The 57,671-nt window shown below is 69.8% G+C and carries 44 protein-coding genes and 2 pseudogenes (1 of these 46 only partly in view); 24 read left to right on the top strand and 22 right to left on the bottom strand.

The window, feature by feature from the left end; all coding sequences use genetic code 11:
- On the top strand, positions 1-175 hold the final stretch of the coding sequence (locus tag ACTHK2_RS18660; protein WP_440247239.1) for a TatD family hydrolase. Its footprint begins 626 nt before the window's first position; only the last 175 of its 801 coding nucleotides appear in the window; its start codon lies beyond the left edge, outside the window; its stop codon occupies positions 173-175.
- Between the two features lie 36 nt (positions 176-211).
- Here the strand turns inward: ACTHK2_RS18660 and ACTHK2_RS18665 are convergent, their stop codons facing one another.
- From ACTHK2_RS18665 to ACTHK2_RS18680, 4 genes are all read right to left on the bottom strand, one after another.
- On the bottom strand, positions 212-1,393 hold the full coding sequence (locus ACTHK2_RS18665; RefSeq protein WP_440247240.1) for a hypothetical protein: 1,182 nt from the start codon (positions 1,391-1,393) through the stop codon (positions 212-214).
- A 162-nt stretch (positions 1,394-1,555) separates the two neighbouring features.
- Entirely contained in the window at positions 1,556-2,254 is a 699-nt protein-coding gene (locus tag ACTHK2_RS18670; RefSeq protein WP_440247241.1) for a pirin family protein, read from the bottom strand.
- Between the two features lie 215 nt (positions 2,255-2,469).
- Positions 2,470-3,246, bottom strand: coding sequence for an ABC transporter permease (locus tag ACTHK2_RS18675; RefSeq protein WP_440247242.1), 777 nt, complete (start codon positions 3,244-3,246; stop codon positions 2,470-2,472).
- Complete coding sequence (locus tag ACTHK2_RS18680; RefSeq protein ID WP_440247243.1) at positions 3,243-4,190, bottom strand: ABC transporter ATP-binding protein; 948 nt, start codon at positions 4,188-4,190, stop codon at positions 3,243-3,245. The genes ACTHK2_RS18675 and ACTHK2_RS18680 overlap by 4 nt, the downstream gene beginning before the upstream one ends.
- Before the next feature lie 86 nt (positions 4,191-4,276).
- Here ACTHK2_RS18680 and ACTHK2_RS18685 point away from each other — a divergent pair, with 86 nt between their 5' ends.
- The gene (locus ACTHK2_RS18685) at positions 4,277-5,020 is read left to right on the top strand and encodes an FAD-binding oxidoreductase (RefSeq protein WP_440247244.1); all 744 of its coding nucleotides are present in this window, start codon (positions 4,277-4,279) and stop codon (positions 5,018-5,020) included.
- A gap of 3 nt (positions 5,021-5,023) precedes the next feature.
- On the opposite strand, the gene ACTHK2_RS18690 is transcribed toward ACTHK2_RS18685, so the two are convergent.
- From ACTHK2_RS18690 to ACTHK2_RS18705, 4 genes are read right to left on the bottom strand one after another with little or no spacing between them, the layout of a single operon-like run.
- A complete protein-coding gene (locus ACTHK2_RS18690) occupies positions 5,024-6,013 on the bottom strand; it encodes a Csu type fimbrial protein (protein ID WP_440247245.1) in 990 nt (329 codons plus the stop codon).
- Complete coding sequence (locus tag ACTHK2_RS18695) at positions 6,010-8,400, bottom strand: fimbria/pilus outer membrane usher protein (protein ID WP_440247246.1); 2,391 nt, start codon at positions 8,398-8,400, stop codon at positions 6,010-6,012. The genes ACTHK2_RS18690 and ACTHK2_RS18695 overlap by 4 nt, the downstream gene beginning before the upstream one ends.
- Positions 8,357-9,106 carry a fimbrial biogenesis chaperone gene (locus ACTHK2_RS18700; protein ID WP_440247247.1) on the bottom strand — a complete coding sequence of 250 codons (750 nt, stop codon included), beginning with the start codon at positions 9,104-9,106 and terminating at the stop codon, positions 8,357-8,359. Before ACTHK2_RS18700 ends, ACTHK2_RS18695 begins: the two co-directional genes overlap by 44 nt.
- 22 nt (positions 9,107-9,128) lie before the next feature.
- Positions 9,129-9,683, bottom strand: a complete 555-nt coding sequence (locus ACTHK2_RS18705; RefSeq protein ID WP_440247248.1) for a Csu type fimbrial protein — start codon at positions 9,681-9,683, stop codon at positions 9,129-9,131.
- Between the two features lie 266 nt (positions 9,684-9,949).
- Between ACTHK2_RS18705 and ACTHK2_RS18710 the strand changes: the two genes are divergently transcribed.
- From ACTHK2_RS18710 to ACTHK2_RS18740, 7 genes are all read left to right on the top strand, one after another.
- Entirely contained in the window at positions 9,950-10,348 is a 399-nt protein-coding gene (locus ACTHK2_RS18710; protein ID WP_440247249.1) for a hypothetical protein, read from the top strand.
- Positions 10,345-10,539, top strand: coding sequence for a helix-turn-helix transcriptional regulator (locus ACTHK2_RS18715; protein ID WP_440247250.1), 195 nt, complete (start codon positions 10,345-10,347; stop codon positions 10,537-10,539). Before ACTHK2_RS18710 ends, ACTHK2_RS18715 begins: the two co-directional genes overlap by 4 nt.
- Before the next feature lie 5 nt (positions 10,540-10,544).
- Complete coding sequence (locus ACTHK2_RS18720) at positions 10,545-12,083, top strand: alpha/beta hydrolase (protein WP_440247251.1); 1,539 nt, start codon at positions 10,545-10,547, stop codon at positions 12,081-12,083.
- Positions 12,080-12,814, top strand: a complete 735-nt coding sequence (locus tag ACTHK2_RS18725) for an ABC transporter ATP-binding protein (RefSeq protein ID WP_440247252.1) — start codon at positions 12,080-12,082, stop codon at positions 12,812-12,814. Before ACTHK2_RS18720 ends, ACTHK2_RS18725 begins: the two co-directional genes overlap by 4 nt.
- A complete protein-coding gene (locus ACTHK2_RS18730) occupies positions 12,811-13,986 on the top strand; it encodes an ABC transporter permease (RefSeq protein ID WP_440247253.1) in 1,176 nt (391 codons plus the stop codon). Before ACTHK2_RS18725 ends, ACTHK2_RS18730 begins: the two co-directional genes overlap by 4 nt.
- A 309-nt stretch (positions 13,987-14,295) precedes the next feature.
- Positions 14,296-15,198: a lipid A hydroxylase LpxO gene (lpxO, locus tag ACTHK2_RS18735; protein WP_440247254.1), complete on the top strand. Its 903-nt coding sequence runs from the start codon at positions 14,296-14,298 to the stop codon at positions 15,196-15,198.
- Positions 15,199-15,349: 151 nt separating this feature from the next.
- Positions 15,350-17,800, top strand: a complete 2,451-nt coding sequence (locus ACTHK2_RS18740) for a choice-of-anchor Q domain-containing protein (protein WP_440247255.1) — start codon at positions 15,350-15,352, stop codon at positions 17,798-17,800.
- Between the two features lie 116 nt (positions 17,801-17,916).
- Here ACTHK2_RS18740 and ACTHK2_RS18745 read toward each other — a convergent pair whose 3' ends face one another.
- The 3 genes from ACTHK2_RS18745 to ada all read right to left on the bottom strand — a co-directional run bounded on the left by ACTHK2_RS18745 (position 17,917) and on the right by ada (position 20,793).
- Positions 17,917-18,978, bottom strand: a complete 1,062-nt coding sequence (locus ACTHK2_RS18745) for a PA0069 family radical SAM protein (RefSeq protein WP_440247256.1) — start codon at positions 18,976-18,978, stop codon at positions 17,917-17,919.
- A 154-nt stretch (positions 18,979-19,132) separates the two neighbouring features.
- Positions 19,133-19,660: a pyridoxamine 5'-phosphate oxidase family protein gene (locus tag ACTHK2_RS18750; RefSeq protein WP_440247257.1), complete on the bottom strand. Its 528-nt coding sequence runs from the start codon at positions 19,658-19,660 to the stop codon at positions 19,133-19,135.
- Between the two features lie 50 nt (positions 19,661-19,710).
- Complete coding sequence (ada, locus tag ACTHK2_RS18755; RefSeq protein WP_440247258.1) at positions 19,711-20,793, bottom strand: bifunctional DNA-binding transcriptional regulator/O6-methylguanine-DNA methyltransferase Ada; 1,083 nt, start codon at positions 20,791-20,793, stop codon at positions 19,711-19,713.
- A 162-nt stretch (positions 20,794-20,955) separates the two neighbouring features.
- Between ada and ACTHK2_RS18760 the strand changes: the two genes are divergently transcribed.
- Positions 20,956-21,660, top strand: coding sequence for a glutathione S-transferase family protein (locus tag ACTHK2_RS18760; protein ID WP_440247259.1), 705 nt, complete (start codon positions 20,956-20,958; stop codon positions 21,658-21,660).
- Between the two features lie 15 nt (positions 21,661-21,675).
- Here the strand turns inward: ACTHK2_RS18760 and ACTHK2_RS18765 are convergent.
- Positions 21,676-22,113, bottom strand: a pseudogene (locus ACTHK2_RS18765) (YaiI/YqxD family protein); the annotation flags it as partial.
- Between the two features lie 131 nt (positions 22,114-22,244).
- Here ACTHK2_RS18765 and ACTHK2_RS18770 point away from each other — a divergent pair.
- Both ACTHK2_RS18770 and ACTHK2_RS18775 read left to right on the top strand, forming a co-directional pair.
- Positions 22,245-23,033 carry a hypothetical protein gene (locus ACTHK2_RS18770; RefSeq protein WP_440247260.1) on the top strand — a complete coding sequence of 263 codons (789 nt, stop codon included), beginning with the start codon at positions 22,245-22,247 and terminating at the stop codon, positions 23,031-23,033.
- A gap of 215 nt (positions 23,034-23,248) precedes the next feature.
- Positions 23,249-23,761, top strand: coding sequence for a DUF1993 domain-containing protein (locus ACTHK2_RS18775; RefSeq protein ID WP_440247261.1), 513 nt, complete (start codon positions 23,249-23,251; stop codon positions 23,759-23,761).
- A 503-nt stretch (positions 23,762-24,264) separates the two neighbouring features.
- Here the strand turns inward: ACTHK2_RS18775 and ACTHK2_RS18780 are convergent.
- Positions 24,265-24,795: a hypothetical protein gene (locus ACTHK2_RS18780; protein ID WP_440247262.1), complete on the bottom strand. Its 531-nt coding sequence runs from the start codon at positions 24,793-24,795 to the stop codon at positions 24,265-24,267.
- 132 nt (positions 24,796-24,927) lie between these two features.
- Here ACTHK2_RS18780 and ACTHK2_RS18785 point away from each other — a divergent pair, with 132 nt between their 5' ends.
- Complete coding sequence (locus ACTHK2_RS18785) at positions 24,928-26,034, top strand: sterol desaturase family protein (RefSeq protein WP_440247263.1); 1,107 nt, start codon at positions 24,928-24,930, stop codon at positions 26,032-26,034.
- Between the two features lie 117 nt (positions 26,035-26,151).
- Complete coding sequence (locus ACTHK2_RS18790) at positions 26,152-27,999, top strand: putative bifunctional diguanylate cyclase/phosphodiesterase (protein ID WP_440247264.1); 1,848 nt, start codon at positions 26,152-26,154, stop codon at positions 27,997-27,999.
- Positions 28,000-28,037: 38 nt separating this feature from the next.
- Here the strand turns inward: ACTHK2_RS18790 and ACTHK2_RS18795 are convergent, their stop codons facing one another.
- On the bottom strand, positions 28,038-29,435 hold the full coding sequence (locus ACTHK2_RS18795; RefSeq protein WP_440247265.1) for a GntP family permease: 1,398 nt from the start codon (positions 29,433-29,435) through the stop codon (positions 28,038-28,040).
- Positions 29,436-29,631: 196 nt separating this feature from the next.
- On the opposite strand from ACTHK2_RS18795, the gene ACTHK2_RS18800 reads away from it, so the two are divergent.
- The 3 genes from ACTHK2_RS18800 to ACTHK2_RS18810 all read left to right on the top strand — a co-directional run bounded on the left by ACTHK2_RS18800 (position 29,632) and on the right by ACTHK2_RS18810 (position 34,152).
- Positions 29,632-31,881 (top strand): TonB-dependent receptor, encoded by a 2,250-nt coding sequence (locus ACTHK2_RS18800; protein WP_440247266.1) that lies wholly within the window; start codon positions 29,632-29,634, stop codon positions 31,879-31,881.
- Between the two features lie 11 nt (positions 31,882-31,892).
- Entirely contained in the window at positions 31,893-32,912 is a 1,020-nt protein-coding gene (locus ACTHK2_RS18805; RefSeq protein WP_440247267.1) for an extracellular catalytic domain type 2 short-chain-length polyhydroxyalkanoate depolymerase, read from the top strand.
- Between the two features lie 121 nt (positions 32,913-33,033).
- Positions 33,034-34,152 carry a hypothetical protein gene (locus ACTHK2_RS18810; protein WP_440247268.1) on the top strand — a complete coding sequence of 373 codons (1,119 nt, stop codon included), beginning with the start codon at positions 33,034-33,036 and terminating at the stop codon, positions 34,150-34,152.
- A 93-nt stretch (positions 34,153-34,245) separates the two neighbouring features.
- Here ACTHK2_RS18810 and ACTHK2_RS18815 read toward each other — a convergent pair whose 3' ends face one another.
- Positions 34,246-34,590, bottom strand: coding sequence for a zinc ribbon domain-containing protein YjdM (locus ACTHK2_RS18815; RefSeq protein WP_440247269.1), 345 nt, complete (start codon positions 34,588-34,590; stop codon positions 34,246-34,248).
- A 258-nt stretch (positions 34,591-34,848) separates the two neighbouring features.
- Between ACTHK2_RS18815 and ACTHK2_RS18820 the strand changes: the two genes are divergently transcribed.
- Entirely contained in the window at positions 34,849-38,169 is a 3,321-nt protein-coding gene (locus tag ACTHK2_RS18820) for a hybrid sensor histidine kinase/response regulator (RefSeq protein WP_440247270.1), read from the top strand.
- A 141-nt stretch (positions 38,170-38,310) separates the two neighbouring features.
- On the opposite strand, the gene ACTHK2_RS18825 is transcribed toward ACTHK2_RS18820, so the two are convergent.
- A complete protein-coding gene (locus tag ACTHK2_RS18825) occupies positions 38,311-38,955 on the bottom strand; it encodes a response regulator (protein ID WP_440247271.1) in 645 nt (214 codons plus the stop codon).
- Positions 38,956-39,044: 89 nt separating this feature from the next.
- On the opposite strand from ACTHK2_RS18825, the gene ACTHK2_RS18830 reads away from it, so the two are divergent.
- Positions 39,045-40,871, top strand: a complete 1,827-nt coding sequence (locus ACTHK2_RS18830) for a 3-hydroxybutyrate oligomer hydrolase family protein (RefSeq protein ID WP_440247272.1) — start codon at positions 39,045-39,047, stop codon at positions 40,869-40,871.
- A 327-nt stretch (positions 40,872-41,198) separates the two neighbouring features.
- Here the strand turns inward: ACTHK2_RS18830 and ACTHK2_RS18835 are convergent, their stop codons facing one another.
- From ACTHK2_RS18835 to ACTHK2_RS18845, 3 genes are all read right to left on the bottom strand, one after another.
- Entirely contained in the window at positions 41,199-44,336 is a 3,138-nt protein-coding gene (locus tag ACTHK2_RS18835) for an efflux RND transporter permease subunit (RefSeq protein ID WP_440247273.1), read from the bottom strand.
- Between the two features lie 730 nt (positions 44,337-45,066).
- Complete coding sequence (locus ACTHK2_RS18840) at positions 45,067-48,303, bottom strand: efflux RND transporter permease subunit (protein WP_440247274.1); 3,237 nt, start codon at positions 48,301-48,303, stop codon at positions 45,067-45,069.
- Positions 48,304-48,357: 54 nt separating this feature from the next.
- Positions 48,358-49,605, bottom strand: coding sequence for an MdtA/MuxA family multidrug efflux RND transporter periplasmic adaptor subunit (locus ACTHK2_RS18845; RefSeq protein WP_440247275.1), 1,248 nt, complete (start codon positions 49,603-49,605; stop codon positions 48,358-48,360).
- Positions 49,606-49,918: 313 nt separating this feature from the next.
- On the opposite strand from ACTHK2_RS18845, the gene msrA reads away from it, so the two are divergent.
- Together msrA and msrB are read left to right on the top strand one after the other, a co-directional pair.
- A complete protein-coding gene (gene msrA / locus ACTHK2_RS18850) occupies positions 49,919-50,578 on the top strand; it encodes a peptide-methionine (S)-S-oxide reductase MsrA (protein WP_440247276.1) in 660 nt (219 codons plus the stop codon).
- On the top strand, positions 50,575-50,997 hold the full coding sequence (gene msrB / locus ACTHK2_RS18855; protein WP_440247277.1) for a peptide-methionine (R)-S-oxide reductase MsrB: 423 nt from the start codon (positions 50,575-50,577) through the stop codon (positions 50,995-50,997). Before msrA ends, msrB begins: the two co-directional genes overlap by 4 nt.
- Positions 50,998-51,015: 18 nt before the next feature.
- Here msrB and ACTHK2_RS18860 read toward each other — a convergent pair whose 3' ends face one another.
- From ACTHK2_RS18860 to ACTHK2_RS18870, 3 genes and pseudogenes are all read right to left on the bottom strand, one after another.
- Complete coding sequence (locus ACTHK2_RS18860; protein ID WP_440247278.1) at positions 51,016-52,551, bottom strand: response regulator; 1,536 nt, start codon at positions 52,549-52,551, stop codon at positions 51,016-51,018.
- Complete coding sequence (locus ACTHK2_RS18865; RefSeq protein WP_440247282.1) at positions 52,551-52,991, bottom strand: response regulator; 441 nt, start codon at positions 52,989-52,991, stop codon at positions 52,551-52,553. Before ACTHK2_RS18865 ends, ACTHK2_RS18860 begins: the two co-directional genes overlap by 1 nt.
- An 8-nt stretch (positions 52,992-52,999) precedes the next feature.
- Positions 53,000-54,601 (bottom strand): annotated as a pseudogene (locus tag ACTHK2_RS18870) (sensor histidine kinase); the annotation flags it as partial.
- 376 nt (positions 54,602-54,977) lie between these two features.
- On the opposite strand from ACTHK2_RS18870, the gene ACTHK2_RS18875 reads away from it, so the two are divergent.
- From ACTHK2_RS18875 to ACTHK2_RS18885, 3 genes are read left to right on the top strand one after another with little or no spacing between them, the layout of a single operon-like run.
- The gene (locus ACTHK2_RS18875; protein WP_440247279.1) at positions 54,978-55,298 is read left to right on the top strand and encodes a hypothetical protein; all 321 of its coding nucleotides are present in this window, start codon (positions 54,978-54,980) and stop codon (positions 55,296-55,298) included.
- On the top strand, positions 55,295-55,453 hold the full coding sequence (locus ACTHK2_RS18880) for a DUF3309 family protein (RefSeq protein ID WP_440247280.1): 159 nt from the start codon (positions 55,295-55,297) through the stop codon (positions 55,451-55,453). The genes ACTHK2_RS18875 and ACTHK2_RS18880 overlap by 4 nt, the downstream gene beginning before the upstream one ends.
- A 53-nt stretch (positions 55,454-55,506) precedes the next feature.
- Complete coding sequence (locus ACTHK2_RS18885; protein ID WP_440247281.1) at positions 55,507-57,618, top strand: TonB-dependent receptor family protein; 2,112 nt, start codon at positions 55,507-55,509, stop codon at positions 57,616-57,618.
- Positions 57,619-57,671 lie beyond the last annotated feature (53 nt).

The raw sequence follows: 57,671 nt of genomic DNA on the forward strand, positions 1-57,671 counted from the left end.
GACCGACGCGCCCTACCTGCTGCCGCGCGACCTGCATCCCAAGCCGTCGCACCGGCGCAACGAGCCGATGTACCTCGCGCACGTGTGCGCCGCGGTCGCGGCCGCGCGCGGCGAGACGATCGAGCAGACCGCGGCGTCGACGCGCGCGAATTCGCGCGCATTCTTCACGCTGTAGGCGACGCGGCGCGGACGCCGCATCGCCGTCCCACGCCTACTCGCAGGTCATGCCATTCGGCGTGAACAGGCGGTCGTAGGCGATCGGGCCCTCGATGGTCGGGATGGGCGCGGGCAGGTCCGCGTCCGGCGTGAAGGTGACGTCGAGGTGATTGCAGTCGCGTACCTCGAATTTCACCGTGCCGTAAGGCAACGGGGCGAGGCCGTTGCCGAGGTAGTTCGCGTCGACCTCGAGGCTGGTCTGGCCCACGGCGAAGCTCTTGTTGCCGACGAGCCAGAGCGGGTTGCCGTCCAGGTCCTCGGTGAGCAGGTCGAACACGTGCTGGCGCGTCGGCGCGCCGGTCGGCTGCGCCTGCTCGGTGACCTGCACGAGCAGGCCTTCATTGCGTTCCGCATTGATCCACTGTGCCGCGGCATACCCGTCGAGCGGGCGCGGCGAAGCGACCGTCGTGGCCGCCACGTAGGCGGGCACGGCGATGTCGACGGCCTGCACCGATCCCGGCACGTTCGGATCGACGCGCAGGGTAAAGGCGTCACCGTAGGAGAAGAAGCCCGCATCCGGATCGGCGAAGTTCTCCAGCACGAAGGTCGTGCTGTCGACGATCGCATTGTCGTAGTTGGCGCCCTCGCGCACCGTGTTCGGTTCGCTCGCGACGCGCGGGTAGCTCTTCGGATTGCGCAGCGTGACGTTGCCGGCGGTGATCGTGAAATCGATCGAGCCCTGCTTCACCTGCACGATCGGGAACGTCGGGTAGATGTCGTCGTGCCCTTCGTTGGCCGACGAGCGATCCACGCGCATGAACGTGATGGAATTCGGATTGCCTTGCGGGTTGTAGCGCGTGGCGACGCCGCTGTTGCTGCACGGCAGGCGCCACACGGTCACGGTGACGTTCTCGAGGTAGCCGTGGTTGAGATCGGCGGGCTTGCGCGCCCAGAACGGCATGTTGATCGAATAGACGGGGCCGGAGGGCTTGTCCGGCAGCGGATCGGCGGCGCAGCTCGGCGGATACGCGCGATAGGTGTTCGCGCTCGGCGTGCCCGGCGCGGTGTGGTTGCCTTCGGTCTTGGCGATCGTGCGGTGGCCCACGGCGCGCGGCGCGGCGGCTGCGCGCGCGGCCACGATGTCGGCGGACAGCGGCTGGTCGATGGTCGCGGCGGACGCCGGGGCCACGGCGAAGCCCGCGAACAGCGCGAGCGGAGCGAGGATCGTATTGTTCATTCTGTCTCCCAGGGATATGCGGATCGCAGGCGATCGGCGGCGGCGCATCTTCGCACGCCTGCCCGCCCGGGTCGCCGCATCTGCGCGCACGTGCAGGGTGCACGCGGCGAAAGGGAGACGGCCCGGCGCGCGCGAGCGTCGCAGCGCGCCGGCCCACGTGCATCAGGCGCTGTCGACGAGCACGACCTCGGCGTCGGCGAGTGCGGTCACGTTGAACGCGTCCTGGTCGCGGATCGCCGCGCCGTCGCGCGCATCGATGCGCACGCCGTCGATCTCGACGCTGCCGGCCGCGGGGACGAGGTAGGCGTGCCGCCCCGCGCCGAGTTCGTAGCGCACCGACTCGCCGGCCTTGAGCGTCGCACCGAGCACGCGCGCGTCGGTGCGGATCGGCAATGCATCGTCGTCGCCGGCGATGCCGCTGGCGAGCGTGACGAAGCGGCCGGACCGGTCGCCCTTCGGGAACGGCCGCGCGCCCCACGACGGCTCGCCCCCACGGCGCGTCGGCAGGATCCAGATCTGGAAGATGCGCGTCGTTTCGTTCTCGAGGTTGTACTCCGCATGCTGGATGCCGCTGCCCGCGCTCATGACCTGCACGTCGCCCGCCACGGTGCGGCCCTGGTTGCCGAGGCTGTCGCGATGCGTGATCGCGCCGTCGCGCACGTAGGTGATGATCTCCATGTCCGCGTGCGGATGCGGCGGGAATCCCGTCTGCGCGGCGATCTCGTCATCGTTCCATACGCGCAGGTTGCCCCACGCCATGCGCGAGGGGTCGTGGTAGCCGGCGAACGAGAAGTGATGCTTCGCCTTGAGCCAGCCGTGGTCGGCCCCGCCGAGCTGGTTGAACGGTCTGCGTTCGATCATCTTGCATCTCCGTCGTGCCCGCGTCGGGCACTGCTGGCGAAAAAGGTAGGGTCGGCGGGGCGGGCGCACCAGTCGGCGCGACCGCGACGCAGTGTTCGCGTGGACGCACGCCGGCCAGGGCAATTCCGCGGGAGCAGCGGCAGCCGCGATGCCCTTCGGCCCTCGCAGGGCGGCACGCTCGCAGCGCGTGCCGCCGCCGGGCGCGCCGATGCCCGTCAGCTACGCAACCCGACGCCCCGCCGAAGCAACGTCAACGCAATCGCCGCGAGCACGACCGCGAACGCGAGCATGACTGCGTAGGCCGTCCACATCGGGATGTCGCTGATGCCGAGCAGGCCGTAGCGGAACGCGTTGACCATGTAGAGGATCGGGTTCGCATGGCTGATCTCGCGCCACGGCGAGCCGAGCTGGTTGACGGAATAGAACACGCCGCCGAGATAGGTGAGCGGCGTGAGCACGAAGGTCGGCACCAGCGCGATGTCGTCGAACTTCTTCGCGTAGACCGCATTGACGAAGCCGGCGAGCGAGAACACGACCGCGGTGAGCAGCACGGTCGAGAGCGTGATCCACGGGTGGTAGAGGTGGATGCGCGTGAAGAACAGCGAGATCGCGAGCACGATCAGCGCGACCATCAGCCCGCGCAGCACCGCGCCGGTGACGTAACCGGCGAGCACGACCCAGCTCGGCATCGGCGAAGCGAGCATCTCCTCGACGTAGCGGCCGAACTTCGAGCCGAAGAACGAGGACGAGATGTTGCCGTAACTGTTGGTGATCACCGCCATCATGATGAGCCCGGGCACGATGTAGTCGATGTACTGGATGCCTTCGGCGACTTCGCCGATGCGGCTGCCCACCATGCGCCCGAAGATGACGAAGTAGAGCGTCATCGTGATCGCCGACGGCAGCAGCGTCTGCATCCAGATGCGCAGGATGCGCACGACCTCGCGGCGGGTGATCGTGCCGAACGCGACGAAATTCGGGTTCGCGCTCATGCCACCGCCTTCGGAGCGTCGGTGGCGCCCGCTTCGACCAGTCGCACGAACAGTTCCTCGAGCCGGTTCGCCTTGTTGCGCATGGAACGAACGGCGATGCCGCGCGCGGTGAGCGCGGCGAACATCGAGTTGAGGTCGTGCTCGCGCGACATCTCCGCCTCCAGGGTCATTTCATCGATGCGCGTGAAGGCGACGCCGGGCACGTCGGGCAGCGCGGCGGCGGGCTGCTCGAGGTCGAGCACGAAGGTTTCCACGTCGAGCTTGGACAGCAATGCCTTCATCGTCGTGTTCTCGATGATGCGGCCCTTGTCGATGATCGCGATGTTGCGGCAGAGCTGCTCGGCTTCCTCGAGGTAGTGCGTGGTGAGGATCACGGTGGTGCCGGCCGCATTGATCGCGCTGATGAACTTCCACATCGAGCGGCGGATCTCGATGTCGACGCCGGCGGTCGGTTCGTCGAGGATGAGGAGCCTGGGCTCGCTCATCATCGCGCGCGCGATCATCAGGCGGCGCTTCATGCCGCCGGACATCGTACGCGCGGGCTGGAATGCCTTGTCCCACAGCTGCAGCTGCTTCAGGTACTTCTCGGCGCGCCCGGCGGCCTCGGCGCGCGGGATGCCGTAGAAGCCGGCCTGGTTCACGCAGATGTCGAACGGCTTCTCGAACATGTTGAAGTTGAGCTCCTGCGGCACCAGGCCGATCAGGCGCATCGCGGCGCTGCGCTGCTCGCGGATCGACACGCCGAAGATGCGCGCGTCGCCGCTGCTCGGGTTGACGAGCGAGGACAGGATGCCGATCAGGGTCGACTTGCCGGCGCCGTTGGGGCCGAGCAGGGCGAAGAAATCGCCGGGCTGGACGGACAGCGAGACGCCCTTGAGCGCCTCGACGCCGTTCGCGTAGGTCTTCTTCAGCTGGGCGACGTCGAGCGCAGGGATCGTGGTCATGGAGCCTTGGAGGGAGCCGGGACGGGGTCGTTCGGCGGCTGCTGGTAGTATAGCGGGCCGTTTTGCGCGTCCTACGTTCGGTCTCGATGGAACATTTCAAGCTCCGCCTCGCTGCGAGTCACATGCTCGCCCCCACCGTCCGCCACCTCGCGTTCGAGCGCGAGGACGGTGCGGCGTTCGCCTTCGTGCCAGGCCAGTTCCTGCAGATCCACTTCCACTACGCCGACGGCAAGCCGACCAAGCGCAGCTATTCGGTGGCGACCATCGGCGACGGCAAGGGGCCGGTACAGCGCATCGAGATCGCCGTTTCCTACGTCGAGGGCGGCGCGGCGACCGAATTGCTGTCGACGCTCGACGAGGGCGGCACGATCGAGGCGAGCGGCCCGTACGGACGCTTCTGCCTCATGGACGGCGACACCAACGCACGCTACCTGCTCGTCGCGACCGGCACCGGCGTCACGCCGTACCGCGCGATGCTGCCGCAGATCCGCACGCTCACGCGGTCGCGCGGCTGCACGTTCGCGCTCGTCTACGGCGCGCGCAACGAAAGCGAGCTGCTCTACGGCGAGGAGTTCGAGGCGTTCGCGCGCGAGGTGCCCGGCTTCACCTTCCATCCCTGCCTCAGTCGCACGCCGCGTGCGGTGCCGCGTCCGCACGACCGTCATGGCCGCGCGCAGGTCGCGCTCGGCGAACTCGGCCCGAATGCGGCGACCGACATCGCTTACCTCTGCGGCAACCCGAACATGGTCGACGAGGCGTTCGCGATGCTCAAGGAAGCGGGCCTGCCGGTGCCGCACATCCGCCGCGAGAAATACGTCTCCTCGCGCTGAGCCTCAGTAGGTCACGGTCACCGTGATCTTGTCGCTGTAGGCGCCCGCCGGCATCGGCGCCTGCGGCGCGACGCGGCCGTACACGGAGAGCACCTGCGCGAGACCGGTGCCGCTGCCGGCCAGCGTGTCGGTATTGAGCGTCGTGCCCCAACGCTGGTTGCGCGCGCTGTTGCGATAGAGCTCGTAGGCGACGCGGCTCGTGCCGCCGGCCATGCGGCGCGTCGTGCCGAGTGCATTCTGGCCGTTGTCGAGGCCGACCTGCCACGCGGTGTTGCGCGTGCAGGTCATCGTGATCGCCGATTGCTGGTCGATGTTCGCCGCGAAGTTGCTCGGCACCGAGCCGAAGTTCATGTCGCTCGCAGTGCCGATCTGGCAAAGGGAGGCGACGGTGGCCCGCGCCTGGAAGTCGAAGTTGTCGCTGCCGTCGCCCGTGCACGTCGCCGGATATGCTGGCGGCCCGAGGATGCTCTCGCTCGCGTTGTAGGTCATCTGCGCGGCATTGCCGCTGAACAGGCTCGAGTACGCGCCGGCGGCAAGGCTGGTCTGTCCGGCCGGCACGCGCCCGTAGAGGGTGAGGCTGCCGTTCTGCGTGGTGGTGCCGAGGAACGTGCTCAACTGCATGTGCGTGGTCACCGCGGGAAGGCCGGGCGCGGTGGACGAGCCCCAGACGAGGTTGCGCGCCGAATCGCTGTAGATCTGGAAGTTCATCGACTCGGTGCCCGCCTTCATCGTGCGCGGCGTGTAGCCCGTGCCGCCCGAGCCGGGTCCGATGTTGAAGCACAGGGTCACCGACGAGCCGCTCAGGAAGCCGGTGAAGGAACACCGGTAGTTGAGCGTCGCCGTCGTGTCGACGAGCGCGCCGGTCGGGTCGACGTTGCCGAACACGAGGTCGGACACCGAGGTGATGCTGCAACTCGTCGCCGCCGACGCGCCCTGCGCGGCGGCGAGGAGCAAGAGCAGCGCGGCGATGCGCGTGCGGATGCGGATCATCATGGCTTCTCCTCGACGCAGCGCAGCGGGCCGAGCTGCGTGATCGCGTCGTTCGAGTCGGGCACGTCGATGCGCACGACGCAGGCGCCGGCCGGGCCGTCCACGCGTGCGCGCTGGCTCCGTTCGAGCCCTTCCAGGTAGACGACGCCGTCGAACCCGACGAGCGCCGCGTCGCCCTCGCGGCCTTCGATGCGCACGCGGCTGCCGAGCGCGAGCGGCGCGCCCTTCGCGTCGACGAGCGCGACCTGCGCGGCGCGCGACTGCTTCATGCCGAAGCGCACGAAAGTGCCGGCGCGATCGGCCGGCGTCGCGTCGGCGCTGACGCGTTCGACCTGCATGTTCGCGGGCAGCTGCATCGGGTCGATCGACAGGCGGTTGTGCTGGTACGCGTTGAGCCGCGCGACGAGCAGCAGGCCGTCGTCGTCGGTCTGGCCGATGGTACGGTTCTCGAGCTGCACCGGCACGCCGGCGACGCCGTCGGTGGAGACCACCGCGAACGCATCGTCGATCGCGCGCGAGGCGAACACGTGGCCGCCGATGAGGGCGAACGCACCGCTCGCGCCGCCGTAGCCGTAGTGGCTGTCGCCGAGCGCGCTGACGCCGATGCTCGCCGCGCCGCGGTTGCCGAGCCAGCTCGCTTCCGCGGCGCCGCCATGGCTGCCGCCGTCGCCGCCCTCGCCCAGCAGGCGCCAGCCGAAGCCGCCGTCGCCGGGCACCGGCTGGCTCGCCTGCACGGCGACGCCGTCCGAATCCTGCCGGTGCTGCAGGCTCGCGCTCACGCTGCGCCGGCTCGCGAGGCTCCAGGTCACGCTGGCGAACACGCTGCGGTCGCGCGCGCGTTCGAGGTTGTGGTTGATGCCGATGTTGAGCGACAGGGCCCCGCCGAACGTGTCGGACCAGAACATGCCGGCATAGCGTGCCGTCGGTTCGCCCGTGTACGCCTGGCGCAGGTAGTTGACGCCGAGCGAGCCCGCGTGGGCCGTGGCGACGCTGAACGTGGCGCGGTCGGTCGCGCGCGGCGGTGCCGGTCCATAGGCCGAAGCGGCGTCGCGATAGCCCTTCTGCGCGCGCGCGCTGTCGAACGAGAACGCGAACCGGCGGTCGGCCCAGCTGTAGCCGAGCGTGACCTGGCCCGCGCCGTCGCCGTGCGCATCGCTGCGCGCGACCGAGGCGCTCACCACGCCGCCACGGCTGCCGAGCAGCCAGACGCCGCCGACGCCGCCGAGCGCGAGGCCCGGCGCATGTTCGCCGTGCGCTTCGAGCGTGAAGCGGTCGCTGACGCCGTAGCGGAGGCTGCCGATGCCGAGCAGGTCGCTGCCGTAGTCGAACGAGGTGATGCCGTAGTTGCGCCGCACGTAGCCGACATCGACCGACCAGTCGGCGAGGCCGCGGGCGAGGAGCTGCCGGCTCGCGTAGAGCGAGAGGTCGACCGTGCTCGCGCGGCCGAGCGCATCGGTGACGACGAGCTGCGCGCTACCGGCGCCGTTGATCACCGGCACCGTGTTGAGCTGGAACGGCCCGGGCGCGACCTGGCCGCTGTACTGGCGCACGCCGTCGACGTAGAGGTCGACCGCTGACGGCAGCGTCGCCGAGCCGAAGAAGGCCGGCAGCGGCGTCGTCACGCGGTACGGCTGCAGGCCGAAATCGGTGCCGATCGAAATGCCGCCGATGCGCGTCGCGCGCGTCCAGTCGAGCGCGTCGGTGACGGTGTCGCCGATGCGCAGGCGCAGCATCGAAGCGGGGAAGGCGAGCTGCCAGCTCGTATCGAGCCGCGCCGAGTCGCCGCGCCAGCCGCCGCCGTCCACGCGCGCGCCGCGCGTGATCGCGGTCGTCTCGAACACGCCGGCGCGATCGGCGAATGCGCGCAGGTCCGTGGTCGCGGCGACCGATCGCGTGCCGTCGCCGGCTGTCGCGTACAGGTCGTAGTCGAGCACCGCGCCCGGCGAACTGGTCGCGTGCGGTGCGTCGAAAGCCTGGGCATTGAGCGTCTGCGTCGCGAGCGAGAGGCGGCCGAGCGGCGCGGTGAGCGCGATGCGCTGGCGCTCGGCGTCGAACTCGACGACGACGTCGCCGAGCGAGGCGAGCGGCAACGGATCCGCCGCAGCGGGGTCGATCGCGAAGCCGAGCGCGCGCAGGGTGGACGCACGCACCCACAGCGCGCCGTCGCGCTGGTCGAAATGCGCGAGCCGTCCCGTCGCGACGCGATTGAGGGTGACGTCGAGGTAGAGGCTCGTGCCGCGCACCCACGCCTCGTCGTCGGCGATGAGGCCGCTGTCCGTCGTTTGCGCGTGTCCATGCGGCGCGCCCAGGGCGAACGCCGCGGCTGTGACGCAGCGGGCCAGCGCACTACGGGCGCTGATCGATCGTCGCCACAACGCGTTCGACCGCATCGCCGTTGATCCTCGATTGCAAGTGCGCGTCGCGCGTGCCGGCCGGGATCTTCACCGCCCAGCGCATCGTGCTTCCTGGCAGCACGTAGCCGAGCAGGCCCGGCACGAGTTCATCGCGCTGGCCGTGCGATTCGAGCGCGAGGTTGCCGAGCTGGGCGTGCGTGCCGCCGTCGTTGCGCACTTCCAGTGCGGTTTCGCCGTCGCGTTCGACGAGCGTGCCGTGGAGGTCGGGGCCCGTCTGGCCTTCGGCCGTGACGAACACCGGAATCGAGTAGCGCAGCACGAACTTGAGCTGCGTGCCGGCGGCCGCAGGTGGCGGCGTTGCCGCGTCAGCGACCGGTTCGTCCACCGGCAGCTCGTCGACGATGATGCGGTAGGCCGCTTCGGCGCGCGTTGGCGGCAGGCCGACTCGGATCACGCGTACGAGCTGGCGCGCACCGGGTGCGAGCTCCAGCATCGGTGGGCTGATCGCGAGCGCGCGCGACGGCTCGAGGTGTTCCTCGCCGCCGCGTTGCGTCCATTCGTACACGCGCGCCTGTGCGTGCAGGGCCTCGGCGCTCGTGTTGGTGAGCCACAGGCCGTCGGCGTTCTGCGCGGGGCCCAGGCTCAGCGTCGTCGGTGCGACCTGCAGTCCGGTCGCCCCGGCCGCGCCGGCGAGCGCGAGCGAAAGCAGCGAAGACGCCAGCAGCGTCGTGCCATGGTTCATTCGCCCGCGCATCGGCATCGCCTCAGTACGTGACCGTCGCGGTCACGACGTCGGTATAGCTCAGCGCCGGGAAATTCGCACTCGGCACGCGGCCGAAGACCGGCACGTTCTGCGTCGCGCCCGTGCCGCTGCCGGAATAGACGTTGCCGCCGGCGCCCGTCGTGCTGCCCCAGACGTCCGCCGCGGTGCGGGTCGTGGCGCGATAGAGCTGGTACGGCACGAGGTTGGTGCCGTTCTTCATCTTGCGCGTGTTGACGTCGGCGCCGTTCTGGCCGTTGTCGAGCGCGATGGTGTAGGCGGTCTGCGGCGTGCAGTTGATGTTGAGGGAGCCCTGCGCGTCGGTATTGACCGCGGTGGAGGCCACGGTACCGAAGTTGACGTCGGTCGCCGCGGTCGTGTGGATGTCGCAGGTGCTGGTGATCGTGAGCTTGACGTTGAACGTGGTGCTGTCGGTCGCGGCGAACGCGGAACCGGCGAAGCAGGTCGCGAGCGCGAGAGTGAGGATGCGAACCTTGTTGGAAAACATGACCGTGTACCCCTTCAGAATGGATGTCCAGTCGCGGACGGAGACCCGCATCGAGCGAAATCGACCCGTTCAGGAATCGTCGACAAGCGCAGGCGCAGGGGTCTAAGCAAGGGGTGTGCCAATTGAGAACCACGTCACATTTCGGCAGAGCATGACAATAAGTGGATCTACGTAGGCGCGCGTCGTCGCATTCGCGCCTTCGCCCGCGAAATTTGCGCGAGTGCGGCAATGAGCGCGGGCGGGCCTGTCAAGGACATTTGACAGATCGGCGGTCGAAGGCGCAGCATTCTGTAAAGCGAACTTGACAGGTCGACGCGATGTTCCGCGACTACTTCTGCGCTGGCACCACGCCGCGCTACTGGCGACTCACCGCGGTGCTGATGCTGCTGTACCTCGGCGGCATCGCGGTCGCATTCAGGTTCGGCCCGGGCTTCACCTCGCCCTTCGCGCGCGCCACCGCGGCGCTCGCGCCGGTGCCACCCGTACTCGGCTTCGTGCTGCTCGAGTTCCGCCGCATCCGTGCGACCGACGAGCTGCGCCAGCGGATCGAACTCGAAGCGGCGACCTCGGCGCTCGCCCTCGGCGTACCGCTGCTGCTCGCGCTCGGCCTGCTCGACGGCGCGGGCGTGCTCGCCGTGCGCATGATCCTCGCCTCGCCGCTGCTGATCGGCATCTACCTGCTCGCGCAGCTGTGGGCGCACCGGCGCTACCGATGAACAACCAGGTACGCGCGCTGCGCGAGGCGAAGGGCTGGTCGCAGGGCGAACTCGCCGAGCAGCTCGCGGTCTCGCGCCAGACCGTCAACGCGATCGAGACCGGCAAGTACGACCCGAGCCTGCCGCTCGCCTTCCGCATCGCGCGGCTGTTCCGCAAGCCGATCGAAGCGATCTTCCATCCGGAGGCATGAGAACGATGGACTCCCGCAAGGCCCTCAAGGCAGCCGCGATCGTGGTCGCGCTCGCCGCGCTCGCCGGCAAGGTGCTCTGGCGCGCGGACGAACGTGCCGCGGCGCCCGGCGCCGACCTCGTGCAGACGCCGGGCGAGCGCGGCTTCACGCTCGGCTCGCTCGCATTCGCACCGTGCGAACTCGACACCGGCCAGACCGCGGCGACGACCTCGGCCTGGTGCGCGCCGTTCCAGGTGCCCGAGGACTGGCAGCATCCGGACGGTCGCCGCATCGACCTCAAGCTCGCGCTCGTGCGCGGCAGTGCGGCGCTCGCCGAGCGTGACCTCGTCGTGCTGCTCGCGGGGGGACCGGGCCAGGCCGCGACCGAGGCATGGCCGCGCGCGCGCGCGGGCTTCGCGCCGCTCCTCGAGCATCGCAACGTGCTGCTGCTCGACCAGCGCGGCACGGGCGGCTCGAACGCGCTCGACTGCAAGCGGGGCGACGACGCCGAGGTCGAGCAGCCGTTCGACCTCGAGCGCGTGCGCGCGCAGACGCGCGCCTGCCTCGATACGGTGTCGGCCCACGCCAACCCGCGCTTCTACACGACCGGCGACGCGCTGCGGGACCTCGAAGCCGTGCGCGCCGCGCTCGGCGGCCCCGAGTTCGATCTCGTCGGCGTGTCCTACGGTACGCGCGTCGCACAGCAGTACGCGTCGCGCTATCCGCAAGGTGTGCGCAGCGTCGTTCTCGACAGCGCGGTGCCCAACGAGCATGTGCTCGGCACCGAATTCGCGCGCAACCTCGATGTCGCGCTGCAGGCGCAGTTCGCCGCCTGCAGCGCCACCCCCGCCTGTGCCAAGGCGTACGGCGATCCGTGGGCGAACCTGCTGCGCCTGCGCGAACGCCTGCGCGCGGCGCCGGTCGACGTCGCCTATCGCGACCCGTTCGATCACGCGCAGCGCACGATGCGGCTGGGGCCGACGGCGCTGGCCGGGCTCGTGCGCATGTACGCCTACCTACCCGAGACGAGCGCGCTGCTGCCGCTCGGCATCGCGCGCGCGCTGGATGGCGACTACGCCTCGCTCGCCGGGCAGATCCGCATGCTCGGCCGCGACCTCGAAAGCCTCGCCGACAACGCGATGCAGCTCTCGGTGATCTGCAGCGAGGACGCCGATCTGCTGCCGGCGCACAACGACGACGCGGCGACCCTGCTCGGCAGCGAATTCGTCGAGACGTTGCGCGCGCAATGCGCGATCTGGCCGCACGGCACGCGCGCCGAGGACTTCCATGCGCCGTTCACGAGCGACAAGCCGGTGCTTCTGCTCGCCGGGGAATTCGACCCGGTGACGCCGCCGCGCTACGCCGAGCAGATCTCGAAAACCCTGCCGAACGGGCGCGTGCTCGTCGCGAAAGGACAGGGCCACAGCGTAATGGCGCGCGGCTGCCTGCCCAAGCTCGTCGCGCGCTTCGTCGACACGCTCGACGCGGCCGCGCTCGACGCCGGCTGCATCGCCGACTTTGCCGCGCAGCCTGCCTTCATCGACTTCAACGGAGCCGCGCCATGATCGAGGCACGCGACCTGCACAAGGCATTCGGCGCCGTCGCCGCGGTGGACGGCGTCTCGTTCGTCGCACGCGACGGCGAGATCACCGGGCTGCTCGGTCCCAACGGCGCCGGCAAGACCACCACGCTGCGCATGCTCTACACGCTCATGCGGCCCGATCGCGGCGAGGTGCGCGTCGACGGCATCGACGCGGCCGCCGACGCCGCGGCGGTACGCCGTCGGCTCGGCGTGCTGCCCGACGCGCGCGGCCTCTACAAGCGCCTCACCGCGTACGAGAACATCGAGTACTTCGCGCGCCTGCAGGGCATCGACGCGGTGACGCGCCGCCGCCGCATCGACGCGCTGGTCGCCGCGCTCGACATGCGCGACATCGCCGATCGCCGTACCGAAGGATTCTCCCAGGGCCAGCGCGTGAAGACCGCGATCGCGCGCGCGCTCGTGCACGACCCGCGCAACGTGATCCTCGACGAGCCGACCAACGGCCTCGACGTGATGGCGACGCGCGCGATGCGCACGTTCATGCTGCGCCTCAGGCAGGAAGGACGCTGCGTGCTGTTTTCCAGCCACATCATGCAGGAGGTCGGCGCGCTGTGCGATCGCATCGTCGTGATCGCGCGCGGACGCGTCGTCGCGGACGCCGCACCGGAAGCGCTGCGCGAGCAGACGGGCGCAGCGACGCTCGAGGACGCGTTCGTGGCGATCATCGGTTCGGAAGAAGGCCTTGCCGCATGAGAGCCGCGCTGACCGTGTTCTGGAAGGAAGTGCGCGAGAACCTGCGCGACCGCCGCACCGTGCTCAACACGCTGCTGACCGGACCGTTGCTCGCGCCGCTGATGTTCGTGCTGATCATCAATGCGGCGGTCACGCGCGAACTCGACAAGGCGGACAAGCCGCTGCCCGTGCCGGTCGCCGGCGCCGCCAATGCGCCCAACCTCGTCGCCGCGCTGCGCCGCGCGGGCGTCCAGATCAAGGATGCGCCGGCCGACGCCGAGCGCGCGGTGCGCGAGCAGGACGTCGACCTCGTGCTGCGCATCCCGGCCGACTACGCGCAGGCCTGGGCGAAGGGCGACCCGGCCCAGGTCGAGCTCGTCTACGACCAGTCGCAGCGCGACGCGCAGGGATCGGTCGCGCGCCTGCACGCGTTGCTCGATGCGTACGCGCAGCAGACCGGCGCGCTGCGGCTCGTCGCGCGCGGCGTGTCGCCGAACGTGACACGTCCGCTCGTCGTCGCCGACCGCGACCAATCGACCGCGCAGGCGCGCAGCGGCACGCTGTTCGGAATGCTGCCGTACTTCTTCATCCTCGGCGTGTTCATCGGCGGCATGGCGCTCGCGATCGACACGACCGCGGGCGAGCGCGAGCGGCAGTCGCTCGAACCACTGCTCGTCAATCCGGTCGGCCGCGGCGCCATCCTCGCCGGCAAGCTCGGCGCCACCGCCGCGTTCGCGTTCACCAGCCTCGTGCTCAGCATCGTCGCGTTCTCGATCGCGGGGCGCTTCCTGCCGACCGCCAAGCTCGGCATGAGCGTCGAGCTCGGTGCGTCGTTCGCCTTCGCGACGCTGTTGGTGATGCTGCCGCTGGTCGTCCTGCTGGCGAGCCTGCAGACGCTCGCGGCCGCATTCGCCAAGAGCTTCCGCGAAGCACAGACCTACCTGTCGCTGCTGATGTTCGTGCCGGTGATCCCGACGCTGCTGCTGTCGCTGTTCCCGCTCAAGACGCAGACCTGGATGTACGCGGTACCGCTGATGGGCCAGCAGGTGTCGATCATCCGTCTGCTGCGCGGCGACTCGATCGCGCCGTACCAGCTTGCCCTGTGTTTCGGCGCGACCGCCTTCGCGGCGCTGCTCGCCTGCCTCATGACGGCGTGGGTGTATCGGAGTGAGCGGTTGGCGATTTCGGGCTGAAGGCTGAGGGCCCGCAGCTGAAATGCGGCGTCACGTGGGGCGACTGTGGTCGTCTCGCGCATCCGTTCGCGCTGATCGCGGCCCGCGAAGCGGGCGAAGTCGAAGCGCCTTCGCGATGGCCCTTCGACTCCGGCCTGCGGCCTGCGCTCAGGGCGAACGGCGAACGAATGCCGATGACCGCGGCTCTCAGCCCTCAGCCGCCCTCACCGCTAATCCATAAGCCCCAAATCTCCGCCCCTGCTGCACCGCAGCGCACCGGGCGCTATCCTACGAGGTTGCGGGCGCCATTCGCCCGCGGGAGCGGCACGCGTGATCAAGTGGATCGTCCTGGTGGTGTTTCTCGCCTGCGCGGCGTACGTGCATTTCCGCGGGCGCGTGCGACTGCGCATGACGCGCCAGATCACCGACCACTCCACGTTCATGGCGCCGCTCAACGTGCTGCTTTATGCGTGCTCGGGCGTGCCGAATGGGCGCTACGTCGGCGTCGAGCGCTTCCCCGAGCTCGAGCCGTTGCGCGAGCGCTGGCAGGAGATCCGCGCCGAAGCGCTCGCCCTGCGCGAGGCGCAGCAGATCAAGTCGTCCGACCGGCACAACGACGTCGGTTTCAATTCGTTCTTCCGCCGCGGCTGGAAGCGCTTCTATCTCAAGTGGTACGACGATGCGCATCCATCCGCGCGCGAACTGTGCCCGCGCACGACCGAACTGCTCCGCTCGATTCCGAGCGTGAAGGCCGCGATGTTCGCCGAGCTGCCGCCCGGCGGCGAGCTGCGCAGGCACCGCGATCCGTACGCCGGCTCGCTGCGCTACCACCTCGGCCTCGTGACGCCGGGCGACGACCGCTGCTACATCGAAGTCGACGGCGAGCGCTACAGCTGGCGCGACGGTGAAGCGGTGATGTTCGACGAGACCTACATCCACCGCGCCGAGAACGGCACGGATGCGAACCGCATCATCCTGTTCTGCGACATCGAGCGGCCGATGCGCTGGCGCTGGGCGGCCGCGCTCAACCGTTTCGTCGCGCGCCACTTCGTCGCCGCGGCGAGTTCGCCCAACACCGACGCCGACCGCACCGGCGGCCTCAACCGCGCGTTCGGCTATTTCTACAAGCTGCGCCAGCCGGCCAAGCGCCTGCGCGAGTGGAACAAGCACGTCTACTACGTCGTCAAGTTCGGCGTGATCGGTGCGCTGCTGTACCTGATCTTCCTGCACTGAAGCCGACGCGTGCCGGCGCGCCCGCGCCGGCGGCCGCGACGCGGCTGCGAGGATCCCTGCGACCCGAGGCACGGCCGCCACGTCGACGACGGCTGTCAGTCGAACCCCCGCGATTGCGTAAAGACCCGAAACGGACCTTCGGAGAACTTGCATGTCGCGCCATTCCCTTCTGTCACTGGTGCTGCTCGCCGGCATCGGCGTGGCACCCTTCGCTGCGGCGGACACCTTCTGCGTCGGTTCGACCGCCGAACTCGCCGCAGCGCTGCAGCAGGCGCAGGACAACGGCACCGACGACGCCGTACACCTGCGCACCGGTGCCTACGCGATCACGGTGCTCGATGTGGACGTCACCGACGGCCACGCCCTGCAGCTCGAAGGCGGCTATGCCTCGTGCGCAGCGAATCCGGTGCCGCTCCCCGAAGACACGGTGCTCGACGGCATGGCCGCGGCCGGAAGCTTCGTGCGCATCCGCATGAGCCATGGTGGGGCGCTCGACGTGCGCGGCCTTTCGTTCACGCGCCTCAAGCCACCGGCCGGCACGCACGCCGTCACCCTGGGCGTCAACAGCTACGGCGACCTCCTCACGCTGTCGAACCTCGATATCGGCGCCAACGCCGTCGCAGGCATCGACGACAGCGTCCTGCAGCTCAATGCGGTCGGCGGCCTGGTCCTGCGCGACAGCATCGCGCACGACAATGCGAACGCGGCGGCCACCGTGAAGATCAGCGCGCAGTACCCCGACAACGCGGTCATGGTGGTGAACAACACGATCACCGCGAATGCGGGACCCGGGCTCGTGTTCGCGGCCTATGCGCTGACGCCCTCGGCGCTCTACAACAACATCCTGTGGAACAACGGTACGGCCGACCTCGTCCTTGCCAATATCGCTTCATCGACGCCGCCGCTGGCGATGAACAACATCTGGCTCAACTGCAGCGGCTGCAACGGGCTGTCGACGGCCTCCGCCAACAATCTCACCAGCAACCCGAACCTGACGACGACCGCTCCGAAATATCGCCCCGGTGCGTCCTCGCAGGCGATCAATACCGGTATCCCCGTGCCGCTGGTGCTCGGCGACGTCGACGCCGCAAACGCCCCGCGCGTGCAGGGCAGCGCGCCGGATCGCGGTGCCTACGAAACCCCGACCGATGACCTCGCGATCAACACCTGGCTCGTGACCTCGACCAGTGACGACCCGGCGAACCTGTTCGGCCTGCGCCACGCGATCAATGCGGCGAACGCGTCCGGCAGGCCGTCCCGCATCCGCTTCCATTTTTCCAGCTGCCCGCAGTTGCTGCCGATCGGCTCACCGCTGCCGCCGATCCAGGTGCCGCTGCTCGTCGACGGCTACTGGGATCCGGGCTCGCACCCGAATACGCAGCCGCCGCTGCCCGACGGCGCGATACCGTTCGACGCCGACCTGTGTGCGATCCTCATAGGCTCTGGCTCGCCGTTGCCGGAGACCGCGTTCTCGATCGCGCCCAACGCCGGCCCGGATGTGCACGTGGAGGTGCGCGGCCTGCGCATCATGAACTTCCGCACCGCAATTGCGCTGAACGCCGGCAACGGCCACTGGATCCACGGCAACGCGTTCGTCGGCGGCCTGCTCGGCACGGTCGGCAACGGCTTCGCGCTGAACATGACGTCGGGCGCCGCCAGCACCATCGGCGGGCCAGGCATCGCCGACGTCAACCTCGTCGGCGGCAGCTACGCCGGCCCGGCGATACGGATCGCCGGCCTCGCGGGCAATCCGTCCGTGACCAGCCACGCGACGGTGGTGAACAACAGCATCGGCGCCGACCCGAGCGGCGTCGGCAGCACCGTGTTCGCCAATGCGCAGGGTGGCGTAGACGTCGTCGACACCGTTTCGGCGACGGTCGCCCGCAACTGGATCGTCGCCAACGGTGGCGACGGCATCACCCTCGACAACAGCAGCTACACGCGCGTGCAATCGAACGCGATCGGCTCCGACATCGTCGCCGGATTCGGCAACGCCGGCGCGGGCGTGCGCGTGACCAATGGCGGGCAGCGCACCTGGATCGGTGGGATGAGGCCCGGCGCGAACGCCGGCGCAAACACGATCATCGGAAACGGGGGCGCCGGTGTATGGATCGACCCCGCTGCGAGCGCGTACAACCAAGTCGTCGAAAACGCGATCTGGAACAATGGGGGCCTCGCGATCGACCTCGGCGCGCCCGGGCCGACGCCCAATGCCGGTGACGAGAACAGCGGTCCCAATGGCCTCATGCACAAGCCGGAGCTTTCCGGCGCGACGAACGTCGGCGGTGCGATGCGACTCAGCGGACACGTCGCGACCAGCCCGAACACGATCCGCTACATTTCGGTCTACGCCAGCACGCGCTGCGGCGGCGACGCGCGGCGGCCGCTCGGCCTCCTGATCGCACAGGCCGACGCGAACGGCTCGATCGATTTCGCGCTGGACGTGCCGCCGCCGCCGTACGGCAATGCCTGGATCACGGCGACGGCAGGGACCTACACCGCGGGAATCGTGGCCACTTCCGAGATCAGCAACAGCGTTCCCTACCACGGTGCCGACGTGCTGTTCACGGATGGATTCGACATCGATGGTCCTTGCGAATAGCGCGGCCGTCGCGCGCGCGGCACGATGGCGCAGGTCAGGGGCCGAGGGCTGAAACGCAGCGCGGATGCCGCCGCTCCTGCAACAAGTCCGGTCGTGCGGGCTCGGCCGCGCGGCCTTCAGAACAGCTCGCCTTGCGGCGATGGCGCGCGCGGTGGCATGAAGCACGACGTGTCGAGGGCGAGGTCGCGCGTCGCGTTGATGCCGTGGCGACGGCAGGCGAGGCGGAAGCGCTGGCGCACGAGCTCGGCGAACTCGCCCTCGCCGCGCATGCGCGAGCCGAAGCGCGCGTCGTTGTCCTTGCCGCCGCGCATCTGCCGGATCAGGCTCATCACGTGCCCGGCGCGCTCGGGCACGTTGAGCGCGAGCCATTCGCGGAACAGATCTTTCAGCTCATGCGGCAGGCGCAGGATCGTATAGCCCGCATGGCGTGCGCCGGCCGCGGCCGCGCGCTCGAGGATCTGCTCGATCCAGCGGTCGGTCACCATCGGAATGATGGGTGCGACCATCACGCCACACGGTACGCCCGCCGCGTTGAGCGCGGCGACGGCTTCGAGGCGCCGGTGCGGCGCGCTCGCGCGCGGCTCGAGCCTGCTCGACAGGCGGTTGTCGATCGAGGTGACCGAGACGAACGCGTGCACGAGGCGCGCTTCCGCCATCGGCACGAGCAGGTCGAGGTCGCGCTCGATCAGCGCGTTCTTGGTGATGATCGTGCAGGGGTGGCCGCATTCGGCGAGCACCTCGAGCACCGAGCGCGTGACGCGCCATCGCCGCTCGATCGGCTGGTACGGGTCGGTGTTCGCGCCGAGGTTGATCGGCGAGCAGGCATAGCCGCGCTTGCCGAGTTCGACCCGCAGCAGCTCGGCCGCATTCGTCTTGGCGAACAGCTTGGTCTCGAAATCGGTGCCGGCCGACAGGTTGAGGTAACCGTGCGAAGGCCGTGCGTAGCAGTAGACGCAGCCGTGCTCGCAGCCGCGATAGGGATTGATGGACTGCTCGAAGTGGATGTCCGGCGAATCGTTGCGACTGATGATCGAGCGCGCGCGTTCGACCGTGACGACCGTTTCCGGTCGCGGCGGCGGCTCCTCGTCGCGATGCCAGCCGTCGTCCTCGCGCGTTGTCGCGATGCCCTCGAAGCGGCCTTCGGGATTGGACGCGGCGCCGCGTCCCTTGATCCGCATGGGCGCATCGAGGCGGTTCGGATCGGCGGGCGACGACGGCTTCATCGCGGGGAGTATGCGCCGGCGCGTCTCAGGGGGTGCGATGGGAAGAGAGGCAGGAGAGCATCGCAGCTGAAGCCGCTCCCACAACGGGAGGAGGTGCTCCCAGCGACTTTCAGTCGCGATCGGCAGGCGCTGTGCCCGTCGCGCGGAGGATGCCGTGCCGACCCAAGTCGGTCGGCTGCTCGCTGACGAGGCCGTGCACGAAGTCGATCGCGCGCGCGACCATGCCGCCGTTCGGCTCCCAGTACGCCGCGTCGCGCACCTGCACGCGCAGCACTGCGAGGTGCGGATCATCCTTGCCCTGCGGGAAGAACACGCGCTGCGGCAACGACCACAGTTCGTCGATCGTCGCGCGGTCGCGTTCGACGCGCGCGCTGCCGCGCACCGATACGAAGCGGTGGCGGCGCGGGTCGGCGAATGCGAGGTTGACGTCGGCGTGCTCGTCGAGCTGGGCGACCTTGTAACTGTCGATCGCCGTGAAGAACACGAAGTCACCATCGCCGTCGAACTTGAGCACCTCGAGCGGACGGCTCACCATCGAGCCGTCTTCCGCGTGCGTGGTGAGCATCGCCACGTCGATGCCGTCGACGAGTCGGGCGAGCTGACGCAGTTCTGCCGTACGCTGCTCCTCGATCTTCATGGGCGCATTCCCGGGCCGTGAAACGGGTGTCCACGCTCGCACCGTGCGTGTTAATCGGGGGTGAGCGGCCGGGCGCGACCCGCGTGGCGTTCAACATCGATCAATGCGCGCTTGCGCGGCAGTCCCCAACGGTAGCCGCCTAGGCCGCCATCGCCGCGGATCACGCGGTGGCACGGCACGAGCACGGCGACGCGGTTGCTGGCGCAAGCGGAGGCGACCGCGCGCGTCGCGCGCGGCGCGTCGATTGCTGCCGCGGCTTCGGCATACGAGACGACTTCGCCATACGGGATGCTGCGCAGGTAGTTCCATACGCGCACCTGGAACGCGGTACCGCGCAGGTCGAGCGGCAGGTCGAGGTCGGGCGCGCGGCCTTCGAGATGTTCGTCGAGCGCCGCCATCCAGGCGTCGAACGCCTCGCGCGCCTCGGCGCGCATCGGCACGAGCCGGGCTTGCGGGAACTCGGCGGCGAGCGCGGCGAGCAACGCCTCGGCATCGTCGCCGAACTGCAGGAAGCAGATGCCGCGGTCGGTCGCGCCGATGCAGGCGAGGCCGAGCGGTGTCTGGCCGGACCCATGCGAGATCTCGAGACCTGCGCCGCCGCTGCGGTACTGCCTTGGCGTCATGCCGAGCGACGCCGGCGCGCGTTCGTACAGGCCGCGGCTGGAACCGAGGCCGGCGTCGTAGATCGCGTCGGTGACCGACGCGGACTGGCGCAGCGCGTGGCGCACGCGACGCATGCGCACGCTCTCGATGTAGTCGCCCGGCGTGATCGTGAGATAGCGCTTGAACAGGCGGTTGAGCTGGAACACGTCGCGCCCTGCCGCGCGTGCGAGCGCGGCGCCATCGGGCAACTCGTCCGGCGCGGCGTCGACGCGCCGGCACAGCTCGAGCAGCAGCGCGATGTCGGGATCATCCTGCCAGCGCTCGAGCGGACGGCAGCGCTTGCATGGACGCAGCCCTGACGCCGCGGCGGCGGCCGGATCGTCGAAGAACCGCACGTTGTCCTCGCGTGGCCGGCGCGAGGTACAGGACGGCCGGCAATACACGCCGGTGGTCAGCACGCCGTAGACGAAGCGCCGGTCCATCGACGCGTCACGTGCGAGGACGGCCTGCCATTTCGATGCATCGTTCATGGTGCTCTCCATCGGACCTATGGGGGCATGCTCGCGCCGGCGCAAGCGCCCGGCCCTCCGCGCCTTGCGCCGCATGCGCGCGGCGCCGATGCGGCGCAAGCGGCGGATGGCCCGGTGCACGCGTGGCGTCGATGCTGGAGCACCTTTCGATGGAGCGACGCCATGCTCACCCTCTACGACTATCTTCCTTCACAGAATGGCTGGAAAGTCCGCCAGCTGCTCGCCCACCTGGGCCTCCCCTACCGCAGCGAATCCGTCGCGATCTTCGACGGCGAGGGTCAGGCCGCCGACTACCGCCGCATCAACCCCACCGGCACGGTACCTGCGATCCGCCTCGACGACGGTCGCACGCTGGCCGAGTCGAACGCGATCCTCGCGTTCCTCGCCGAGGGTACGGCCTACCTGCCGGGCGATGCGTTCGACCGTGCCAAGGTGCTGCAGTGGCTGTCGTTCGAGCAGGAACGCATCGAGTCGACCGTCGGCGCGCTGCGCCACTGGCGACTCACCGGCAAGCTCCAACGGCGTCCTCCCGAGCTCGTCGCGATGAAGCGCGAGGCCGCGCTGCGCGCGCTCGCGATCCTCGACGCCGAGCTCGAGGCGCGTGCGTTCATCGCCGGCGACACCTATACGATCGCCGACATCGCGCTGTACGCCTATGCCGCGCACGCGGAAGAAGCCGGCATCGCGCTGCATCCGTTCGCGCACTTCAACCGCTGGCTCGCGCGCGTGCGCGGGCAGACGGGCCATCTCGCGACGACGCACCCCTACGCGATCGACCCGCATTCGTCGCGCGAGCTGCCGCAGGCACCCCTGCGTGTCGCCGCGAGCACCATGGAGGCGGCCGACGCCATCGCCGGGCCGGGCTGAGATCAGGCGCGCGCCGCGCGTGAGCAGGCGGTCGAGCTGGTTCGCGAACGCGCGTGCGTCGCGCGCGTCGTACGCGGGCGGCCCGCCGGTATCGACGCCGGCGCCGCGCAGGCCGTCCATGAAGTCGCGCATCGACAACTGCTGGCGCACGTTCTCGGCCGTGTAGAGCTCGCCGCGCGGATTCAGCGCGGTGATGCCCTTGTCGACCAGGATCGTGGCGAGCGGGATGTCGTGCGTGACGACGAGGTCGCCGGGTCCGGCCCAGCCGGCGATCGCGCGATCGGCCGCGTCGAGCGTGCGTTCGACCGTACGGCGGCTGATCAACGCCGAACGCGGCACCGCGATCGCCTGGTTCGCGACGAGCACGAGTTCGATGCGCGTCCGCTCGGCGGCTCGATAGAGGATGTCCTTGACCGCCCGCGGGCAGGCGTCGGCGTCGACCCAGATCTTCATGCTTCCCGTCGCATTTCGCTTTAGGATGAGTATGCCTTGCCGCGCAGCGCGCTGTTCGGCAGCGGTAAAGACGGGCTCTGCTACTCACGCATGGCCGCGCGCCTGGTGCGGCCGACCAGCGAGGTACCGACATGAAGCGAGTCGCATCGAGGAAGTCCGCGGCGAAAAAAGCGGCCGGGAAGGCCGGCGCGACGAACGCAGTCAGGAAGGCGACGAAGAAGGCGGCAGCGAAGAAGGTCGCCGGCAAGGCGGTGAAGAAGGCCGCGAACAAAGCCACGACGACAGCGGCGAAGAAGGCCGTCCGCAAGCCGGCGCGCGTGCTCGCGAAGAAGGCCGCGAAGAAGGTCGCGCGCAAGGCGGCCAAGCCCGCGAAGAAGCCGGCGGAACGCAAGCTCGCGAAGAAGGCGGCGCCGCAGCAGGCTGCGGCGCGGAAGGCTGCGCCGACCAAGGCCGCGCCGCGAAAATCCGTGGCCGAAAAGGCCGGAGCGGCGAGAACGGCAACCGCGAACAAGCCGGCTGCACGGCCGACGCCGATGCCGGCCGCGCGCCCCGCGGCGGCGCCGATGCCCAAATCCGCCGCCGCAGCGGCGCCCAAGCCGGCGACCAACCCGCCGCCACGACCGGCGGCGCCCAAGCCCGCCGAGCCGAAGCCGGCGACGGCCGCAGCGCCGAAGCCCGCACCTGCTCCCGCGCCCGCGGCAGCGCAGGCCGCCAAGTCTCCGGAGTCGCCCTCGTCATCGCCCGCTGCCGTGGGCGCTGCAGCCGGCGCAGTCAGCGCCGAGGTCGCGATGCAGCACTTCCGCGACGTGTTGCGCGCGAAGCAGGAACGCGTGCGGCAAGGGCCGAGCTATCCGGCGCCGAACGCGTACACCGGCCGCCACGACAGCGTGGCCACAGGCGGCGACGACGACGACGAGTGAATCGCGTCGCTCGAACCGGCGTCATCCGCCGCGCGGCGGCGGATGGCGTATGGCCGCTTCGCATTGCGATCGAAACGGGTCCGCTTCGCGGGCGCGCTCGCGCACCCGCGAATGTCGATCGCGGCAGGGCTTGTATCCGCACGCAACGTCGCCACGTCGAGTCGACGCCCGCGCCGGCGCGGCCGGCGGCGCGTCCATCTGCCCAGGAGTACCGCATGTCGCTGTCGATGTACCAAGCCTCGATCCCCGTGTTCCAACGCGCGCTGACCCAGCTGTCGGCCGTGCTGCACAAGGCCGCTGCCCATGCGGAGGCGAAGAAGTTCGATCCCGCGGTGCTCGTCAATGCGCGCCTCGCACCGGACATGCTGCCGCTGTCGCGGCAGATCCAGATCGCGTCCGACCACGCCCGCGGCGCGGCCGCACGCCTCGCCGGACTCGCGCGCCCGTCCGTACCCGACAACGAAGCCACGCTCGACGACCTGCAGGCGCGCATCGCCATGACGCTCGACTACATCGGCCAGTTCACGCCGGCGCAGATCGACGGCAGCGAAGCGCGCGAGATCACCCTTCCGCTGCGCACCGGCGAAACGAAGCTCCAGGGGCAGCCGTACCTGCTGCATTTCGCGTTTCCGAATTTCTGGTTCCACGTGACCGTCGCGTACGCGATCCTGCGCCACAACGGCGTCGACATCGGCAAGCAGGATTTCCTCGGTCCGCTGCCGGCGTAGGGTGGACCTCGGCGCCGGCACTTCGCCCGGGGCGAATGCGCGCGCAAGGCTTCCCTCGCCGCGCGTGGCGCCTTGGTCGCCCACAGAAGGCAGAGCAGGGAAGAAAAGCAGCAGCGGGAAAAGCGGAAGCGGGAACTACCCCTCCGTCGTCCCGGCGAAAGCGGGGACCCGGCGTCTCCGGTCTCAACACGAAGAGCCGGATTGCGGCTTTCGCCGGAAATCACGGCGTGTTTGCTTGGGGCGATGCAGCATGCGCTCCCGGTGACCTTCGCAGGGCAGGGCGGCTCGAGGCCGGAGGCCGGAGCCGCCTCGTACGAAATGCAACGCGATGAAGGCGGATCCGCCGCTGCGCGGCGTGATCCGCCCTACGGACTCCCGTTGCGTCGCGCGTTCTCCCCTGCACGTACCTGCATCGGGCTGCACGACAGCGCAATGCTCCTCGCCCCGCAGCCCTAAAAAAAGACGCCGCACATGGCGGCGTCTTCGGGCGCGACGGCATCGGCTCAGCGCCGTTCGAGCTTGCTCGCCGCCGTTTCGGTATTGTCGAGTTCCGCCTTCGCGTGCTGGCGTTGCGCCTCGGCATTCGCCTTCGCTGCATCCTTGCAGCCGCCCTGCTGCGCGTCGGGCAGCGTGGCGCACTTCTGCACGGCCACGTCGTAGTCGGCGTCGGCCTTGGCGAGCGCGACGTCGTAGCGCGCCTTCGCGTCCTTGACCATCGCGTCCGACTGCTCGTCGGCAAGATCGTCACCGGCGCGGCGTTCGACCTTCTCGGCATCGGCGCTCGCATCGTTGATCTTCTCGCCCGCTTCGGCGTTCGCCTTCTGCACGTCGGCATTCGCCTCGGCGCGCGCCGCATCCAGTTTCTGCTGCGCCTCGGCCGACTTCTCGGCCGCCTTCTGCTGTGCCTTGGCCACGTCCTGCGCCGCCTTTTCCTGCGCCTTGGCCACGTCCTGCTGTGCCTGTTCCGGCGACTTGTCGCAGCCGGCGAGCGCGACTGCGCCGCCCAATGCGATGAGCCATGCGAATCTGTTCATGCGTTCATCTCCCTATGCCGACCCAGCGGCGATGGCGCGCATCGTCGAAGCGCGGCGCTTTACGCGAAATGAATGCACCCATCCGGCGCCGGGAGCCGTTCAGCGCGGCCATGCGCCCGCTAGAATGCACCCATGTACGCCCTCTGGAATTCGCTCGTCGACGGCCTCGACGCGCACGCGGTGACGCCATTCCTCGCGTGCGTGCATCTGACCGGACTTGCCGGCGACCCGCGCGAGATCGCGCAGGCGCTGCTCATCGCGGCCGCGCAGGTGCTCGTCATCGCCTGCCTGTTCCGTCCGCTCGAGAGCCTCGCGCCCGCGGAGCGCTGGCCTGATCGCCGCCTGGCGCGCATCGACCGCACTTATACCCTGCTGATGCTGCTCGGCCTCAATCCGCTGTTCGCCTACCTCGTGCTGACGCCGTTCGCCAATGCACTCGGCGGCGCGGGCACCGGCGATGCGGCGAGCGGCCTGCCGGCGTGGATCCCGTGGTTCCAGCAGCATCCGCTCGCGCTGTTCCTCGCCTACTACGCGATCTACGACTTCGCGTACTACTGGATGCACCGCGCGCAACACTGGATCCCATGGTGGTGGGCGCTGCACAGCATGCACCACAGCCAGCGCCAGATGAGCTGCTGGAGCAACGATCGCGGCAGCTACGTCGACGGCGTGCTGCAATCGATCTTCCTCGCCACGGTCGGCCTCGCCGTCGGCGTCGAGCCGGACCAGTTCGCGCTGCTCATGTTCGTCGGCGAGCTCGCGCAGAACTGGTCGCATGCGAACGTGCGCCTCGGCTTCGGCCGCGTGCTCGACAAGCTCTTCGTCGATCCGAAGTTCCACCGCCTGCACCACATGATCGTCGATCCCGAGCGGCCGCGGTTGCACGACTGCAACTACGGGCAGGTGCTGTCGATCTGGGACGTCGCGTTCGGCACCGCGCTGTATGGCGAGCCGGCGCGGCCGACCGGCGTCGGCGACCCGATGGTGGATGCGGACAACGGGCGTGGCGTGATCGCGATGCAATGGGGTGCATTCCGCCGCTTCTGGGGCGCCTTCTGGTGCGCGGCCGGCTGGAGACCCGGTGACGTCGCGTTCGGCGCGGACTACGTGCCGGTGCCGACGCGGCATATGGACCTACACCGCTTCGAGCGCCCCGCGCCGACCGACGCAGCGATCGCCGGCACGGCAGGCGACGGTGCGGCGACGGTCGACGGCCTCGCAGCGCGTGGATCGGCTTGAGGCCCGGCGGGTGCGGCGTATGATGGTCGTGCGGGCTTGCGCATCGACGTCGCGCGTCCGGTCGCGCCGCGTCGGTGCGTCCGATACGGTGTGCCCGCTCGGGAAACGGGATCGAGGATGATCGACGACCGCTCCAGCGCGGCGCTGCAGCGTCTCCAGGGCGAGATCCTGGAAGCGGTAGCACGCGGCGAGCCATTGTCCCGCGTCGCCGACCTGTTGTGCCGACGCGTCGAGGGCCTCGTCGCCGACGTCGTCTGCTCGATCCTCATCATCGATGCGCAGGGCCGGGTGCATTCGCTCGCGGCGCCGAGCCTGCCCGAGCCGTATTCGCACTCGCTCGACGGCATGTCGATCGGCCCGGTTGCCGGTTCCTGCGGCACGGCCGCCTGGCGCGGCGAGCCGGTCGAGGTCATCGACATCGAGAGCGACCCGCTGTGGGCCGAGTACCGCGATCTCGCGCTGCCGCTCGGGCTGCGCGCGTGCTGGTCGAGCCCGATCAAGGCGCGCGACGGCCGCGTGATCGGCACCTTCGCGTTCTACTACCGCACGCGCCGCGGTCCGGCCGCGCTAGAGCGCGCGATCGTCGAGCGCTGCGTGGATCTCTGCGCGATCGCGATCGAGCACGACGCGGTGCAGGCGCACGTGCATCGCCTCGCCTTCCACGACCCGGTCACCGGCCTCGCCAATCGTTCCGCATTCACCGAGCAGGCGACGCGCACGCTCGCCGCGCTCGCGCCGGGCGAGTCGGTCAACGTGCTCTACATCGACCTCGACGACTTCAAGGCGGTCAACGACTCGCTCGGCCACCGCGTCGGCGACCAGCTGCTCGCGAGCGTCGCGCAGCGCCTCGCCGGATGCATGAGCGCCGACGCGTTCGTCGCGCGCCTCGGCGGCGACGAGTTCGCGGTGCTGCAGCCGTGCCGTGACGCAGAGGCCGCCGGGCACCAGCTCGCGGCGCGGATCAAGGCGGTCCTCGACGAACCCTTCGAGGTCGACGACCAGCGCGTGACGATCGGTGCGAGCGTCGGCATCGCGCATGCCGACGCGCCGGGCCTCGACCTCGACGAACTCGCGCGGCGCGCGGACATGGCGCTGTATGAGGCGAAGGCGGCCGGCCGGCGCACGCATCGGTTCTTCGACGTGGCGATGGACACGCACGTGCAGATGCGGCGCAGCCTCAAGCAGGACCTGCGCGTGGCGATCGACGCCGGTGCGTTCAACCTCGTCTACCAGCCGATCGTCGCGCTCGAGACGGGCGAGCCGGTCGCGGTCGAGGCGTTGCTGCGCTGGAGCCATCCGGCTCGCGGCAACGTGCCTCCCGCCGCGTTCATTCCGGTCGTCGAAGAAATGGGGCTGATCGCGATGCTCGGCGACTGGGTGCTGCGCGAGGCCTGTGCCGCGGCGGCGCGCTGGCCGCGCGGGATCAAGGTCGGCGTGAACCTGTCGCCGCTGCAATTGCGCAAGTCGGGCTTCCTGCTCGACGTCGTCGGCGCGCTGCAGCAGTCCGGACTCGCGCCCGAGCGGCTGGACCTCGAGGTCACCGAGAGCGCGCTGCTCGCGAGCGACATCGCCACGCGCACCGCGATCAACGAGCTGCACGACCTCGGCGTGCGGCTCTCGCTCGACGACTTCGGCACCGGTTACTCGTCGTTGCAGCTGCTGCGCGCGTTCCCGTTCGACAAGATCAAGATCGACATGTCGTTCGTGCGCGACATCGGCATCGACGCCGATTCGGAGGCGATCATCCGCGCGGTGATCCGCCTCGCGCGCGACCTCGGCATCCGCACCGCCGCGGAAGGCGTCGAGACCGCGGCGCAGTACGACTGGCTCGTGCGCCACCACTGCACCGAGGTGCAGGGCTTCTACTGCAGCCGGCCGATCGGCGAAGCCGACCTGCGCGCCCTTCTCGACGGCGCGTCACTGGCGCCGCGCGCCGTCCGGGAAAGCCACACGCCGTCGCCGTGACGGGCGGGCCCACGCGCCGCCGCATCGTCGCGTTCGCCTCAGACCACGCCGGTGGCGTGATGCAGCGCGATGACGGCGAACACCGCGAGGGTCTTGATGACGGTGATCGCGAAGATGTCGCGATACGACTGGCGATGGCTGAGTCCGGTCACGGCGAGCAGCGTGATCACCGCGCCATTGTGCGGCAGCGTGTCCATGCCGCCCGAGGCCATCGCGGCGACACGATGCAGCACGTCCATCGGGATGCCGGCCGCCTGCGCGTTGTGCACGAATGTCTCGGCCATCGCCGCGAGCGCGATGCTCATGCCGCCGGAGGCGGAGCCGGTGATGCCCGCGAGCGTGGTCACCGATACCGCCTCGTTGACGAGCGGGCTCGGGATCGACTGCAGCGCGTCGGCGATGACGCGGAAACCCGGCAGCGCCGCGATTACCGCGCCGAAGCCGTATTCGGACGCGGTGTTCATCGACGCGAGCAACGCACCGCCGACTGCTTCGCGGCTGCCTTGCGTGAATGTGCGCGCGATCGTGCGCCAGGCGCAGGCGAGCACGCAGGCGATACCGAGAAGCAGCGCGCCTTCGACCGCCCAGATCGCGGCGACCTTGGCCACGTCCTGCACGATCGGCTCGGCTTCGCCGACCACCGCAGGCACGAAGCTCCGTGTCGTGCCGTACCAGTGCGGGATCGCGCGCGTGAGCGCGAAGTTCGCCGTGCCGACGAGGACGAGCGGCAGCAGCGCGAGCAGCGGATGGGCCAGTCGCATGCCATCGAACGCGCGCGGCTCGTTGAGCAGCGCCTCGCCATAGCCCTCGCCGGTGGCCGCCGCGGCGCGGCGGCGCGCGTCGAGCCAGGCGAGGCCGGCGACGAGCACGCACAGCGCGCCGAACGTGCCGAGCCACGGCGCCGCCCATGCGGTCGTGCCGAAGAACGTGGTCGGAATGATGTTCTGGATCTGCGGCGTACCGGGCAGTGCATCCATCGTGAACGTGAAGGCGCCGAGCGCGATCGTGCCCGGGATGAGGCGCTTGGGGATATCGGCCTGGCGGAACAGCTCGGCCGCGAACGGATACACCGCGAACACGACGACGAACAGCGACACGCCGCCGTAGGTGAGCAGCGCGCAGACGAGCACGATCGCCAGCATCGCGCGGCTGCGCCCGACGACGCCGATCGTCGCGACGACGATGGACCTGGAGAACCCCGACAGCTCGATCAGCTTGCCGAACACCGCGCCGAGCAGGAACACCGGGAAATACAGTTTGAGGAACGCGACCATGCGGTCCATGAACAGGCCGGTGAACATCGGCGCGACGAGCGACGGCTCGGTCAGCAGCACGGCGCCGAGCGCGGCGACCGGCGCGAACAGGATCACGCTGTGGCCGCGATACGCGGCTAGCATGAGGAACGCGAGCGCGGCCAGTACGATCAGCAATGCCATTCGGTGGGTCCTTCGACTGCGGCGCCGCGCGCGCCGGCAGCCACCATGGCCCGCACCGCGCGATCCTTCACCGCGAAGTATGCGCAGGTCGCCGGCGCGACCCATCGTACGAAGGTACAAGTGCCTGCGCGCACGGCGGCGCCTAGCCTTGCGGCATCGCATGGCCGGTGCCCGGCCCGATGCCGGAGGGGACCCGATGAAGCGCCAGAAGCTGTTCGTTGCGATCGCCTGCGCGTTCGCATTTTCGTCCGTCGCTGCCGCCGCAGCGCCTGCCGCTGCCGTGGACGCAGCCGCGACCGATGCCGGGGACGCGCGCGACGACGGAGCCGACGCCGACCCGACGCGCCTCGAAGGCATCACCGTAACCGCGCGCAAGCGCGAGGAAACCCTGCAGGACGTGCCGGTCGCGGTCACCGCATTCACTTCCGACCGGCTCGACACGCTCAACGTGCAGGATCTTTCCGGCCTCGCCGGACAGGTGCCCAACACGACGATCTACGCGGCGCGCGGCTCGACCAGCACGGTGACCGCCTACATCCGCGGCATCGGCCAGTCCGATCCGCTCTGGGGCGTCGACCCCGGCGTCGGCATCTACCTCGACGACGTGTACATCGCGCGTCCGCAGGGCGCGCTGCTCGACGTGTTCGACGTCGAGCGCGTCGAGGTGCTGCGCGGCCCGCAAGGTACGCTGTACGGCAAGAACACGATCGGCGGCGCGATCAAGTACGTCTCGCACAAGCTCGACAAGGACTTCGGCGGCTACGCCCAGGTCACTGCCGGCACCCACGACGAACTCGACGCGAAGGCGGCGATCGGCGGCTCGTTCGACGCGAACGGCATGCTGCGCGCGCGCCTCGCGGTGGCAAGCCTCAACCGCGACGGCTTCGGCGAGAACCTGTACACGCGCCAGCCGGTCAGCGACAAGGAGATCGATGCGGCGCGCTTCAACCTCGGCCTGTTCGCGACCGAGACGTTCGACGTGCAGTTCGCCTACGACTGGATGAAGGACCAGTCGGGCGTGCGCGGCGCGCAGATGCTCGCGGCCAATCCGCTCGCGCCCGACTATGCGCCGCTCGACGACCGCTACGACATCCGCAGCGCGATGCCGAACGTCAACGACACCGACATGAAGGGGTCGTCGCTCACCGCGAACTGGATGATCGACGACGCCTGGTTCCTCAAGTACGTGTTCGCGCACCGCGCGTCCGACACCGACACCAACATCGACTTCGACACCACGCCGCTGCCGCTGGTCGACGTGCACGCGTTCTACAGCGACAGCCAGAACAGCCACGAGCTGCAACTCAACTACGACGGCGGCGGTCGCGCGCGCGGCGTGATGGGCGTGTATGCGTTCAACGGCAAGGCCGGCGGCCAGGTGCTGAACCACTTCGAGAACCCGCTGCTGCCGGCCACCGCGACCAATCCGCTGTTCGGCGACACCCAGGGCCGCGTCTACACGAGCAGCATCGCCGCCTATGCGGACTGGACGATCGACCTCGCCGAGGCGTGGAAGCTCGACCTCGGCGCGCGCTATACCGACGAGGAGAAGCACGCGATCGCGCTCAACCGCTTCTACACCGACGCGAGCTACACCACCGCGTGGGCGACCGCGGCGAACTTCGACAAGAAGGTCAGCTTCAGCAACGTCTCGCCGAAGGTATCGATCGACTGGCAGGTGACGCCGGACGCGCTGCTCTACGCGCTGTATACCAAGGGCTTCAAGTCCGGCGGCTTCAACATCCGCGCCAACACGACCGCGGTGCCGCGCTCGGGCGAGCCGTTCAAGGACGAAACCGTCGGCAGCTTCGAGGTCGGCAGCAAGCTGTCGCTGCTCGACCAGCGCATGTTCCTCAACGTCGCGCTGTTCCACAACAAGTACAAGGACATCCAGCTGTCGGTGTTCACCTCGTACACGTTGCCGGACGGCTCGCAGAGCTTCTTCGGCGATTTCACCAACGCGGGCGCGGGCACGATCAACGGCGCCGAGGTCGAATACCAGTTCCTGCCGACGCCGAACTGGCTGATCAGCGGCAACATCGCCTGGCTCGACGCGAGCTACGACGAATTCTTCGATCGTGGCGTGAACATCGCCGACAGCCAGCGCTTCACCAACGCGCCGCGCGTGTCGGGCGGCATCAACGTCGAGTACCGCACGCCGCTCGCCAACGGCGGCAACTTGTCGGCGCGCGTCGGCTACACGTACCAGAGTGAAGTGTGGCCGACCACGGACTTGAGTCCCGCGATCCGCCAGAAGGGCTACGGCCTGCTCAACGCGGGCGTGATCTGGAACGTCGACGATGCGTGGTCACTCGCGCTGCAAGGCACCAACCTCACCGACAAGGCGTATCGCACGACCGGCTACAACATCGCCGCGTACGGCGTGCTGACCGGTTTTTACGGCGCGCCGCGGCAGGTTACGCTCAGCGCGACCTGGCGCTTCTGAAGGAGTCCCTCATGAACGTGCGCACGCGTGCGATGCTCGCCTTCGGTCTCGTCGCCGTCGCCCCGGCGATGGCGGCCCCGCTGCCGGCGCTGAAGCTCGACCGCGCGCGCACGACCGTATCCGGGCTGTCGTCGGGTGCCTACATGGCGCACCAGGCGCACGTCGCCTATTCCGATCACGTCGCCGGCGCCGCTCTCATCGCGGGCGGTCCGTACCATTGCGCGCAGGCCGCGCTCGAGACCGCGCTCGCGAGCTGCATGATGCCGGCGCAAGGGAAGGGGCCGGACGTCGCCGCGCTCGCCACCTTCGCGCGCGATGCGGCCAAGGCCGGGCGCATCGCTCCCCTGTCGGGACTCGCCGGCGACCGCGTGCTCGTGCTGCACGGTCGTGCCGACAAGACCGTGGCCGAATCGCTGAGTGCGGATACCGCCGCAATCTATCGCGCGCTCGCGGCCGGTGCGAGGAAGCCGCTCACGGTGCAGGAAGAGCTCGGCGGCAACTGGACGCATACATTCCCGACGCTCGACGCGGGCGCAGCCTGCGACACCGCGACGGCGCCCTATGTCGGCAAATGTGGCTACGACGCCGCCGGCGCGATCTTCGCATACCTGTACGGCGAGCCCGCGCACCCCGTCGCGGCGGACGCGACCGGCGAACTGCGCACGTTCGACCAGCGCATCTACCGCGTCGACGATGTCGACGCACATCTCGCCGCGAGCGGCTACATCTACGTGCCGAAGGCGTGCGCCGCTGGTGCGCGTTGCGCGCTGCACATCGCCTTCCACGGCTGCCAGCAGAACGCCGAAACAGCGGGCGAAGCGTTCGTGCGCGACGCCGGCTACAACCGCTGGGCCGACGCCTACGACGCGGTCGTGCTGTACCCGCAGGCGCAGGCGACGATGGCGCCGCTCAATCCGAAAGGCTGCTGGGACTGGTGGGGCTACGGCGGCGAGGCCTACGACACGCGCGACGGCGCGCAACTGCGCCAGGTCGCCGCGATGGCGGCCGCGCTCGGCGCACCGCTGCGCTGAGCGAGGCGCGGCAAGGCACCGCACCGCACCGCGCCGCGCGCTCGCCGGCGGCGACCCGTCCGGGTCTTCGCCCTCCCGAACACCCGGTGCTATCCTCCCCCCTGCACGGGAGGATCCACTTATGCACAACCGCATTGTCCAGCAAATGGCGCTCGCGCTGGCCAGCGTTGCAGCGACTCCCGCCGCGCTCGCCTGCGAGGTGGCGCCGTTCTCCGACGCCTGGAACTGGGGAGCATCGAGCGCGTGGGAAGAATCCGCGGACGATTGCGAACTGCGCGCGCAGGTCACATCGATCGATGCGTCGGCCGCCGCCACGGTGAGCTACCTGCGTCGCGACCCGCTGGCACCGTTGCGCCTTCATTTCACCGTCGAAGCGCCCGGACTGCCCGCGTTGAACGCGATCCAGGGCGTGAGCCTCGTCCGGGGCACGCCACGCAGTGCCGTCACCGAGGGGGCCGCGCCGGTATTCAACGTGGTCCTGCTCGGAAATCTCTCCAGCACGGCCTACATCCTCGGCCTGCAAGGATGGTGCGCCGGGAGTTCCTGCTCCGTCGCCCTGCCTTCGTTCACCTCGGACGCGTTTCCGCTCGACATCACGCTCGATGTCGAGATCGGCGACGAAACGGCCGGGCTGCTCCGCCTCTGGGTGAATTCCGATCCGGATACGACGGCGCCTTCGGCAGTTCTGCCCGTCCCGGGCAACGCGGCGACCGGCGGCGCCGACCGCGTCACGCTGGGCCTCCTCGCGACGACGCCCGCGTTCAACCAGGTCGCGGCCGGCGTGCCGTTCGTCTTCGGCCGAATCCGCACCAGCGATGACCAGGTCTTCTGGACCGACTTCGAGTCGCTGGCCGGAAACGTCGAGCCGAACCGGCCGCCCCTGACGACGGGCGGCGGCGTGAACTCGACCTATGCAGGAACGACGTGCGGCGGCTCCTTGTTGCTGCCGCAGATTGCCTACGGCGCGACGAGCCTGATTGGACCGGTCGCGATCCACCGGTTGGCATGGTCAGACACACTCCAGAACGTGTCGCTGCAGCATGCGGGCCCGTTTCCTCTCAGGATGTTCCTCTGTCCGGCGGGAGCGGGGCCGTCCGGTGCCTGTATCGCGGCCGGGCAATCGAATGGCTACGACATTGTCGGGGCTCCCGGCGGTGACTATCAGCTCGTGATCGGCGCCGATCGCACGAGCGAATGCGGCGAGTACACCGTGACCGTGATCGGCCCGCTCGACGATTGATCCGCCTACGGCATCGCCCAGGCGATGCGGGGGCGATGCATGCTACCGCGGCGCACGGCTGCGCGCGCGGCCCCGGGTCGGCCCGCGCCTGCATCACGCCTTCTTGACGTACTCCGACTTGAGCTTCATCGCGCCGATGCCGTCGATCTTGCAGTCGATGTCGTGGTCGCCGTCGACGAGGCGTATGTTCTTCACGCGCGTGCCGACCTTGACGACGAGCGACGAGCCCTTGACCTTGAGATCCTTGATCACGGTCACGCTGTCGCCGTCGGCGAGCACCGTCCCATGCGCGTCCTTGATCACGCGCTCGTCGGACGCCTCCGCGGCTTCGGCGGCGCCGGGCGTCCACTCGTGCGCGCACTCCGGGCAGACGAGCTGCGCGCCGTCCTCGTAGGTGTACGTCGACGCGCACTTCGGGCAGGGGGGCAGCTCGCTCATCCGGATTCCTCGTTCGTGCATCACCGCTACGCGACCGCGCTGCGGGCCGCAATTATACGTGCCGCGCCGCGACCGACGCGTGCCCGAGAGGATCGGGTGGGGATGCCGTTGCCCGGACGGCGCAGCGGAGCGAAGGCGGATCCGGCGCATGTGCGCCTTGATCCGTCCTACGCGATCGGTGCGAAGCGGCGATCCCGCCGTGGCCGCTTCGTGCTTCAATCCTGACAGGACTTCCGACTCCAGCCGCGTGTCCGTTGCATGACTTATCCCTCCATCCTGGTCGCGCTCGCCGGCTTCGCCTGGCTCGCCGTGTTGTTCGCGGTCGCGCTCTACGGCGAGCGGCACCCGCAGGTGCTCGCGCGCCGCTGGAACCTCGTCTACGCGCTGTCGCTCGGCGTGCACTGCACGTCGTGGACGTTCTACGGCACGGTGACCCAGGCCGAGCGCTCGGGCTGGTGGCTGCCGCCGACGTTCGTCGGCCTGATCGCGCTCTACCTCGTCGCGGGCGGTGTGCTGGTGCGGCTCGTGCGGCTCGCGCGCGAGCATCATGCGAGTTCGCTCGCCGATTTCGTCGCCGCGCGGCTCGGACGCAGCGCGGGACTCGCCGCGCTCGTCACCGCGGTGACCGTCATCGGCATCGTGCCGTACATCGCATTGCAGCTGAAGGCGGTCGCGATGAGCTACGCGTTGTTCGCCCGTGGTGACGATCCGACCGCGCCGGCATGGCAGGACAGCGCGCTCTACGTCGCCATCGCGATGGCACTGTTCGCGATGCTGTTCGGCACGCGGCGCGCGCCGGCCGCCGCGCACAATCGCGGCCTCGTGCTCGCGCTCGCGTTCGAGTCGCTGTTCAAGCTCGGCGCGATGCTCGCGATCGGTGCGCTCGTGCTGCAGCTGCCCGACGTCGAGGCGGCCGCGCATGCGTCACCGCGCGACACGAGCGGCTTTCCCGCGCTGATCCTGCTCGGAGCGCTCGCCGCGTTCACGCTGCCGCACCAGTTCCACGCGGGCGTGGTCGAGTGCCGCGATCCCGCCCACGTGCGCAGCGCGCGCTGGCTGCTGCCGCTGTACCTGTGCGCGATCGCGCTGCCGGTGCTGCCGCTCGCGCAGGCGGGCGCGACGCGCCTCGCACCGCTCGGCGTGTCGTCGGACCTGTACGTGCTCGCGCTGCCGCTCGCGCAGGGCCAGCGCGGACTCGCCGTGCTCGCGTTCCTCGGCGGCCTCAGCGCGGCGACCAGCATGGTCATCGTCGCGACGCTCGCGCTGAGCCTCATGATCGGCAACCACTGGCTCGCGCCGCTGCGCGTGCGCGCGGACTGGGCGCGCGAGCGCGGCGACCTGCGCCCGGCCGTACTGCGCCAGCGTCGCGTCGCGATCCTTGCGGTCGTGCTGCTCGCCTGGGGCTATTCGCGTGCGCTCGCCGGCAGCAACGCGCTCGCCGACATCGGCGCGCTGTCGTTCTCCGCGCTCGCGGGCCTGATGCCGGCCGTGCTCGCCGCGTTGTACCGGCCTGCGATCGGCGCGCGCGCGGTCGCCGCCGGCCTCGTCGCCGGCAGCGCGGTCTGGTTGTACGTGCTGCTGCCGGGCCTCACGCCCGCGCTCGCTGCAGCGCTGCGCGCGGGACCGTTCGGGATCGCCGTGCTCGCGCCGTCGACCCTGTTCGGCCTCGTCGACTGGAGCGAGCTCGCGCGAGCGCTCGTCGCGAGCCTCGCGGTCAACCTCGTCGTGCTCGCGGGCGTCGCGCGCCTGCATCGCTCGCGCAGCGGCGACGTCGCGCACGGGCGCGAGCTCGCCATCGACGAACTCGCCGCGCTCGGCGCGCGCTTCCTGCCGGCCGAACGCGTCGCCGCACTCGTCGGCGGGCGGCGCGGCCATGCGGATGCGGCGCTCGTAGCGTCGATCGAGCACGAACTCGCCGCGGTGATCGGCGCCGCCTCGGCGCGCCTGCTGCTCGAGGTCGCGCGGCGCGAGCGCGGCGGCCAGCTCGACACCGTCGCCGCGATCGTCGGCGAGGCGAGCCAGGACCTTCGCTTCAACCAGCGCGTTCTCGAGGCCGCGCTCGAAAACATGAGCCAGGGCATCTGCGTCGTCGACGCGAATCTCGACGTCGTCGCCTGGAACCGCCGCTACGCCGAACTGTTCGCCTATCCGCCCGGCCTGCTTGCGATCGGCCGACCGGTCGCCGACCTCACGCGCCACAACATCGCGCGCGGCCTGGTCGGCGACGGCGCGCTGGAGCCGCGCGTCGAGCGGCGCCTCGCCTGGATGCGCTCCGGCTCGCCGCACCTCTCCGAACGGCGCCTGCCCGACGGAAGCGTACTCGAGATCCGCGGCAACCCGATGCCGGGCGGTGGCTTCGTCGCGACTTTCACCGACGTCACCGCGTTCCGTGAAGCCGAGCGTGCGCTCACGCGCGCGAACGAGACGCTCGAGCAGCGCGTCGCCGAGCGCACCGCCGAACTCGCGCGCGCAAGCGCGGCGGCCGAGCGCGCGAACCGCGCCAAGACGCGCCTGCTCGCCGCCGTCAGCCACGACCTCGCCCAGCCGCTGCACGCGGCGCACCTGTTCACGCATGCGCTCGCGCAGCGCGTCGCCGGCGCGTCCGTGCAGGAAACCGTCGCGCACATCGATGGTGCGCTGGGTTCGGCCGAGGCGCTGCTCGCCGGGCTGCTCGACATCTCGCGCCTCGATGCCGGCGGCATGCGCGCGGAGCCGCGCGCGTTCGCCGCTGGCGACCTGCTGCTGGGCCTCGCCGCCGAGTTCCGCGTGCTGGCCGAGGCGAAGGGCCTCGCGCTGCGTTGCGTGGCGACCCGCGCATGGCTGCGCAGCGACCCGCAGTTGCTGCGGCGGGTGTTGCAGAACTTCCTGTCGAATGCGATCAAGTACACGCGCAGCGGCAGCGTGCTGCTCGGTTGCCGGCGCCGCGGTGCACACCTGCGCATCGAAGTGTGGGATTCGGGCGCCGGCATTGCCGAGTCGGACCGTGCGCTCGTGTTCGAGGAGTTCCGCCGGCTCGACCGCGGCGGCGCCGGCCTCGGGCTCGGCCTCGCGATCGCCGAGCGCGTAGCGCGTCTGCTCGGCCACCCGCTCACGCTGCGCTCCTGGCCGGGGAAGGGCAGCGTGTTCGCGATCGAGGTGCCATGTGCCGAGCCGATCGGCGCGGGTGCGGCCGACGACATCGACACGCATGCCGCTCCTGCCCAGCGCGTGCTCGTCGTCGACAACGATGCGGCCGTGCTCGCGGCGACGCGCGCATTGCTCGAAAACTGGGAATGCCAGGTCGTCATCGCGGGCGACGTCGACGCTGCGCGCGCCGCGTGCGGTGCGAGGGCGCCCGACCTGCTCATCCTCGACTACCACCTCGACGGCATGACCGGCCTGGAGCTTCGCGCTGCGCTCGGTGCGAGCGCCGTGGCGCTGCCGTGCATCGTCGTCACCGCCGACCATGGCGAAGACGTGCGCCGCGCGGTGCTCGCCGCGGGCTGTCAGCTGCTGCACAAGCCGCTCAAGCCGCTCGCGCTGAAGTCGTTGATGGCGCGATTGCTCGCAGCGCGCGACGCGCCGGCCGCGATCGCCTAGGATCGGCCGTCGCCGCTCGTTGCATCCGCGCCGCGCGCGAGCGCTACGCGGATTTCCTCGAGCGCATTCGCGTCATCGAGCGTCGACAGGTCGCCCGTGTCGCAGCCAATGATGCCTTTGACGTACGGAGCGTGCGGGCGATCAGCCACCCGCGGCGGGTTCGAGCGTGCGCAGCAGCACCCCTGCCTGCGTGCGGTTGCGCACGCCGAGGCGCTCGAAGATCGCGGTCAGGTGCGCCTTCACCGTGCGCTCCTGCACGTCGAGGCGGTCGGCAATCTGCTTGTTGAGCAGGCCGTCCGCGACGAGGCCGAGCACGCGCATCTGTTGCGGGCTCAGCGAGGCGAGCCGCGCGGCGAGCGCGCGGTCGGCGGGATCGGGTGCGGCGGCGACGCGGTCACGCACGTGCGGCGGCAGCCAGGTGCGGCAGTCGAGCACGGTGCGCAGCGCTTCGCCGAGCTCGTCGAGGCCGGCGCGCTTGGAGATGTAGCCGGCCGCTCCGCAGGCAAGCGCGCGGCGGATCGTTGCCGCATCGTCCTGCGCCGACACCATCGCCACCGCGATCGCGGGATGCTCCGCGCGCCGGCTCGCGAGGCCGATGAGGCCGTGGCTGCCGGGCATGTCGAGGTCGAGCAGGACGAGGTCGGTGTCCGCATGCGCGGCGAGGTCCGCGCGTGCCTCGTCGAAGGTCGCGGCTTCGGCGAGTTGCGCGTCCGGTGCGGTCGCGCGCACCGCCTGCGCGAGTGCGAGGCGGAACAGCGGATGATCGTCGGCGAGCAGGATGCGCACGCCCGCACTGTAGCAGCGCCGCCGCCCACTGCGCCGCACTGGACTTTCGTACGATGACGCCCGCGCGCACGCCGCGTTAGGCTGCGCGGATGCGCCGACTCGTGCTGCCGCTGCTCTCCACCCTGCTCGCCGCGTGTGCGACGCGCCCCGCGCCGGAGGACCCCATGACGACGAGCGAATTCGTGAGCGAGGTACGCGAGAGCGTGCACCGCGGCAACGACGACCTGCTCAGCGCCGGCCTCGGGCTCGACGGCCTGCGCGCGAAGGCGCCGGCGTTCGCCGACGCATCATCGCCGACGCCGGCGGAACTGCGCCGGCGCGCGATCCACACGAGCTGGAACGGCATCGCCGATCTCGGCCCACTCGGCGGTTACGGCCGCATCTACGGTGCGGTACCCGCCGTACCCGGGCTCGAGTACCAGGCGTTCGCGCGCGTGCCCGGCGCGCGATCGCCGCATCGCGTGCTGCTGCAGGCGCCGGATGCGTTCGATGCGCGCGCGCGCTGCCTCGTCGTCGCCGCGTCGTCGGGCTCGCGCGGCGTGTACGGCGCGATCGCACTCGCCGGTGCATGGGCACTGCCGCGCGGTTGCGCGGTCGCCTACACCGACAAGGGCACGGGCCCAGGCTATTTCGATATCGACGCCGACAGTGGCGTCGCGCTCGACGGCACGCGCGCGGCGCGCGGCGCGGCGCCGCTCGAGTTCGAGCCAGCGCCGATGGCCGGCGCCACCGGCATCGCGGTCAAGCACGCGCAGTCGGGAGATCATCCCGAGGCCGATTGGGGCCGCCACGTCCTGCAGGCCGCGCGCTTCGGCCTTGCGATGCTCGACCGCGCGTATCCGGGGCAGGCGCCGTTCACGCCGGCGAACACGCGTGTGATCATCACGGGCGTATCGAACGGCGCGGGTGCCGCGCTGCAGGCGGCCGGCCTCGATGCCGACGGAATCGTCGACGGCGTGGTCGCGCTCGCGCCGAACGTGCACGTCGAAGGCACGCGTCCGCTCTACGACGTCGCCAGCGAAGCCGCGCAGCTGCTGCCGTGCGCGCTCACCGATGCGCGCTACGACGCGACGCCGTTCGCGCGCGCCGACGGCGCGGTGCCATCGGCCTGGCTCGCACGCTGCGCCCATTTGCGCGAGCGCGGCCTCGTCGACGGCGGAGATCGCGTCGTGCAGGCGCGCTCGGCCATCGAGCGCCTGCGGGCCGGCGGTTGGGACGACCCTGCGATCGAGACTGCGGCGAGTTCGACCCGTTTCGATCTCTGGCGCGCGATCGCCGCGACCTACGCCGCGTCGTACCTTCGCGCGACGCCGGCGACGATGCCGTGCGGCTTCCATTACGCCGCCGTCGACGCGCACGGCGCGGCGGTCGCCGCCGATGCGGCCACGCGCGCGGCCTGGTGGTCGGATGCAAGCGGCATTCCGCCCGGCGCCGGCGTGCAGCTGCTCGGCGGCATCGATGCGTCGTCGTCGGCGGACCCGACCGCATCCGGCATCGATTGCCTGCGCGCGCTGTGGAGCAGCGACGACGCCGCTGCGCGCGTCCTGCGCGCGGCGGTGGCCGCGACGGCGGTGAAGCTGCCGCGTGCCGGCTTGCCGCTCGTCGTCATCCATGGCGAAGCCGATGGCCTGCTGCCCGAACCGTTCCATTCGCGCGTCTACGTCGCCGCACTCGAGGCGGCGGGGCGCAACCCGGCGTACTGGCGCGTGCCGCACGCGCAGCACTTCGACGCGTTCCTGCCGCTGCCCGGCTTCGGTGACCGCTACGTGCCGCTGCTGCCGTACGGCTACGCCGCACTCGACGCGGTGTGGGCGCACCTCGCCGACGGCAGGTCCATGCCGGATGCGCGGCGTTTCCCGAGCAGGCCACGCGGCGCTGGCGCGCTCGATCACGACGCGCTCGGACTCATCCGCTAAGCGAACAGCGGGCAGCCTGAAACACGGAACACGCCGGCCACACGGAGAATGTCCTGGCAAGCGCAGGCAACGCGTCGACCTTCGCGCGTCCTGGTGCACACGCCGGTCGATGGGCATGGCGACACGCCGCTGGGGGATTTCCTCCGCGTGCCCGGTATCTCGATCTTCGCTCCCAACGCGGGCGAAGTTCACTCTTCGCTTTCTACAGCACGGGGGGCGCGCCGCACCCCACACATCGTGCGGCTCGCGGCTCGCGTCGACCGCCAGGTGCGGAGCCCGAACCTTCCCTCCTCGTGCTCGATGTTTCAGGCTCCGCTTTTCGGCTGATCATCCGCGCGTCACCGCCGGCACGGCCGTCGCCCGCGCGCGGCGTTCTTCTCGACGCTGCCGCCGGCGCTCGCTCATGCGCGCGAAGATGAGGTAGATCGCGGGCGTCGACAGCAGGGTCAGGCTCTGCGACACGATCAGGCCGCCGATCATCGCGATGCCGAGCGGGCGGCGCAGTTCCGAGCCGACGCCGAAGCCGATCGCGAGCGGCAGCGCGGCGCAGATCGCGACCATCGAGGTCATCATGATCGGCCGGAAGCGCACGAGCGAGGCCTCGCGGATCGCCTCCAGCGGCGCGAGGCCGTGCTCGCGCTCGGCGACGAGCGCGAAGTCGACCATCATGATCGCGTTCTTCTTGACGATGCCGATCAACAGCACGATCGCGATCATCGACACGACCGAGAGCTCGGTGCCGGTGAGGACCATCGCGAGCAGCGCGCCGACGCCCGCCGACGGCAGGGTCGAGAGGATCGTGACCGGATGGATCAGGCTCTCGTACAGCATGCCGAGCACGATGTAGACGACGATGATCGCGCCGAAGATCAGCAGCGAACTGTCGCCCTGCTGGCGCTGGAAGTTGCGGAAGTCGCCGGCGAAGTCGAGGCGGATGTCGCCGGGCAGGCGCATCCCCGCGATCGTGCTCTCGATGATCGCCTGCGCCTGGCCCATGCTCACGTCGGGCGCGAGGTTGAAGCTGAGGCTCATCGTCGAGAACTGGCCTTCGTGGCTCACTTCGGTCGGCGCGACGCCATCGACCATCTTCGTGACCGCGGTGATCGGAACCATCGCGCCGGAGTTCGCGCGCACGTAGAGCCGCTCGAGCGAGCCCGGGTCGGTCGCCTGGTTCGGCAGGGCGCTCAGCACGACCTTGAACTGGTTGACGTCGGAATAGATCGTCGATACCTGGCGCTGTCCGAACGCGTCGTTGAGCGCGCTGTCGACCGCCGCAACGCTGATGCCGAGGCGCGTCGCACTGTCACGGTCGACCACGAGCGTCTGGCGTGGCCCCGATTCGTCGACGTCGCTGCCGACGTCGCGCAGTTGCGGCACCTTCTTCAGCTCGGCGACGAGTCTCGGGGCCCATTGTTGCAGGCTCGCGATGTCGTTGCCCTTGAGCTGCACCTGGTACTGCCCGCCGCCGCCGCCACCGCCGCCGCCGCCGCCGCTCGGCAGGTCCTGCACCGGACGCAGGCGCATCTGCACGCCCGGCATCGCCTGCGCGGCGCGATTGAGCCGTGTCATCACCGCGAACGTCGACTCGCCGCGGCGTTCGGCGAGCGGCTTGAGCGTGATGTAGAGCTGGCCCGAACCGCCGCCGCCGCGGCCGAAGCCGCCGCCGAGGCGCGAGCCGACGCTGTCGACCGCAGGATCCTGCATGACGAGTGCGGCGAGCTTCTGCGTCTGCTCCATCATGCGCGGCGGTGAGATGTCGGAGCCTGCGCTGATGCGTCCCTGCAGCATGCCGGTGTCCTGTTGCGGGAACAGGCCGCTCTGCAGGAAACGCAAGAGAAACACGGTCAGCACGATCAGCAGCAGCGGTTGCAGCGCGGTCAGGCGCGGCCGGCGCAGCGCATGGTCGAGCAGGTAGCGGTAGGCGTCGAGCATGCCTGCGTGGAACGCGTCGATGCGCGCGCCGAGCCACGACGGCTTCGCCTCGGCATGCGGCGTCAGGAAGCGGCCGCACAGCGCCGGGGTCAACGTCAGCGAGACGAGTGCGGAGAAGAGGATCGCCGCGATCAGCGTGATGCTGAACTCCTTGAAGAACTGGCCGGTGATGCCGCTCGCGAACATGACCGGCGCGAACACCGCGACGAGCGAGGCGGTGATCGAGACGATCGTGAAACCGATCTCCTTCGCGCCGAGCAGGGTCGCTTCGAGCCGTGGCATGCCGGCAGCGATGTGGCGGATCACGTTCTCGATCACCACGATCGCGGCGTCGACGACGAAGCCGATCGCGATCACCAGCGCCATCAGCGACATGTTGTCGAGGGTGAAGCCGAGCACGTACATGACGATGAACGCGCCGGCGATCGACAGCGGTACGGCCGTCGCGGCGATCACGGTCGGCGCGAGGCGGCGCAGGAACAGCGCCATCGTCACGATGACCATGCCGAGGCTGATCAGGAGGCTCACCTGCACCTCGTCGATCGAGGCGCGGATGATCGGCGTGCGGTCGAAGAACGGCGTCAGCGTCACGCCGGCCGGGAGCCACGTCTGCAGTACCGGGATTTCGGCCTTGACGCTGTCGACCGTAGCGATCACGTTGGAATCGGCCTGCTTGCGCACGAACAGCAGGATCGCTCGCCGCGTGCCGTACCAGGCGGCCTGGTACTGGTCCTGCTGGCCGTCGCGCACGGTCGCGACGTCGGACAGGCGCACCGGCACGCCGTTCTTCACCGCGATCACGAGGTCGGCGAACTCGGCTGCGGTGTGCAGCGCGTCGTTCGCCGACACGGCCATCGTCGTGCGGCCGTCGGAGAGGAAGCCCTGCGGCGAGGTCACGTTCGCCGCGGTCAGGGCATTGCGCAGCTGGTCGGGCGACAGGCCCATCGAATTGAGTGCGCGCAGGTTGAGGTCGACGCGCACGGCCGGCGTCGCGCCCCCGGCGACGTCGACGTCGCTGACACCGGGCAACTGGCGGATGCGCTGCGCGATCAGCGAATCGGCGTAGTCGTAGAGTTTCGACAGCGGTTCGGTGTCGGAGGTCAGCGCGAGCGCGAGCACGGGCTGGTTGTTCGGGTTCGCCTTGCGGTAGGTCGGTGCATTGGTGAGGCCCGCGGGCAGGTCAGGCGCGGCCGCGTTGATCGCGGCCTGCACGTCGCGCGCGGCGTCGTCGACCTTGCGGCCGCCGTCGAAGATGAGGATCACCGACGCGCTGTTCTCGCTGCTCGTCGAGTTGATCGTGTCGATGCCCGGGATCTGACCGAGGTGGCGCTCGAGCGGCGCGGCGACGGTCGCCGCCATCACGTCCGCGCTGCCGCCGGGCTGGCTCGCGCTGACGAAGATCACCGGCGGCTCGAGGTTCGGCAGCGCCGCGATGCCGAGCAGGAAATAACAGATCGCGCCCGCGGCGAACAGGCCGATCGCGAGCAGCGAAGTCGCGATCGGGCGGCGGATGAACGGTGCGGAGATGTTCATGCGGCGCGTCTCCGCGCGAACGCGGTTTCGCGAGCGCTTGTGCGTGGGTCCGCCGCTCCTTCAAGCCCGCGGCGATGTTCGCTTCTGGTTACTCCGGCGAATGCCGGAATCCAGCGAAGCCGCGCGTCCTTCGCGACAACCGACTCGCATCCCTGCGTGTTTGTCTCGCATCCGCCCCATCGGCACCGTGCGACCACGCTCCGCAGCAGCCGGTGGGACTCGCGGGGATACGTGTCGCCTCCGATCGACGTTACGGCGCTGCTGTGTCCCACCCTGTGTGTGATCGCAGAGCGCGTATCGATGGATGTTTCGCTCGGTTCCACTTTGCTTGTCCGGCTTCTGCGCGCAGGAGCGCGCCGCTTCTCCGGGACCCCGTCAGCGGCGGTGGACGACAGGCGGATCAGCCCGCAGGGGCGCGCACAGGACGTGCGCGCGTTCGCCGCCGGCGCAGGAGCGCCGTCGGCGAACCCCGACTGGCGTTCACGCACCCGCAGGGCAGGATGCCCGGAGGGCGCCGCTGTCGGGGTGCCCTTCTCTTTGGTTACTTTCTCTTGGGCAAGCAAGAGAAAGTAACCGGCCCGCAGGGATGCGGGACGAACACGCAGTGATGCGAGTCGGTCTTCGCGCATGCAGCGTTGCGTGCTCCGATGACTCACCGACGGAAGCAAGGCCGGGCTGGATTCCCGCTTTCTCCCGGACGGCGACATCGAAGTCATCGCTGACAGAGCCGTCATGCCGACCTCGGCTGCGCCACAGCGCGTGCATGCGCCTCGCGCCGCTGCCGGATCCACTCCGACAGCCGTTCGAAATAGAGGTAGATCACCGGCGTCGTGTAGAGCGTGATCAGCTGCGACAGCAGCAGGCCACCGACGATCGACACGCCGAGCGGCTTGCGCAGCTCGGAGCCGATGCCGTTGCCGAGCGCCAGCGGCAGCGCGCCGAGCAGTGCGGCGGCGGTCGTCATCATGATCGGGCGGAAGCGCAGCAGGCAGGCGCGGCGGATCGCCTCGTGCGGCTTCATGCCGTCGCGCTGCGCCTCGATCGCGAAGTCGATCATCATGATCGCGTTCTTCTTGACGATGCCGATCAGCAGCACGATGCCGACGATGCCGTCGACCGACAGGCTCATGCCGCAGACGATCAGCGCGAGCAGCGCGCCGACGCCCGCGGGCGGCAGGGTCGAGATGATCGTGATCGGATGGATGTAGCTCTCGTACAGGACGCCGAGCACGAGGTAGATCACCACCACCGCGGCGAGCAGCAGCATTGCCTCGTCGGCGAGCGAGGCGGAGAACTCGGCCGCCTTGCCGACGAACTGCCCGCGCACCTGTGGCGGGAACTGCAGCTGCGCCGCGACCGCATGGATCGCCTCGACCGCGTCGGAAAGCGAATAGCCGCGCGCAAGGTTGAACGCGATCGTCACCGCGGGCAGCTGGTCCTGGTGGCTGACGACGAGCGGCGCGTTCGTCTCGGTCGCGCTCGCGAGCGCGGACAGCGGGATCGCACCGCCGGCACCGAGGGCGATGCCGACATTGCCGGCGCTGCCGATGCCCGACGGCGTCGCCGAATTGCTCGACGTCGCCTGGCCGAGCGTGGTCGCGTTGCTGCCGGTCAGCGCGCCGTTGCCGTTGCCGCGCACGGTGAGTTGGTCGAGCAGCGCCTTGCTCGTGCGGAATTCGGGCGCGACCTCGAGCACGACGCGGTACTGGTTGAGCTGGGTGAAGATCGTCGAGATCTGGCGCTGGCCGAACGCGTCGTAGAGCGTGTCGTCGATCGTCTGCACCGGCACGCCGAGTCGGCTCGCCTTCTCGCGATCGATCGTGAGGTGCAGTGCGTTGCCTTGCGTGGCGAGGTTGTTGTCGACGTCGGCGAGTTCGGGCCGCTTGCGCAGCGCGTCGGTCATGCGCGCGGCGAAGCCGACCAGCTCGCTCGAGTTCACTTCCGACAGCGTGTACTGGTATTCGGTCGGCGCGACGCGCGTGTCGAGTGCGACGTCCTGCACCGGCTTGAGGTACAGCGCGACGCCCGGGATGTGCGCCGCGGCGCGCTGCAGCGCGGGTACGACTTCGGCGAGCCCGCCGCGCTCGCCGCGCGGCTTCAGCACGATGCTGACCTGGCCCTGGTTGAGCGTCGGATTGACCGAGCCCGCGCCGACGAACGCCGCGACGCCGGCGACGCCGGGTACGTCGCGCACCGCGTCGGCGACCGCCTTCGTGCGTTCCTGCATCGCGGGGAACGCGATGTTCTGGTCGGCCTGCACGACGCCGGTGATGAGGCCGGTGTCCTGTTCAGGCAGCAGGCTCTTGGGGATCAGCACGTACAGCGCGATCGTGACCACGACCGTCGCCGACGCGACGATGAGCATCAGCGGCTGGCGCGCGAGCACCCAGTCGAGGCTGCGCGCATAGGCGTCGAGGATGCGCGTCCAGAGGTCGCGCTTCGCACCCGCCGCGGGGGCGGCATGCGCGTGGTCGCCTGCCGGAAGCGCGTCCGCCTTGAGCAGGTAGGCGCACATCATCGGCGTCAGGGTCAGCGAGATGAGCATCGAGAGCGCGACCGCGATCGTCAGCACCCAGGCGAACTCGTGGAAGAGGCGCCCGGTCACGCCGGGCATGAGCAGCAGCGGCAGGAACACGGCGATCAGCGACACCGTCAGCGACAGCACGGTGAAGCCGATCTCCTTTGCGCCGATCTCCGCCGCCTCGCGCGGCTGCTTGCCTTGCTCGATGTAGCGCACGATGTTCTCGATCATCACGATCGCATCGTCGACGACGAAGCCGGTCGCGACGGTAAGGGCCATCAGAGACAGGTTGTCGAGCGAGAAGCCGGCGAACGCCATCACGCCGAATGTCCCAAGCAGCGACAGCGGGACCGCGACGCTCGGGATCAGCGTCGCCCACAGGCGGCGCAGGAACACGAAGATCACCGCGATCACGAGCAGCACGGTGAGGCCGAGCGTGAACTCGACGTCCTCGACCGAGGCGCGGATCGTCACGGTGCGATCGGAAAACACGTCCAGGTGCACGTCGGCCGGCAGCAGCGCGCGCAGCGCGGGGAGTTCCTTGCGGATGTCCTCGACCGTCTTGACGATGTTCGCCGACGGCTGGCGCCGGATGTCGAGCAGCACCGCGGGCTTGCCGTTCGCCCACGCGGCGAGCTGGTCGTTCTCGACGCCGTCGACGACGCTCGCGATGTCGGACAGGCGCACCGGCGCGCCGTTCCGGTAGCTGACGATCGTGGAGCGGTATTCCGCCGCGTCGGCGAGCTGGTCGTTGGTGCCGATGCTGTAGCTCTGCACCGTGCCGTTGAGGCTGCCCTTCGGTGCGTTGACGTTGGCCTGGGTCAGCGCGCTGCGCACGTCCTCCATGGTCAGGCCGAGATTGGCGATCTGCGCGGGGTTCACCTGCACGCGCACCGCCGGGCGCACGTTGCCCGCGATGCTGACGAGGCCGACGCCACCGATCTGCGACAGGCGTTGGGCGAGGATGCTGTCGGCGTAGTCGTTGACTTCGCGCAGCGGGCGCGTCTCGGACGTGAGCATCAGGGTCAGGACCGGCGCGTCGGCCGGATTGACCTTGTTGTAGATCGGCGGATAAGGCAGGTTCGACGGCAAGGTGCCGCGCGCGGCATTGATCGCCGACTGCACGTCCTGGCCGGCGGCGTCGATGTCGCGGTCCTGGTCGAACGTGATGATGATCGTCGAGAGGCCGGCCGAGCTGTCCGAACTCATCGTGACGATGCCGGAGATCTGCCCGAACTGGCGCTCGAGCGGCGTCGTCACGAGCGCGGCCATCGTCGATGCGCTCGCGCCCGGATACTGCGTCGTCACGATCAGGCTTGGCGCGTCCACGTCGGGCAGCGCGGCGACCGGCAGCTCGCGCCAGCCGATGACGCCGAGCAGGAGCAGCGCGACCATGAGCAGCGAGGTGGCGATCGGCCGGCGGATGAACAGGGTGGAGAAACTCATGGCGACTTCACCCGGCCGCGATGCCATGGCGACGGCGGCGAATGGTGGCGCGCATCAGCCGCCCCCGCGCCGTCCGCCGCGCCGCTGGCCCTGTTGCGGCGCGCCCGCGTCCTTCAGTTTCGACAGTTCCTCCGTGCTCGGCGGCGCCGGCGTCTCGCCCGGCGCGAGCGCCTGCACCTTGCTGCCGGGCTTGAGGCGGAACTGGCCTTCGGTGACGACCTTGTCGCCGGCCGCGATGCCGCTCGCGACGAGCACGTCGTTGTCGCCGGCATCGCCCGCGGTCGTGACCGGTTTCATCGCGACGGTGCCATCCGCCTGCAACGCGTAGACGTAGTTGCCTTCGGGGCCGCGCTGCACCGCGGTCGCAGGGACGACGAGGCCACCTGCGACGGTACGCAGCTTGACGCGCACGTTGACGAACTGGCCCGGCCACAGCGCGTTGTCGGCGTTGGCGAATTCCGATTTCAGCCTGAAGGTGCCGGTCGTCGTGTCGATCTGGTTGTCGATGACTTTCAGCGCGCCGGTCGCGATCACGTGCGCATCGGTGCGATCGAGCGCGGCCACCTCGAGCCCGTCCGCAGCCGCGCGCTGCGCGCTGCGCACGCCTTCGAGGTTCTGCTCGGGAAGGGTGAACATCACGTTGATCGGATGCACCTGGGTCAGCACGACGATGCCATTGGCCGCGTTCGCCTGCACGATGTTGCCGACGTCGACCTGGCGGATGCCCGCGATGCCGGTGATCGGTGCGGTGATGCGCGTGTAGCCGAGCTGGGTGCGCGCGCTCGCGATCGCGGCCTCGTCGGCCGCGATCAGGGCCTGCTGCTGGCGCACGGTCTGGCGCTGGTTCTCGAGGTCCTGCGCCGAGACGAAGTTCTTCTTGATGAGTTCCTCGTAGCGCGCGAGCGTGCTCTGCGACGCGGAGAGCTGCGCGGCGTCCTGCTTCTTCTTGGCGGCGGCCTGGTCGAGCGCGGCCTGGTAGGTGCGCGGGTCGATCTCGGCGAGCAGGTCACCTTGCTTCACCTCCTGGCCTTCGGCGAAGTGCAGCGCCATGAGCTGGCCGCCGACCTGGGCGTTCACGGTGACCGTGTTCAGGGCCTGCACGGTGCCGAGCGCGGTGAGATAGACCGGCACGTCGCGGTTGGCCGCGGCGACCACGGTCACGGGGACGGGCGCGTCCGGATTGGCTCCGGCGCCGCGCCGGCCGGCGCCGGCGGGCGCTGCTCCGGAGTGGAAGATGCGCCAGCCGACGAGGCCGGCGACGAGCAGGACGACGACGATGAGCGCGAGCTTCCAACGCGACATGGATCTTCCTTCGGAACAGGGCCGGCCGGACTCCGCCCGGCGCTGCGCGAAGGCTAACAGTCGCACCTGAACGGAGGGACAGGATTCGACGTAAATCCATCTTTACAACGGCCCTGCACGTTTCCTGCATCCTGCACGCGCTTGCATTCGCCGACGTGCGCCTGCATCTGCAAGGAACTTCGCGGTGGACCTGTCCTGACCGCGGGGCGGCGCGCCCAGGGTGCGTGCCGCCGGTCGGTCCGCCCTACGAAAACCGCGCGCCTTCCAGCGCTCCCACAGACAGCGCGTTCCCACCTCCCTGAGGAGTCATTGCATGAATGCCGTTTGCGATATTCCCGGCGCCGGCCTCGCCGTCGACCGTTCCCTCGTCCCCGATGCCGCGTTCGACCCGGCACCCGCGGCCGGCGTGCGCGAGGCGCGCGCGGTGCTCGCGGGCGGCTGCTTCTGGTGCGTCGAGGCGGTGTTCCGCGAACTCGACGGCGTGCTCGAGGTGACCTCCGGCTACAGCGGGGACGACGCGGCGAGCGCGAACTACGAGCGCGTCTGCAGCGGTACCACCGACCATGCAGAAGCGGTGTCGATCCGCTTCGATCCGCAGCGGATCAGCTACGGCCGCCTGCTCAAGGTGTTCTTCGCGGTCGCGCACGATCCGACCCAGGTCGACCGCCAGGGCAACGACCGCGGCCGCCAGTACCGCTCGGTCGTGTTCCACGCCGACGACACGCAGCGCGACGTCGCCGCGGCCTACATCCGCCAGCTCGACGCGGCGAAGGTGTTCAATGCGCCGATCGCGACCCAGCTGGTTCCGCTCGAGGCGTTCCACGACGCCGAGCGCTACCACCAGAACTACGCCGCGCAGCATCCGGAACAGGCCTACATCGCCGCGGTCGCCGCACCGAAGGTGGCCAAGCTGCGCAAGCAGTTCGGCGACTGGTTGCGCGCGGATTCGCCCAAGGACGGAGGCCTCGCATGACGACGTCCGCATCGGGTCACGACCTCACGCCGATCTCCGCGACCGAACGCGAAAAGCTCGCGGCGCGCCTCACGCCGGAGGAGCGTTACGTGCTGTTCGATCACGGCACCGAGCGGCCGTTCTGTGGCGGGCTCCTGCACGAGCACGGCGAAGGCGTGTTCGCCTGCCGGCTGTGCGGGCTGCCGCTGTTCCGTTCGGTCGCGAAGTTCGAATCCGGCACCGGCTGGCCGAGCTTCTACGAACCGTTCGACGCCGCGCACGTGCGCGAGATCCGCGACACCAGCCACGGCATGGTGCGCACCGAGATCCGCTGCGCGCGCTGCGACAGCCATCTCGGTCACGTGTTCCCGGATGGTCCCGCTCCGACCGGCAATCGCTACTGCATGAACTCGGCCGCGCTCGAGTTCGTGCCTGCGTGAAGCAACGCCGCACGCGCGTCAGCGCGCGCGGACTTCCTCGGCGAGCACGGTGAGCAGCTGGTCCGGGTCGACCGGCCGGTCGATGAAGCGGATGCGCGGCAGCGGCGGCAGGTCGGGTTCGATCGTGGTGCGCTCGGCGGGCGCAGCGATCAGGATCAGCGGGCCGCGGTAGTCCCGCTCGAGCAGGTGCGAGGCGGTCATCACGCCGGTCATGAGCGTCATGCGCCCGTCCATGAGCACGACATCGGGGAGGCCATCGCGTTCGATCGACTGCATCGCGACCGCGCCATTGTCGGCAGCCGTCACCGCGTAGCCGCTCGACTCGATGATGTCCTGCAGCATGACGAGCTTGGATTCGCGCTCGATCACGATGAGCACGCGCTCGCCATGGCCCCGTGCGATCGCGGCAGGCCCCTCCGGGGCCTCGCTCGCGGCAGGCATCGGCACGTAGAGCGAGAACGTCGAGCCCTTGCCCGGCTCGCTCTCCACGCGGATCACGCCGCCGTGGTTGGCGAGGATGCGCTGGCACGACAGCAGGCCGAGGCCGGTGCCCTTCTCCTTGGTCGTGAAGAACGGCTTGAACAGGCGGCTTTTCACTTGCTGCGACATGCCGATGCCGGTGTCGCTGATCGAGATGCAGAGGAAACGGCCGGGCCGCGCGGTTTCGTCGGCGAGGAAGAACGTCTCGTCGAGCAGCTGCGGCCGCATCGTCACGCGCAGCGTGCCGCCCGCGGGCATTGCCTGCGCGCCATTGAGGCAGAGGTTGAGCAGGCACTGCTGCAGTTCGGTCGCATTGCCCTCGACTTCGAGCGTCCGCTCCGGCGCATCGACGACGAGCTCGACGTTGCTGGCGAGGCTGCCACGCAGCAGCATCGCGAGGCCGTCGATCAGCGAGGCGATCGACAGGCGGTGCACCGCTGCACGCGAGCCGCGCGCGAACGACAGCATCGAGGCGACGATGTCGAGGCCACGCTGGGTCGATTCGCCGATCAGGCGGCCGATCTTGCGTATTTCCTCGTTCGGATCGTCGCGCAGCATCGCCACGCCCATCGCGATCGGCTGCAGCACGTTGCGCAGGTCATGGCTGAGGCCCGACGCGAGCAGGGCGAGGCTCTCGTAGCGTTGCACGCGCAAGAGTTCCGCCTCGGCCGCGTCGCGCGCGCGCCGGTCCTCGGCTTCCGCGAGTGCGCGGCGCACCGCGCTCGCGAGGCGCGCGAGGTTGTCCTTGAGCACGTAGTCGGTCGCGCCGCGGCGCAGCGCCTCGACCGCCGCATCCTCGCCGATCGTGCCGGACACGAACAGGAACGGGACGCGCGGCGCCGTGTCGCGCGCGATCTCGAGTGCGCGATAGCCGGAGAACTCGGGCATGCTGAGGTCGGACAGCACGATGTCGGGCGCGAACGTCGCGAGCGCACCAACGAACCCGGCTTCGTCCTCGACGCGGCGCCAGTCGAGGTCGAGGCCGTCGTCGCGCAGCTGGTCGAGCACGAGCTCGGCATCGAGTTCGCTGTCCTCGACCAGCAGCACGCGCAGCGCGGGCGATGCGTCCGCCATCAGGCCTCGGGGCGCGCTTCGTTCATGACGGCCCAGAACTGGCCGAGCGTCTGCACCGCGTCGAAGAACTGCCTCGCGTCGACCGGCTTGACCACGTACGCGTTCACGCCGAGGTCCCAGCTCGCGGCGAGGTCGCGCTCCTCGCGCGAGGACGAGAGGATCACCACCGGGATCGAGCGGGTCGACTCGTCGGCGCGGATCGCGCGCAACACCTCGATGCCGTCCATGCGCGGCATCTTGATGTCGAGCAGCACCACGACCGGGTTGCCGTCGCGGCGGCCCGCGAATGCGTTGCGCGCGTGCAGGAAGTCGAGTGCATCCACGCCGTCCTCGACGTGCACGATCGGGTTGGCGATGCGCGCCTCGCGCAGCGCGTCGATGGTCATTTCGGCATCGGCGAGGCTGTCCTCGACGAGCAGGATCGAGCGGATTTCGCGGATCAAGATCGTTACTCCCGGATGGTTTCGTGTCGTGGCAGCGTGAAATGGACGGTCGCGCCCTTGCCGGTCTCGCCTTCGGCCCAGGTATGCCCGCCATGCCGCGCGATGATGCGGCGCACCGACGCGAGGCCGATGCCGGTACCCTCGAATTCCGATGCCTTGTGCAGGCGCTGGAACACGCCGAACAGCTTGTCCGCGTATTTCATGTCGAAGCCGACGCCATTGTCGCGCACCCAGAATTCGCGCGCATCGCCGTCGTCCCGGAAACCGATCTCGACCAGCGCTGGATCCCGTGCCGCAGTGTACTTGAGGGCGTTGTCGAGCAGGTTCTGCCAGGCCAGGCGCAGCATCGAGGCGTCGGCAATGACGACCGGCAGCGGCGCGACCTGCCATTGCACGGTGCGGTCCTCGATCGCCGACATCAGGGTCGAGCGGACTTCCTCGACCAGGGACTGCAGGTCCACCGGCTGCAGCCGCAGGGCGTGCCGGCCGAGGCGCGAGTAGGCGAGCAGGTCCTCGATCAGTGCGGACATGCGCCGCGCCGAGTCGGCGATCACCGCGCAGTAGTGGGCGAGCCTGGCATCGCGCTCGTCGCCGAGCTGAGAGGCGAGCTTGTCGGCGAAGCCGGCGATATGGCGCAGCGGCGCGCGCAGGTCGTGCGAGACCGAATAGGAGAAGGCCTCGAGTTCGCGGTTGACCTCGGTGACCTGCTCGATCTTGCCGGACAGCTGCCGATTCAGCTCGAGCACCTGTTCCTCGGAATGCTTGCGCGCGGTGATGTCGCTGACCGTGATGAGCGCGGCCGGGCGCGAGATGTCGGGCAGGTCAATCGCGCGCGCGTTGACGATCACGCGGCGGCGAGCGCCGTCGGCACCGTCCTGCTCGGTCTCGAAGTCCCACAGCTCGCGGCGCTGGCCGACGACGTCGCGCAGGCGTTGCAGCAGCGCGGCGTCACTCCAGCCGCCGACCCTTTCGAGGGCGGTACCTTCGGGGGTGGCGAGGCCGTAGACGTCGTTGAACGCGCGGTTGGTCTGCAGCAGGGCGAGGTCGGCGTCGACCACCGCGATCGGCTCGCGCACGGACTCGACGATGAGGCGCGCGCGCCCGACCGCGCTGCGCGCGCCCGCTTCGGCCTCGATGCGGCGCATGGTCTGCTTCTCGGCGAGCCAGAGCACGAAGCCGAGCAGCAGCACCTGTGCGATCGCCGTGGCGATCGTCACGAACGAGGCGAACGCGATCCGCCGGTCCGCATATTGCTGGCGCTCGAGCGCGAGGCGGTTTTCCTCGACGAGCAGATCGTCGGTGATGTCGCCGATCGCGACGCGCGCGAGCGCCGTGGGCGCATCCGCGCCATCGACCACGCGGTCGAGTTCGGTGACGGCCGCATCCAGCCGCGCACGCAGGAAGCCGATGCGCTCCTGCTGCGACGGGTTGTCGATGGTGAGTTCACGCAGCTGCTGCAGCAGCGGTTCGAAGCGCGCGTGCGCGACCGCATAACGTGCACGCACCGCCTCGTCGCCCGGCGTGAGCCGGGTCGCGTAGGCCGATGCCTGCAGTTCGGCGAGCGCCGCATTGAGGTCGTACAGCGTCGTGCGGACCTGCTGCGAATGGCCGAGCCAGCGGAACGACGCGTTGGTCTCGTCGCTGACGCGCTGGCGCACGAGCCAGCCGACGAAGACGACCAGCACGAGGCTGCCCATCAGCGCAAGGAAACGCATGTTCGCAGCGGTCAGTCGCACCGGCCCGGTTCTCCCCGAAAAGTAATGCGCAGCCGCCTATCTCGCATGGAAATGGGCCGCGCGTCCAGCGCACAAGGGTTGTTTTTCGTTCAGCAACGCAGGATGAACGGTGCCGGCAACGGGCCCGAGGCGTTAACGATCGGTTGAACGGGGCGCCGCTACGTTCACGCCGTCCATCGCGACATTACCGCACAGGACCATCCACGCATCGACATGCCCTTGCCGGGCGACAACCAAGGGGTTCGTCATGGCTTCCATCGCACCACCCAGTACCTTCGCCGACCGGCGCGCCCAGCGCGCCAAGCTCGCGGGGTCGCTCACCGGGGATCTGGGCATCATCGCCCTGAACCTGCACCACGCACTCAAGCGCAGCGACATCGTGGTCTGGACCGATGCCGCCGCCGAAGTCTATTTCGATGCGGCCGATCGCTGCCCCAACCTCGAGGCCGATCATCTGGTCGGTACCTACGGCCTCGGCGCGAACATCGCCGACATCGAGGCCGACCTCGGCGTCGTGCGCCACGAGCGCCTGTCGAACTGGATGATCCTGTCGGGAGACGACGCATGAGCATCGGCACACTCCTCATCATCATCCTCATCATCGCGCTCGTCGCGGGCCTGCCGGCCTGGCCGTACAGCCGCAGCTGGGGCTACTACCCGGCCGGTGGCGCGGGCCTCCTGCTCGCGATCGTCGTGGTCCTGCTGCTGCTCGGCGTGTTCTAGCGGGCCGGCCGTTGGCTTAGGATGGCGGGCTTCCCGAAGAGCCCGCCCTGCCGATGCCAACGATTCCATGGCGGTATCTGCCCGTCCTCGCCGGACTGTGCCCGATCGCGGCGCCATGTGCTGACCCCGACCTGCCCGTCGTCGTGGTCACCGCGACGCGCACGCCGCAGTCCGCATTTGACATACCGGCCTCGATCGATGCCGTCGTCATCGACGACGTCGTCGACGTATTCGGCGTCAACCCGTCCGATTGGCTCGGCGGGATGCCCGGCCTCCTCGCGCGTGACCGGCAGAACTACGCGCAGGACGAGCAGATCTCGATCCGCGGTTTCGGCGCACGCGCGACGTTCGGCGTGCGCGGCGTCCGGTTCTACACCGACGGCATCCCCGCGACGATGCCGGACGGGCAGGGCCAGGTGTCGCATTTCAACCTCGATTCCGCCGCGCGCATCGAAGTGCTGCGCGGTCCGTTCTCGGCGCTCTACGGCAATTCCTCGGGTGGCGTGATCCAGCTGTTCGGCGCGGACGGCAGCGTGCCGCCGCAAGTCTCGCTCGACCTCGTCGGCGGCAGCCATGGCAATGCGCGCGCGAGCGTGAATGCGCGCGGCGTCGCAGGCGACCTCGACTACAACCTCGACCTCACGCACTTCCAGACCGACGGCTGGCGCGACCACAGCGCGGCGAAGCGCGAGTCGGGCAACGCCAAGCTCGCGTGGACCCTCGGCGAAGGCGGCAAGCTGACGCTGCTCGCGAACACGCTCGCCTTGCCCGGCGCGGACGATCCGCTCGGGCTCACGCATGCGCAGTTCGACGCCGACCCGCGCAGCGTCGCGAGCGTCGCCACGCAGTTCGACACGCGCAAGAGCGTGCACCAGAACCAGGGCGGCGCGATCTGGGAACAGGATCTCGGCGGCGGCCACGCGTTGCGCGTGCTCGGCTACTACGGCACGCGCGAGGTCGAGCAGTACCTCGCGATCCCGGTCGCCACGCAGGCGAACCCGAAGCACTCGGGCGGCGTGGTCGACCTCGACTCCCGCTACGGCGGCAGCGATGCGCGCTGGACCTGGAGCGGCGAACTCGCCGGCCGCGCCTTCGAACTCGCGGCCGGCCTCAGCTGGGATCGGCAGGCGCAGCATCGGCGCGGTTACGAGAACTTCGTCGGCGACGTGCTCGGCGTGCGCGGCGCGCTGCGCCGCGACGAGGACGACACGGTACGCGATTTCGACCAGTACGCGCAGGCGACCTGGCGCATCGCCGAGCGCTGGAGCCTCGTCGCCGGTCTTCGCCACAGCTCCGTCGCCTTCGATGCGCGCGACCGCTACGTCACCGCGGGCAATCCCGACGACAGCGGCCGCCTCGACTATGGCGCGACCACGCCGGTCGCGGGCCTCCTCTGGCGCGCGGCGCGCGGGGTCAACGTCTATGCGTCGTATGGGCGCGGCTTCGAGACGCCGACGTTCAACGAACTCGGCTACCGCGCCGACGGCGCCGCGGGCCTCGCGTTCGATCTCGACCCCGCGCGCAGCCGCAACGCCGAACTCGGCATCAAGCTGCGGCCGTCCACGTCGGTGGACGCCAGCGTCGCGCTGTTCCGCGCCGACACGCGCGACGAACTCGCGGTCGCGACCAGCACAGGTGGGCGCACGACCTACCAGAACATCGGCAAGGCGCGCCGCGACGGCGCCGAAGCGGCGCTCGCCTGGCGCATCGGCGATGCCTGGACTTTGCAGCTCGCCTGGACCTGGCTCGACGCGACGTTCCGCTCCGCCTTCCTTACCTGCGCCGGTACGCCGTGCACGGCTCCCGACACGCCGGTCGCGGCCGGCGCGCGCATCCCCGGCATCCCGCGCAGCACCGTGCATGCAGGCCTGCGCTGGGGCGGCGAGCACGGCTGGCACGCGGGCACCGCGGCCGACGCGGTCGGCGCGGTCGTCGTCAACGACCTCGGCACCGATCGCGCATCCGGCTATGTCGTCGCCGCCGCCGATCTCGGCTATGCCTTCGAACTCGACGCAGGACGGCTCGACGCATTCGCGCGCATCGACAACCTGTTCGATCGGCGTTACGCGGGTTCGGTGATCGTCAACGATGGCAATGGGCGCTATTTCGAGCCGGCGCCGGGGCGGGCGTTCATGCTCGGGGTGAAGTGGACGTGGAGTCGGTGAGGGTTTGAGCTGTCGGGATCGGCGAATGGTCGGCCTCGCCTCGGCGTAGCGTG

Source organism: Dokdonella sp., assembly GCF_051958935.1.
Classification (GTDB): Bacteria; Pseudomonadota; Gammaproteobacteria; order Xanthomonadales; family Rhodanobacteraceae; genus Dokdonella_A.

Bases quoted from the DNA above. Each gene is read 5' to 3' on its own strand.
- ACTHK2_RS18665 (WP_440247240.1), bottom strand. From the start codon at position 1,393: ATGAACAATACGATCCTCGCTCCGCTCGCGCTGTTCGCGGGCTTCGCC.
- ACTHK2_RS18670 (WP_440247241.1), bottom strand. From the start codon at position 2,254: ATGATCGAACGCAGACCGTTCAACCAGCTCGGCGGGGCCGACCACGGC.
- ACTHK2_RS18675 (WP_440247242.1), bottom strand. From the start codon at position 3,246: ATGAGCGCGAACCCGAATTTCGTCGCGTTCGGCACGATCACCCGCCGC.
- ACTHK2_RS18680 (WP_440247243.1), bottom strand. From the start codon at position 4,190: ATGACCACGATCCCTGCGCTCGACGTCGCCCAGCTGAAGAAGACCTAC.
- ACTHK2_RS18685 (WP_440247244.1), top strand. From the start codon at position 4,277: ATGGAACATTTCAAGCTCCGCCTCGCTGCGAGTCACATGCTCGCCCCC.
- ACTHK2_RS18690 (WP_440247245.1), bottom strand. From the start codon at position 6,013: ATGATGATCCGCATCCGCACGCGCATCGCCGCGCTGCTCTTGCTCCTC.
- ACTHK2_RS18695 (WP_440247246.1), bottom strand. From the start codon at position 8,400: ATGCGGTCGAACGCGTTGTGGCGACGATCGATCAGCGCCCGTAGTGCG.
- ACTHK2_RS18700 (WP_440247247.1), bottom strand. From the start codon at position 9,106: ATGAACCATGGCACGACGCTGCTGGCGTCTTCGCTGCTTTCGCTCGCG.
- ACTHK2_RS18705 (WP_440247248.1), bottom strand. From the start codon at position 9,683: ATGCGGGTCTCCGTCCGCGACTGGACATCCATTCTGAAGGGGTACACG.
- ACTHK2_RS18710 (WP_440247249.1), top strand. From the start codon at position 9,950: ATGTTCCGCGACTACTTCTGCGCTGGCACCACGCCGCGCTACTGGCGA.
- ACTHK2_RS18715 (WP_440247250.1), top strand. From the start codon at position 10,345: ATGAACAACCAGGTACGCGCGCTGCGCGAGGCGAAGGGCTGGTCGCAG.
- ACTHK2_RS18720 (WP_440247251.1), top strand. From the start codon at position 10,545: ATGGACTCCCGCAAGGCCCTCAAGGCAGCCGCGATCGTGGTCGCGCTC.
- ACTHK2_RS18725 (WP_440247252.1), top strand. From the start codon at position 12,080: ATGATCGAGGCACGCGACCTGCACAAGGCATTCGGCGCCGTCGCCGCG.
- ACTHK2_RS18730 (WP_440247253.1), top strand. From the start codon at position 12,811: ATGAGAGCCGCGCTGACCGTGTTCTGGAAGGAAGTGCGCGAGAACCTG.
- ACTHK2_RS18740 (WP_440247255.1), top strand. From the start codon at position 15,350: ATGTCGCGCCATTCCCTTCTGTCACTGGTGCTGCTCGCCGGCATCGGC.
- ACTHK2_RS18745 (WP_440247256.1), bottom strand. From the start codon at position 18,978: ATGCGGATCAAGGGACGCGGCGCCGCGTCCAATCCCGAAGGCCGCTTC.
- ACTHK2_RS18750 (WP_440247257.1), bottom strand. From the start codon at position 19,660: ATGAAGATCGAGGAGCAGCGTACGGCAGAACTGCGTCAGCTCGCCCGA.
- ada (WP_440247258.1), bottom strand. From the start codon at position 20,793: ATGAACGATGCATCGAAATGGCAGGCCGTCCTCGCACGTGACGCGTCG.
- ACTHK2_RS18760 (WP_440247259.1), top strand. From the start codon at position 20,956: ATGCTCACCCTCTACGACTATCTTCCTTCACAGAATGGCTGGAAAGTC.
- ACTHK2_RS18770 (WP_440247260.1), top strand. From the start codon at position 22,245: ATGAAGCGAGTCGCATCGAGGAAGTCCGCGGCGAAAAAAGCGGCCGGG.
- ACTHK2_RS18775 (WP_440247261.1), top strand. From the start codon at position 23,249: ATGTCGCTGTCGATGTACCAAGCCTCGATCCCCGTGTTCCAACGCGCG.
- ACTHK2_RS18780 (WP_440247262.1), bottom strand. From the start codon at position 24,795: ATGAACAGATTCGCATGGCTCATCGCATTGGGCGGCGCAGTCGCGCTC.
- ACTHK2_RS18785 (WP_440247263.1), top strand. From the start codon at position 24,928: ATGTACGCCCTCTGGAATTCGCTCGTCGACGGCCTCGACGCGCACGCG.
- ACTHK2_RS18790 (WP_440247264.1), top strand. From the start codon at position 26,152: ATGATCGACGACCGCTCCAGCGCGGCGCTGCAGCGTCTCCAGGGCGAG.
- ACTHK2_RS18795 (WP_440247265.1), bottom strand. From the start codon at position 29,435: ATGGCATTGCTGATCGTACTGGCCGCGCTCGCGTTCCTCATGCTAGCC.
- ACTHK2_RS18800 (WP_440247266.1), top strand. From the start codon at position 29,632: ATGAAGCGCCAGAAGCTGTTCGTTGCGATCGCCTGCGCGTTCGCATTT.
- ACTHK2_RS18805 (WP_440247267.1), top strand. From the start codon at position 31,893: ATGAACGTGCGCACGCGTGCGATGCTCGCCTTCGGTCTCGTCGCCGTC.
- ACTHK2_RS18810 (WP_440247268.1), top strand. From the start codon at position 33,034: ATGCACAACCGCATTGTCCAGCAAATGGCGCTCGCGCTGGCCAGCGTT.
- ACTHK2_RS18815 (WP_440247269.1), bottom strand. From the start codon at position 34,590: ATGAGCGAGCTGCCCCCCTGCCCGAAGTGCGCGTCGACGTACACCTAC.
- ACTHK2_RS18820 (WP_440247270.1), top strand. From the start codon at position 34,849: ATGACTTATCCCTCCATCCTGGTCGCGCTCGCCGGCTTCGCCTGGCTC.
- ACTHK2_RS18830 (WP_440247272.1), top strand. From the start codon at position 39,045: ATGCGCCGACTCGTGCTGCCGCTGCTCTCCACCCTGCTCGCCGCGTGT.
- ACTHK2_RS18835 (WP_440247273.1), bottom strand. From the start codon at position 44,336: ATGAACATCTCCGCACCGTTCATCCGCCGCCCGATCGCGACTTCGCTG.
- ACTHK2_RS18840 (WP_440247274.1), bottom strand. From the start codon at position 48,303: ATGAGTTTCTCCACCCTGTTCATCCGCCGGCCGATCGCCACCTCGCTG.
- ACTHK2_RS18845 (WP_440247275.1), bottom strand. From the start codon at position 49,605: ATGTCGCGTTGGAAGCTCGCGCTCATCGTCGTCGTCCTGCTCGTCGCC.
- msrA (WP_440247276.1), top strand. From the start codon at position 49,919: ATGAATGCCGTTTGCGATATTCCCGGCGCCGGCCTCGCCGTCGACCGT.
- msrB (WP_440247277.1), top strand. From the start codon at position 50,575: ATGACGACGTCCGCATCGGGTCACGACCTCACGCCGATCTCCGCGACC.
- ACTHK2_RS18860 (WP_440247278.1), bottom strand. From the start codon at position 52,551: ATGGCGGACGCATCGCCCGCGCTGCGCGTGCTGCTGGTCGAGGACAGC.
- ACTHK2_RS18875 (WP_440247279.1), top strand. From the start codon at position 54,978: ATGGCTTCCATCGCACCACCCAGTACCTTCGCCGACCGGCGCGCCCAG.
- ACTHK2_RS18880 (WP_440247280.1), top strand. From the start codon at position 55,295: ATGAGCATCGGCACACTCCTCATCATCATCCTCATCATCGCGCTCGTC.
- ACTHK2_RS18885 (WP_440247281.1), top strand. From the start codon at position 55,507: ATGCCAACGATTCCATGGCGGTATCTGCCCGTCCTCGCCGGACTGTGC.